Here is a 57,671-nt window from a genome sequence, read left to right on the forward strand (position 1 = left end):
GCCGAGTGTGCCGAGGGCCGCCTCGGCGACCGCGATCAGGCCGATCAGAGCGATCAGAGCGATCAGGGCGATCAGCAGGGCGAGCCGGACGACGGCGTACGAGTCGCCGGCGCCGTAGGACTGCCCGGGCGGCTGGAAGCGGGGGGCCGGCGCGGGCGGGCGCGGGGCGGCCGGGGTGTACGAGGTGGCCGTGTTGGTGAGGAAGTTCCACCGGCACTCCTCGCAGAACGGCGCACCGCCCTCGCGCGGCGTGCGGCACTGGGGGCACAGCTCCGGGTCCGGCACGGCGGCCAGGTGCGGGCGTCCGGGAGCGCCCGGCGCGGGCGGCGGGAATCCGTAACCGCCTCCCGGGGGCGGCGGGGGCGGCGGAGGCACGGCACCGGCCATGCGGTGACCGCAGACCTCGCACCAGTCGTCGGAACCCGACTGGTGTCCGTTCGGGCAGGTCGGCATGTCGGCACGTCCCCCTCTCTGTCAGGGTCTTCCTGAAGTCCTGTTACGTCACTTCTTTACACGAACAGTCTTAGTGGACCGTGTTTCGAGAGTCATCTCGTCGGCCTCCTCGACCCTCGCCTTCAGTCGCACAGTACCCGTCGCGGCATCGACCACGTCCACCACCTTCGCAAGCAGTTTCGCAGTATCCGCGTTCCCGGAGGCACTGGCCAGTTGGACCGCCCTGCCCAGTTTGGCCGTTGCGCCATCCGTATCGCCCGCTTTGCGGAGATCGAGCCCCTGTTGGATGACTTGTGCCAGCTCCGCCTGACCGGTGTAGTGGGCCACCTGCGGGTTGATCGAGGTGGACGCGGCCATGTCGTCGGTCCACACCGCCCGTACCAGTCCCTGGGCGCCCAAGTTCTGTGCGCTGCCCCCGGGTTGCGGGATGACCAGGGAGACCCGGGCGGCCAGCATCTCCTGGCCGACGGCGGCGGCCGGCACCTCGACGCAGAGGTGGTAGTCACGGGACTCGTCGCCCCAGGAACCGGTGGGATAGTCCCCGGCGCGCGGGCCCGCCTCGGTCCGGCGGTCGGTCAATTCCACGACGGCCGGGGCGACTTGCTTGACGAACCGGATGGTCGTGCCGACCGGGGTCCACACTCTGAGGGCGACGTCCGCGACCTCCTTGCCCATCGCCGTCTCCATCATCCGCGTGAAGTCGGCGGCAAGGCCCGACGGATCGGCGACGATGTCGGCGCTGCCGAGCAGGGCCGAGGCGATCGATGTGACTTCTTTCACTTCCCAGTCGGTGCCCACGCCCCGTGCGTCACAGGTGAAGCGCCCGGCACACGCGTCCAGCGCGGCCTTGAGGTCCTGCGGCGACTCGTGTTCGTTGCGGCCGTCGGTGAGCACGATGCCGTGCCGGATGGCGACGTCCACCGAGGACAGCAGGCGGTCGGCGAGCCGCAGCCAGGTGCCGATGGCCGTGCCGCCGCCCGCGCTGAGCCTGCGCAGCGCCTGCTTGGCCTGCTCGCGGGTGGTGGCGTCGGCGACGGCGAGCCGGCCGTCGCCCGGGTAGACCTCCTTGGCGATGTGCGTGCCGCCGATCACCGCGAAGTGCACGCCGTCGCGCAGGGTGTCGATAGCGGCGGCCGTGGCGTCGCGGGCGTTGCGCATCTTGGTCGGCGGGTAGTCCATCGAACCCGAGCAGTCGACCATCAGGGCCACCGCGGCGGACGGCCCCTGCCCGGGCGAGTACAGATGGGGAGCCGTGACCGCGCTCCCGACGGTGCCTCCGCCGGTCGCGGTCACGGTCACGATCGCGTTGACCTCACGGCCGCCCTCGGGCAGGTACTCGTTCTGGTACACGTCCACCGAGAACTGCGGCACGTTCGACTTCGAGAAATTGGCCATGCCTACTCTGATCCCCCTTTGAACCCACGGTGCCCGTGGGCGGCGACTCGACTGCGGACCGTCCCCACCGTCCGCCGGGACCTCCCCGTCCGCGGCCCCTCAGGCCGATCCTGCCCCCTGCGGCAGGACGGGGAACGGTACGACGGCCACTGTTACGTTGTCGTGGCCCCCGCCGTCCAGGGCGTGGCCGACCAGCACCCGGGCGCTGTGCAGGGGCCGCACGGCGGCGTCCAGGGGCACCGCCTCGGCCATCTCCTCGGCCGTTTCCGCGTAGTTCCACAGGCCGTCCGTGCACACCACCACGACGCCCGGCCGGTCCGGTTTGAAGGACGCGGTGTGCGGCTCCAGTTCATAGGCGTCCGCGCCGAGCCAGCCGGTGATCGCGTGGGCGCGCTCGTCGGCGTACGCCTCCGCCTCGGTCATCAGACCGGCCGCGACCATCTGCGCGGCCCAGGAGTCGTCCTCGGTGAGCCGGGCCGACGGCGCGGCGCGGTCCACGGGCACCCAGTAGGCGCGGCTGTCGCCGACCCAGCCGATCACCAGCAGCCCGGAGGCGACCACCGCGCCGACGATCGTGCAGGCCGGGGCGTTCTGGTGCGGGGTGTGCTCGCGGGCGCCGGCGGGCTCGTCCGCCAGCGCGTTGACGGCCTGTGAGGCCGCGACGATCGCCTCGTGCATCGCCTGCTGCGGATGCGTGCCCCGCGGCAGGGCGGCCAGCAGCGCCTGGCCGGCCGCCTGCGAGGCGGCCAGCGACGCCTCGTCGGGGCGGGTCGCCGAGGACACGCCGTCGCAGACGACGGCGAGCGCCGCCGGCGAGCCGTCGGGCAGCGCGGTGTGGCCGACGGTGAAGGCGTCCTCGTTGCGGTGGTGCCGCAGTCCGCGGTCGCTGACCGCGGCGATGGGGCCCGACTCCCGTTCCATGTGGTCGCGTTCGCGGGGCTGGGCGTGCCCGCAGTTCTCGCAGTAGCCGTCGTCGTCGACCCGGCCCGCACGGCAGGCCACGCACACCTGCGCGGCCTCCGGGGGCGTGGCGGGCTCGGCGGCCACCCGCGGATCGGGCGCCTGCAGCCGGTACTCCTCGGGCTCCTGCGGCCGGTCGAACCGCACCCCCGGCGCGGGGGGACCGGCGGCGGGCTCCGCCGCGCTCAGCGGGGAGCCGCCCGAGTCGGTGCCCGGCAGATCGGTCGGCAGATGGGCCGCCGCTGGCGTGCCGGAGCCGTCCGTGCCGGGGGCGACGGGCCAGGCCGTGCCGTCCGGGGCGGACCGGCCCGCGGCGTCCATGGTGAGCGTCGGGTGGTCCTGCGGCAGGGCGGGCACCACCGAAAGGTCGTACCCGCACGCACCGCAGAACCGGTCACCCGGCTCAACCGGCTCCGCGCAGTTCGGGCACTTCGACAGCGCGGCCTGCTGGGGCATGTGCGACATCAACTACACCCACGTCCGGGGGCGGTAACGGTTGGCCCGTTCCACCAGGTCGATCCTCTCCTCGCCGCCGGGCGCGAGCCGGGCCAGCGTGCGGTACGAGCGCTCCAGGCCGAAGCGGAGGCCCCGCTCGTCCAGGTCGTTGCCGAGCAGCACCCGCCCGCCGGCGGCGGGCCCGGCCAAAGCCCGGCCCCCGGAGAGTATCCAGTCCAGCGCGCAGCCGAGTACTTCCGCCGACAACTGCTCGCGGCGCGCCGGGTCGAGACCGTACGCGTCCAGGGCCTCCACCTGGCCCGCGGCGGCGGTCAGGTCGTCCAGGAAGGGTACGTCCCCGGGGCCCGCCGTGCGCTGCCGCAGCCGAGCGCGTACGGCGGCCACGCGCGCCGCCGTGTAGTGGATGGACGACTCCGGCACCGACTCCAGGGTCCGCACCGCGCCGGTGCGGTCCGCGGCCGCGAACTGGACGCGGGCCAGGCCGAACGCGGCGCTCACATAGCTCGGATCGGTCGACCACACCAGGCGGTAGTACTCGGCGGCGTTGTCCAACTGGCCCAGTACCTCCGCGCACAGGCCGAGCGCGAGCTTCGGCGCGGCCTCGCCCGGGAAGGCGTCGTAGACCGCGTCGAAGGCCAGTGCGGCCCCTTCGAAGTCGCCGGTGACCAGCGCGGCCACGCCGTGGTACCAGACCACCCGCCAGTCGTCGGGCCGTTCGCCGGCCAGCTCACCCAGCGCGCTCAGCGCCGTCTCGAAGTCGCCGTTCTCCAGCCGGGCGCGGATCTGGCGCAGCCGGGTCTCCACGGTCTGCTGCGGCGCCGCGGCCAGCGCGGTGATCAGCTCGGCCGGCGCCGAGGCCAGCAGGCCCGCCAGGAAACCGGCGTTGGGGTCGGCCGGGTCGACGTGCGGCACGGGCAGGGCGAGGGCGGCGCCGGGGGTGGCGATGGGGCGGACGACGCCGGACACGGCGCCGCCTGAGACCCCTGAGACGTTTGTGGCAACTGAGATGCCCCCGGCGGCATCCGGGGCCGCACCGAGGGCGGTCGAGGCGGTACCGAGGGCCGCCGGTGCCGTGCCGAGGGACTGTGGGGTCCCTGTGGCGGACGGGAGGGGCGCCCCGGGGACGCCGCCCGACGGGGCGCCCGCCGCGGACCTGCGGCCCCGCCGCCCGACCGGCACCGCACGCGCCCCGAGCCGCGACACATCATCGGTCAGCCGCGGGAACAACTCCGTGTCCGTGACCTTCAGTTCGGGGCCGAACAGCGTCGAAAGCGCGGGCCGCGCCCGGCCCGTCTGGAGGGACACCACCTCGCGCAGCACGCCCGTCAGCTGCTCGGCCATCTCCTGCGCGGAGGCGAACCGGCGGGCCGGATCCGGGTCGGTGGCGCGCACCAGCAGCCGGTAGAAGGACTCGTACCGCCGGAAGACCTCGATGGTGTCGGGGTCCGGCAGGGAGTCCCTGAAGACGTTCGTGTAGCCCTGGAAGTCGAAGGTCAGCACGGCCAGCGTACGGCCGACCGTGTACAGGTCGGAGGCGACCGAGGGGCCGACCTCCGCGACCTCCGGCGCCTGGTAGCCGACCGTGCCGTAGATGGCCGACTCGTCGTCGTCCACCCGGCGTACCGCGCCCATGTCTATCAGCTTGAGCTGGTCCTCGGTCTGGATCGCGTTGTCGACCTTGAAGTCGCAGTACAGCAGGTTGCGGCTGTGCAGATGGTCGAGCGCCTCCAGCGCCTCGATGCCGTAGGCGCACGCCTGCTCCACCGGCAGCGGATCGCGTCTGCCCTCCGGGGTGCGGCGGGCGTTGGCGATCTCCTTCAGCGACTTGCCGCCGACGTACTCCATGACGATGTAGCCGTCCAGGGAGCCGGTGCGCTGGTCCAGATGCTCCACGAAGTTGTAGATCCGCACGATGTTGGCGTGCTCGATCTCCGCGAGGAAGCGCCGCTCGGAGATCGCCGCCTCCATCGCGTCCTGGTCGCCCGTGTCCAGCAGGCCCTTGAGGACCACCCAGCGGTCGGAGACCGCGCGGTCCACCGCCAGGTAGATCCAGCCCAGACCGCCGTGCGCCAGACAGCCCACGACCTCGTACTGGCCGTGCACGACGTCGCCCGTGCGCAGCTTGGGCACGAACGAATACGGGTGCCCGCACTTGGTGCAGAAGCCCTCCGTGCGGCCCGGCAGGTCGCCGCGGGCCCGCCCCACCGGCGCCCCGCAGTCCGAGCGCGAACAGAACCGCTTGCGCTCGGGCACCTGCGGGTTGTCCAGCACCATCGCCCGCGGATCGGGCCGTGGCACCTGCGGCACCGCCACCAGACCCGCGCCGAGCCGGCCGCGCCCGGACGAACCGGCGGACGAGCCGGAACTGCGCACCGACAGCGAGCGGCCGGTCGCCCCGGCCGACAGGGCGCGCGAGAGCCGTCCCGACACCGAGCGCCGCGACTTCGACGACTGCGACGACGTACGCGAACTGTGGCCGCCGGCACGGGAACCGGTGCTGTCCGCGGAGCCCGAGCCACGGCCCTGGCCGGTGATCCCGGTGGGCGGCGAGCCGACCATCCCGGTCGCCGACACGACCGGCGCGAGCCCGCAGGTGTCGCAGTACAGCTCGCCGCCGCCCACGTCCTCGTACGTGCCCTCGCACGAGGGTCGTTGGCATGTCTGTCCCGGCTGACTCATGGCTGGCCGTCCCCCCTCCGGTCCCGCGGACCGCCCTGCTCCGGCACCCGCGCCGCGGCGAGCTGTTCGGCGGCGGCCCGCTGGTAGCGCAGCACCGCCTCCTCGGCGACCCGCAGATCGCACGGCGCGCTCCACAGCATGCGCCGAGCCGCGTCGTACCGCTCGACGAGCAGCGGGTCCTCGGCCAGCCCGTGCCGGGCGACCTTCGCCTTGTACGCGTCGAGCCGGCCGCGCAGCTCCGCGCGGACCGCGAGCGGCGCGGTGACCGCGGTGAGCGAGTCGCGGGCGCGCAGCAGTTCGTCCTCCGCCTTCAGCTCCAACGACTCGAGCAGCGGGGACAGCCGGTGCCACTGGGCCTGCCTGCGGTACTCGGCGGCCGTCGCCAGCTGCTCCTGGAGCACGGTCGGCGGCCCGCTGACCGCAGGCACCTCCGATGCCGCGATCTTCGCCAGGACCTCGCCGCGCGCGGTGCGCGCCTCGGCGAGCGTGCGGTCCGCGCGGGACAGCACGTCCCGCAGCTTGATCAGCCGGGCCTCCGCGTCCTGGCGCACCGTCAGCACGGCGTCGATCTCGCGGCGCACGTCCTCCAGGGCGCGCGCCTCCCGGTCGTACACCGTGGTGTCCGGCCGGCCGCCGCCCGGCGCCGAACTGCCCTGCGTGGGAACCCAGAAGGCGAGCGGGTCGGAGACGACCTCCTCGCGCAGCCGGGTCAGTGTGCGGGTGATGCGCTCCAGGTCGTCGCCCGCCGGGTGTTCGCCGGGGCGCACGCCCACCGAGTACGCCAGCTTGCGGGTGCGCTGCAGCTCCGCGGCCAGCAGGTCGATCCGGGCGGGCAGCGCCGACCAGACCGCGTCGGCGGCGACGACCATGTCCAGCGAGGACGCGTACAGCTCGTTCATCCGGTCCACCAGGCCGGCCAGGCTGAAGCTCTGGCTGAGCCGGCCGGGGCCGGTCAGGGCCGGCGCGTTCGCGGTCGCCGTGGCGCCGCCGGCGATCGTGACGGACTCGCCGCGCAGCAGCTCGGTCAGCTCCACCAGGTCCTCGCGGCTGGACCAGCGGCGCCGGGCGCGGATCTCCCGGGCGGTGTGCAGGGCGGCCGTGTACGCGTCGAAGTAGGCCCACAACAGCGTGATCGACGCCTCCGCGGCCGACCAGCGCTCCCTGGTCGTGCCGGTCAGCTCGGCGCCTTCGAGGAGCCTGCGGCCCGCGTGGTCCTGGAGGGCGAGGAGCGATGTCTCGATCGCCTCGTGCTCCGCGCCGAGCCGCGCCAGCGCACGGTCCACCTCGTCCCGGTCCATCACCGGCCCGGCGGGGTCCGTGACGCCCATCGATCACCTCTCGCTGCTGTGTGGTCCTGGTCTCTGTCCGAAGTGTTCGGTCGTTCGGGGTGTTCGGTCGTTCGAAGTGTTCGGTTGTTCGGGGCGGTTCGGTTGTTCGGGGTTGCTCGGTTGTTCCGGGTGGTTCGGTTGTTCGGGGTGGTTCGGTCGAAGGTCTGCCCAAAGATCGGCCGGCCGATGCCCCGTCAACTGCCGCGCAGATAGCGCGGCGCGGACGGCTCCGAGGGTGCCGCGTCCTTCCCCAGTGTCGCCGACAGCCACTCGTCGTACGACCTCTGCCAGCCGTCCGCGCGGTAGTCCACCAGGATCTGGTTGACCCGGCGTACCAGATCGTCGGCGTCCTTCTTCATCGCCACGCCGTAGTACTCGGTGGTGAACGCGGTGCCCTTCAGTTCGACCGTGGGGTCCTGGGCGGCCTGGCTGGCGGCGAGCGCGCCGTCGGTGACCACGGCGTCCACCTGGCCGAGCTGGAGCCGCACCAGGCAGTCGAGCTGATTGGGCACGGTGACGGAGATGTCCGCGGAGGACGGCAGCCGGCCGTTCTGCCGGTCCTGAGCCAGCTTGGCGTACGCCGTCGAACCGGTCGCCGTGCAGATCCGCCGGTGTGCCAGCGAGCCGTCGTACCCGGTGATCGACGACGACTTGGGCGCCAGCACCTGCTGGCCGGTCTTGAAGTACGGGGCGGAGAAGGCCACTTCGGACAGCCGGTCGCAGGTGATGGTCATGGTGCGCACCACCATGTCGACCCGGCCGTCCTCGATGGCGGGGATGCGCTGGTTGGTCGGGATGGCCTTGAACTGGACGGCGTTCCGGTCGCCGAGGATGTCCTCGGCGATCCGGTGCGCCAGGTCGATGTCGAAGCCCTCCAGTTCCGCGCCCTCGGTGTTCGGATTGCGGTAGCCCCAGCGGTAGCTGTTCTGGTCGACGCCGACGATCAGCTTCCGCTTGTCGCCCTGGCGGGCCTTGATGGCGTTGATGGTGGGACCGTCCGCGCCCGACGGGGGCAGCGTCTGCTTCTCCGGGTCCTTGCAGGCGTCGGCCCGCGCCTGGCTGCCGGCGGCGACATGCCCCGTGCCGGTGTGCCGCGCGTCCTCCGGGGCGTCGGTCGACTGGGTCAGCGGCAGCAGCAGAACGGACGCCAGCGCCAGGGCGCAGCCGGCCGCCATCGCGCCGACCCCGCCCCAGCCCCGCAGCGGCGCCCGGCGACCGCGCTCCACGCGTGCGTTCATCGTCACGCCCCTCTCACCGGTACTCCGAAAGCCGGCGCCCGATGCCGAACACCGCGCCCGCCGCGCCCAGGACGGCGAGGACCGCGGCGCCGACGGGCAGGAACCCCATCGCGTGCAGGCCGTCGCGCGCCGACTGCTGGAACTCCCTCTGCTCGTGTTCAAGCGCCGTCCGCAGATTGTCGTCCACGCTGTCGAAGCACTCGCCGGTGGCGTCCTTGTCGCCGATCACCTTGTCCAGGGCCTGCTGGTAGTTGCCGTTCTCGTCCTCGGTACGGACCGAGTCGTGGCGCTGCCGCCACACCGCCATGTCCGCCTCGGCCGCGGCCACCGGCTTTCCGCCGGCGGTGTCGTCGGCGAGCCGCCGCGCCTCGGCCAGACGCTTGCCCAGGTCGGCGATGTCCCGGTCGAAGTCGTAGTAGTACTTGTCGTACGTCTTCTCACCGACCTTGACGGTGTCGGCGCCGCGGGCCACCAGGCTCAGGTTCTCGTTGCCGCGGGCCTTCAGGGAGGCGATGCGGGCGTCGTGCAGCGCGTTCAGCGAGCGGACGCCGTGGTCGTAGGAGCCGTTGAGGCCCGACCGGGCGACGGAGTGACCCACGACCAGCCAGAGCAGGACGATCACGGCGGCGCCGCTCGCGGCCACCAGACCGTGGTTGAGGACGCGGTTGGTGCGCCGGTATGCGCGGTGCTGGGCCCAGGCCAGCGCGGCCAGGGCGACGACGCCGAGGGCCATCGCCGCCCACGGATAGGGCGTCGCGTCCCCGTAGTCGGCCTTCAGCCGCTCGTTCTCCGACGTGTACAGCTCCTCGGCCGCGGGCAGCATCTGCTCCTGCATCGTGCTGTTGGCGAGCCGCAGATAGGCGCCGCCCACCGGGTAGCCCTGCCGGTTGTAGACGCGGGCCCGCTCGACCAGGCCCTTGTACTCCGGAAGCAGCCGGTTGATCTTGGCTATGGCCAGCGCGGAGGGGGACTTCGGCTCCGAGTTGGCGGCGGCCTTGACCAGTTTCTCCGCCGCCGTCCGGATGTCCTTCTCGTACCGGCTGCCGGCGGCGGCCGTCTCCTGGCCGCCCGCCAGGAAGCCGCTGGAGGCCGCCGTGTTGGCGTCGGCGAGCGAGCGGTAGATGTCGGCCGCGTCCGAGCTGAGCGGCTGGCTGCGGTTCAGTACATCGTCCGCGGCGGCCGCGCGGTCGTAGCTCTGCCAGGCGGTGACCGCGCCGAACGCGACGACCAGCAGGGCGATCACTGCACCGATGATGCGCAGCCGGCCCGGTTCGGTGGTCGCGGCGGCGCGCAGCCGGTCCAGGCCCTCGGCGAAGGCGGTGCGGCGGGGCGGGGCGGAGGGGGTCCCGGGCGGTGCGGGCGCCGGACGCGGTCGCACGGCGGGCATGGTGGGCAGGCCAGGGGCCGGGCCCGCTCCCGGTGGCGCCGCGCTGCTCTCCGGCGGGTGTGTCACTTCGACCTCCCCCATGGTCATCCGTCGCCGCCAAGTATCGCCGCAGGGACCGACATTCGCACCGGCCTTCACTGGATCTTGATCGAACCCCCAGCGGTTGCCTCCGGCGGTGCCGCCGAGTTCTTCACCGCCCCTTGCCCATGAATACGCCCCGGGAACCAGTTCGGTTCCCCACCTCGGCCCCTCTGAGCCGGCCCCGGCCCCGCGCCCGCCGAGCCCTCAGCCGCCGGGGTTCTTGCCGGGTCTCACCGGAGCCGGAGGAGCCATCCGGAACGGAATGGAAGGCCCCGGCTTCCGCCGGGGGAGGAAACGCGTCCCTGTGATGTCGGATCGTGCGGTGCGGTGCTGCGGGTGTGATGTCGGACGGAGCGGTGCGGTGCTGCGGGTGTGATGTCGGACGGAGCGGTGCGGGGCTGCGCGTGTGATGCCGGACCGTGCGGTGCGGTGCTGCGGAGCGTGGTGCCGAAAGGGTGCGGGGCTCAGCGCGAGGTGTCGAAGACCTCGTCGCGGGTGGCGGCGAGGGCGCTCTCCAACGCGCCGCGCAGCACGGGGTGTTCCTGGACGTCGCCGACGACGAGGCGCGGACGGGGCGCGGCCAGCTCCGCCAACTCGGCCTGTACGAGGGCGCGCAGCACCTCGCCGCCGGAGGTGAGGGAGGTGCCGCTGAGGACGACGAGTTCGGGGTCGAGGACGGCGACGAGCGAGGCGAGACCGGTGGCGAGCCGGGTGGCGTACGTCCGCAGCAGCTCCCGGTAGGGGCCGCCGGTGTGATCGGCGGCACGGGCCACGAGCCGGGCGGCGACCTCCGCGTACGGCCCGCTCGGCACGTCCGCGATGCCCAGCTCCCGGGCCAGCCGGGGCAGCGCCTGGGAACCGGCGAGTGCCTGGTAGCCGCCGCTGTCGGCCTTGGTGACCTGGCGCACCAGGGGCGTGCCCGGCACCGGCAGAAAGCCGACCTCGCCGGCGCCGCCGGTCCAGCCGCGGTGCAGCCGGCCGCCGAGGACCAGGGCGGCGCCCAGGCCCTCCTGGTTCCACAGGAGCACGAAGTCGCCGTGCCCGCGGGCCGCGCCGAGCCGCTGCTCGGCGATGGCGACGAGGTTGACGTCGTTCTCGTACTCGACCGGCATCGGCAGCGCCGCGGCCAGTTCCTCCAGCAGTGCCGGGGCGTGCCAGCCGGGCAGGTGGGAGGCATAGCGCAGCCGGCCGGTGCCCGGGTCGAAGGCGCCCGGCGTGCCGATGACCAGGCGGTGCACGTCGTCGCGGGCCAGCCCGGCGGCCTTCACCGCGCCGTCCAGCGCGTCGGTCACCTGGCGTACGACGGGCTTGGCCGGGCGTCTGCCGGGGGTGGGCAGTTCGTACGCGCCGACGGTGCGTCCGGTGATGTCGGCGACGGCGGCGCGGATGCGGCCGGGGGCGACGTCGAGTCCGGCGGCGTGCGCGGCGGTCGGGTTGACCGCGTAGAGCTGGGCGTTGGGGCCCGGGCGGCCCTCGCTGGTGCCGGTGGCCCGCACCAGCCCGGCCGCCTCCAGACGGGCCAGCAGTTGCGAGGCGGTCGGCTTGGACAGGCCGGTGAGCTTGCCGATCCGGGTGCGGGACAGCGGGCCGAGCTCCAGCAGCAGGTCCAGAGCGGCGCGGTCGTTCATGGCGCGCAGGACGCGTGGAGTGCCCGGCGTGCCGGCCGGTCCTGACATCTGTCTCGCCACCTGCCCTTCCACCTGCCCAGCCTTCCAGCGGCCCAGGTGTCATGTCCACCAGTGCACTGTTAGGAAGGTTTCCTATTGGCTGGAAAAGTAAGCACCCCGAGAAGGAGGCGTCAAGAGAGGGTCAGTCCTTGAGGAACGGGGTGGTGTCGAGAGCGGGGTAGGGGCCGGGGAGGGGAAGGGCCGTGCCCAGGTCGACCTTGTCCTCCTCGCTGTAGTACGCCTTGGCCGGATTCTCGCCCGGAAGAACGGGACCGCTGAGGCAGTGCGCCATGGCGGTCTCCCGGTTGATCAGGACGTAGACCGGAACACCGGCGGCGGCGTAGGTACGCAGCTTCGGGCTGGTGTCCGCCCAGTGGTTGCTCGACGTCACCTCGCCGACGAGAGCGAGCATGTCCATGGGGCACCAGCCCTTGTGGGCCTTCCGATAGGACTCATCGAGTTCGGACGCTTTGCGTCGGCGCACATAGAAGTCCGGAACGACCAGCGCCATCGTGCTGCCGTCCCTGTGTGCGGCGCGATAACCGTTGCCCATGCCCACGAGGTCGAATCCGGCCGCACGGAGCTGACAGCACAGCTCGAAGGTGCCGTGGTTGTGGTTGTCGTTCGGCTGCGGCGGCACGATGACCGTCCCCTCGACGTACTCCGGTCGAATCGGCACCCGTGACGCCTCTTCGATCGCACTCAACAGGCCGATGGGGTCCACCTGCGTCATGACCGGCTCCATCATCGGTTCGGCGCTCATCGCTGGTTCTCCGTGTCGCGCTGGTGCCAGGCCAAGCCCGCGCCGGGTGCCCCGGCAGGCCGATGCACGGCCCGCACGACGTGTGGTGGGGGAACGAGGGCGCCGTCACTCGAACGAGTGTGCTGAACCGATCCGCCTCCGGTCGCCTACTTCGTCGGCGCGCGCGGGGCGACGATCGGGGTCGCCGCCTCGGACTGGGGGGAGCCGGCGTTGCCGAACGCCGACGGGGCCGCGATGGACGCCGTCGGGTCGGGTGCCGCGGGCTCCGCCGTCGTCGGCTCCCCGCCCACGATCCGGATGTCCGCCGCGTCGAACGCCCGCTTGATGCGCCAGCGCAGCTCACGCTCGACGGCCAGCGACTTGCCCGGCATCGTCTTGGCGGAGAGCCGGATCGTCATCGAGTCGACCAGGACGCTGTCCAGGCCGAGCACCTCGATCGGGCTCCAGAGCAGTTCGTTCCAGGGCTCCTCCTTGCCCATCCGCTCGGCGGCATCGGCGAGCGTGGCCTTCAGCCGCTCCAGGTCCTCGGTGGGCCGCACCGTCACATCCACCCCGGCCGTCGCCCAGCCCTGCGAGAGGTTGCCGATGCGCTTGACCTCGCCGTTGCGGACGTACCAGATCTCGCCCTCGGCGCCGCGCAGCTTGGTCACCCGCAGACCGACCTCGATGACCTCGCCGGTGGCGACGCCCGCGTCGATCTGGTCGCCGACCCCGTACTGGTCCTCCAGGATCATGAAGACACCGGAGAGGAAGTCCGTCACCAGGTTGCGGGCGCCGAAACCGATCGCCACACCCGCGACACCGGCCGAGGCGAGCAGCGGGGCCAGGTTGATCTGGAAGGTGGACAGGACCATCAGGGCCGCCGTGCCGAGGATCAGGAACGACGCCACCGACCTGAGCACCGAGCCGATCGCCTGCGAGCGCTGGCGGCGGCGCTCGGCGTTGACCAGCAGCCCGCTCAGCGCCGTCCCGTCGACCGCCTGGACCGTCCGGTTCATGCGGTCGATCAGCTTGGTGATCGCCCGCCGCACCACCACGCGCAGCACCGCCGCCACCACCAGGATCAGCAGCACTCTGAGCCCGATGGCGAGCCACGTCGACCAGTTCTGCTCGACCCAGCTGGCGGCGTTGGTCGCGCTCTCCTGGGCGTCCTGGAGCGTGGGCACCGTCGGGGCCGTCGACTCCGAGGGAGACGGCGACGGCGACGGGGCGGCGGCCGTCAGGGCGGCGGACAAGGACACGGCGGGTACCTCCAGGTGCAGCGGTCTGCCTCCGGCCCGGCGGTCCGGCCGGTCCGGGCGGTGCGGATCGCCGAGACCGCCGGGACCGCCGAGATCACGGAATGCTCACCGGACGGGCAGAACCAACACACTAACGGGGCATCGTGTGTGCGCCGTGCCTTGTCCCCGGGGAGAGACCGGGCTCACGCGGGCTTGAACAGGCCGTGATCCGGGGGATGAATCCAGGTGTGGTCGAAAACACTCCCAGCCCGTTACCGGCACATGGTGGCGCTTTCACCAGGCATGAGGGGAGACTGGCTGCAGATCGTCCCGGCGCGAGCCACGCGCCGCCGGCGTACAAGGAGGCATCCGTGCCGCAAGTCCTGGTCCTCAACGCGTCGTACGAGCCGCTCGGCGTCGTACCGCTCCGCCGCGCGCTCGTGCTCGTCCTCGAAAACAAGGCGGTCTGCCTGGAGGAGTCCGGCGCCTTCATGCACAGCGCAACCGTCACAGTCCCCGCACCCAGCGTGGTCCGGCTCAAGCGATTCGTTCGGGTTCCCTACCGGGGGCCCGTTCCTCTGACCCGTCGGGCGCTGTTCGCCCGGGACGGGGGCCGGTGCATGTACTGCGGTGGCGTCGCAACCAGCGTCGACCACGTCATCCCGCGCAGCCGCGGGGGCAAGCACGTCTGGGACAACGTGGTGGCCTCCTGCCGCCGCTGCAACCATGTGAAGGCCGACCGTCACCTGGTAGAGATCGGCTGGCGGCTGCGCCACAAACCCGCCCCACCCACCGGCCTGGCCTGGCGCATCATCGGCACCGGCCATAGGGACCCGCGCTGGCTGCCCTATTTGCAGCCGTACGGCGCGGACGACGCCTTGGCCCGGATCGACGGCATTTCCGCCTGACGGATCCGGGCCTTCGCATACCCCCGTGGCCGAGACAGGCCACGGGGCCCTGGGCGTGCCCTCGGCCCCCCGGCACCCGCGCCCATCGTCGTGGAGAGTGCCGTCGCGTCGGCTGGGTAGGGCTGGCGTTGTCCGCCGAAACCGTCACAGCCGACAAGGAGAACGCCGTGCCCGTACCGGCTCACCTCTCGCTCCCGGCCCCGTGCAAACCCGTGCCCGGCCCGGCCGCCGCGCCCGACGACGACGTCCGGCACTGCGTGTTCAGCGCCGAGGGCGCGCACGCCGAGACCCCGTTGACCAGCGAGCCGCCGCTGCCCGACGCCGAGCCCCTGACCAGCGAGCCGCCACTGACCGACGGGGCCGCGCTGACCAGCGAGTCCGATGCCGTCGCCGACCCCTTCGGCCCGGTGCGGTAGATGGCCGAGCCCGGGCCGGCCGCCTTGGACGAGGAGCTGCGCCGGCTCGCCGAGCTGCACGAGCACGTCGAACTCCGCGACCGTCTCGGCCTGCTGACCCGCCCGGCGGCGCAGGAACGGGCGGACGCCGCCGCGGACACGGGGGAGTGGCTGGACCTGCTCGCCCGCCTCGGGCTGCTCCGGGGGACGCCGGGCGACCGCTCGCCGGCCGCCGAGGAGGCACGAATCCAGGCGGTCCACCGCTTTCTGCTGCGCACCCCGGCCCGACTGGTCGGCGTCTGGCTCCCGGACGGCATCGGCGACCGCCGCCCGCAGAACGTCCCCGGCACCTGGGACCAGTACCCGAACTGGCGGTTGCCCATGGCGGACGCGGACGGTCGCCCGGTGACCCTGGAGGAACTGACCGCCTCACCCCGGCTGCACGCCCTGCTGGCAACCCTGCGTACCGGCGCATGAACCGGCTACGGCACCCCGCGCGCGGGTCACGTTCGGGCGTTCGCTACTTTTGCACCGTGGACAAGAAGAACGCCCTGCGCGTCGGCGCCCTGGCCGCCGGTACGACGCTGATGATGCTGCTCATGTCGTCCCCCGCGCTCGCGCTCGCCCGCGACGACGGCGATGACCCCGGCACGGGTCTGAGCGTCATCGAGACGCTGGGCCTCTACGTACTGGCCCCGCTCGCGCTGTTCGCGGTCATCGCGGGCCTGGTGATGGTCCTGGACAAGTCCAAGCACCGAGTGACAAAGACCAGGGCCAAGGCCTGAGCCACCCTTGATCCCCGCGTCCCGAAGGGGCGCGGGGAACGGTCAGCCACGACGACGCGCCATCACGGCCCTTCCAGCGGCGCGCTCAGCCGGCGCAGCAGATCGGCCAGCTCGGCGGAGCGCCCGGCGCCGAGGGCGGACAGGGCGGCCGTCTGTTCCGCCAGCCCCGCACCGACCGCCTCGTCGATCAGCCGCAGCCCCTTGTCCGTGAGCGTCACCCGCAGGCCGCGCCGGTCGTGCGGGTCGGGGGAGCGGCGCAGCAGCCCGGACCGCTCCAGCTTGTCCAGGCGGCCGGTCATCCCGCCGGTGGTGAGCATGAGGGCGGCCGAGAGCCGGCGGGGCGAGAGGGTGTAGGGCTCGCCGATGCGGCGCAGGGCGGCCAGCACGTCGAACTCACCGCGCGAGATCCCGAACCGCGCGTACGCCTTCTCCATCCGGTCGCCCATGACACGGGAGAGGCGGAAGATCCGGCCGAAGACCTCCATCCCCGCGGTGTCGAGGTCGGGCCGCACCCGCGTCCACTGGTCGATGATCGCGTCGACGGGGTCATCGGGCTGCGCAGTCATTACGGGATTATCGGCCGGGCCCGACCGACCCGCAAGGTGACTTGGCGCTAAGTAGCTTGAAGCCAAGCTACTTAGACGTCAAGAACAGCCGGGGGCGCCGGGTTCGGCGCCCCCGGCTGCCCCGGGGCGAGATTGCCGCGGGCGTTACGCGGTCGCCGCCGCCGCGTCCGCCGCCTGGGCGTTCAGGGCCCGCTGCACGCCCGCGCGGGACTCCGAGACGAGGCGCCGCAGGGCCGCGCCCGGCTCGGCGGCGGCGAGCCAGGCGTCCGTGCTGCGCAGGGTCTCCTCGGACACCTGGATCGACGGGTAGAAGCCGAGGGCGATCTGCTGGGCGATCTCGTGCGAGCGGGACGCCCAGATGTCCTTGACGACCTCGAAGTACCGCTCCGTGTAGGGCGCCAGCAGCTCACGCTGGTCGCTCTGCACGAAGCCGCCGATCACCGCCTCCTGGACGGCGTTCGGGAGCTTGTCGGACTCGATGACCGACGCCCACGCCTCCGCCTTCGCCTCCGGCGTCGGACGGGCCGCCCGCGCCGTGGCCGCGTGCCGCTCGCCGGCCGCGGTCCTGTCCCGCTCGTACTCGCCCGCGATCTCCGCCTCGTCGAACCGGCCGACCGCCGCAAGCCGCTCCACGAACGCCCAGCGCAGATCCGTGTCCACGGCCAGGCCCTCGACCGTGTGCGTGCCGTCCAGCAGGCTCTCCAGCAGGTCCAGCTGCTCCGGCGTACGCGCGGTCGCCACGAACGCCCGGGCCCAGGCCAGCTGGTGGTCGCTGCCCGCCGCGGCGGAGCGCAGATGCGCCAGCGTGGCGTCCGTCCAGCGGGTGAGCAGCGCCTCCCGGGCGGCGGGGTCGGCGTACATCTCGATCGCCAGCTTCACCTGCCGCTGGAGCGACTGCACCACGCCGATGTCGGACTCCTTGCCGATGCCGGACAGCACCAGGGACAGATAGTCACGGGTGGCCAGCTCCGCGTCCCGGGTCATGTCCCAGGCCGATGCCCAGCACAGGGCGCGGGGCAGCGAGGACACGAAGTCGCCGAGGTGGTCGGTGACGAAGGCGAGGGACGCCTCGTCGAGGCGGACCTTCGCGTACGACAGGTCGTCGTCGTTGAGCAGGACCACGGCCGGGCGGCGCCGCCCGGCCAGCTGGGGCACGGCCGTCAGTTCGCCGTCCACGTCCAGCTCGATCCGGTCGTCCCGCACCAGCTTGCCGCTCGCCTCGTCCATGTCGTACAGGCCGACCGCGATGCGGTGCGGGCGCAGCGTGGGGTCGCCCTTGGCGCCGACGGGCAGCGCCGGGGCCTCCTGGCGGATCGCGAACGACGTGATGACGCCGTCGGCGTCCGTCTCGATCTCCGGCCGCAAAAGGTTGATGCCTGCCGTCTCCAGCCACTTCTTCGACCAGGTCTTCAGATCGCGGCCGGAGGTCTCCTCCAGGGCGCCCAGCAGGTCGGACAGGCGCGTGTTGCCGTACGCGTGGCGCTTGAAATACGCCTGCACGCCCGTGAAGAACTCGTCCATGCCGACGTACGCGACGAGCTGCTTGAGCACGCTGGCGCCCTTGGCGTAGGTGATGCCGTCGAAGTTGACGAGCACATCGTCCAGGTCGCGGATCTCGGCCATGATCGGATGCGTGGAGGGCAGCTGGTCCTGCCGGTAGGCCCATGTCTTCATGGAGTTGGCGAAGGTGGTCCACGCGTGCGGCCACCGGGAGTCCGCCGCGTGGGCCTGGCAGGCGATGGAGGTGTAGGTGGCGAACGACTCGTTCAGCCACAGGTCGTTCCACCACTCCATGGTGACCAGGTCGCCGAACCACATGTGGGCCAGCTCGTGCAGGATGGTCTCGGCCCGCATCTCGTAGGCCGCGTCGGTCACCTTGGACCGGAAGACGTACTGGTCCCGGATGGTGACCGCGCCCGCGTTCTCCATCGCGCCGGCGTTGAACTCCGGCACGAAGAGCTGGTCGTACTTCTCGAACGGGTACGCGTAGTCGAACTTCTCCTGGAACCACTCGAAGCCCTGCCGGGTCACCTCGAAGATCGCGTCCGAGTCCAGGAACTCGGCGAGCGAGGGACGGCAGTAGATGCCGAGGGGCACGCTCCGGCCGTCCTTCTCGTACACGCTGTGCACCGAGTGGTACGGGCCAGCGATCAGCGCGGTGATGTACGTCGAGATGCGCGGCGTCGGCGCGAAGACCCAGATGTCGTCCTTGGGCTCGGGCGTCGGGGAGTTGGAGATGACGGTCCAGCCCGTCGGCGCCTTCACGGTGAACTGGAAGGTCGCCTTCAGGTCCGGCTGCTCGAACGAGGCGAAGACCCGGCGGGCGTCCGGCACCTCGAACTGGGTGTACAGGTACGCCTGCTCGTCGACCGGGTCGACGAAGCGGTGCAGCCCCTCGCCGGTGTTCGTGTACGCGCAGTCGGCCACGACCCGCAGCACGTTGCGGCCCGTCAGCAGGCCGGGCAGCGCGATCCGGGAGTCGGCGAAGACCTCGGCCGGGTCGAGCGGGTCACCGTTCAGCGTCACCTCGTGGACCGTGGGGGCCACCAGGTCGATGAAGGACTCGGCGCCCTGTTCGGCGACGTCGAAGCGCACCGTGGTCACGGACCGGTAGGTACCTCCCCCACTCTGCGCCCCGGAGAGGTCGAGATCGACCTCGTAGGAGTCAACGGTGAGCAGCTTCGCCCGCTGCTGAGCCTCTTCGCGAGTCAGGTTTGTGCCAGGCACGCGGTCATCTCCTCGTTATGTGTGCGTTACGCCATCCTTCCACGGGTCATCCACGGAACGCGATGTCCATATTCCGCCGGTGACCGGGGCGGACGCGCGTGAGCCTGGGGCATGACGACACCCGGTACGCAGAGGTTGGCGCCCGGACGGTAGTACGTCGGGTAGCCGCCTTGGTCATACCCCACTACCGTGATGGTATGAAGATCAGTGTGAGCCTGCCGCAGGAGGATGTCGCCTTCGTCGACGAGTACGCGGCCCGCACCGACGCGGAGTCCCGTTCGGCCGTGATCCACGCCGCCATCGAGCTGCTGAAGCAGGCACAGCTCGAGGAACAGTACGCGGAGGCGTTCGCCGAGTGGGACGGCAGCGAGGACGCGGAGTTCTGGGACCGGTTCTCGGGGGACGGGCTGAGCGATGAAGCGCGGTGACATCTACCTGGTCGACTACGAGCCGGCACGGGGCAGCAAGGCGAACAAGGGTCGTCCCGCCGTGATCGTCTCGAACGACGGCGCCAACGCGGCGGTCGAACGAACGGGCCGTGGCGTCATCACGCTGGTTCCTCTGACGTCGAACACGGCTCGCGTGTATCCGTTCCAGGTGCTGCTTCCCGCCGACGAATGCGGTCTTCCCAAGGACTCCAAGGCGCAGTGCGAGCAGGTGCGTGCGCTCGCCCCGGACCGGCTGCTACGGCCGATCGGATCGGTGCCCCGGCAGCACATGGCGGAGATCGACGTGGCCCTGCGCAGGCACCTCGCCCTGTGAACCACGCGAGGGTGCGCCCACTGGGTGGGCGCACCCTCGTGCGGGGTCAGGCCGTCAGTTCGGCCGCGACGAGTTCCGCGATCTGGACGGCGTTCAGGGCCGCGCCCTTGCGCAGATTGTCGTTGGAGAGGAACAGGGCCAGGCCGTTGTCCACCGTCTCGTCGCGGCGGATGCGGCCGACGTACGACGGGTCCTGGCCGGCCGCCTGGAGCGGGGTCGGGATGTCGGTGAGGACCACGCCCGGCGCCTCGGCGAGCAGCTCCGTGGCACGCTCCGGGGACAGCGGACGCGCGAAGCGCGCGTTGACCTGGAGGGAGTGGCCGGAGAAGACCGGGACGCGCACACAGGTGCCGGAGACCTTCAGGCCGGGGATCTCCAGGATCTTGCGGGACTCGTGGCGCAGCTTCTGCTCCTCGTCGGTCTCGTTCAGTCCGTCGTCGACGAGGTTGCCCGCGAGGGGCAGCACATTGAAGGCGATGGGCCGCTTGTAGACCTGCGGTTCCGGGAAGACGACGGCCGAGCCGTCGTGGGTGAGCCGGTCCGCCTCGGCCACCACCTTCTGGGCCTGCCCGTGCAGCTCCGCCACGCCCGCGAGGCCCGAGCCGGAGACCGCCTGGTAGGTGGCGACGACCAGCGCCTCCAGGCCCGCCTCCCGGTGCAGCGGCTTGAGGACCGGCATCGCGGCCATCGTCGTGCAGTTCGGGTTGGCGATGATGCCCTTGGGGCGGTCCGCGACCGCGTGCGGGTTCACCTCGGAGACCACCAGGGGTACGTCCGGATCCCGCCGCCAGGCCGAGGAGTTGTCGATCACGACGGCGCCCTGGGCGGCGACCTTCTCGGCCAGCGCCCGGGAGGTGGCGCCGCCCGCCGAGAACAGGACGATGTCCAGGCCGGTGTAGTCGGCGGTCGCCGCGTCCTCCACGGGCACGCCGTCGAGGACCGTGCCGGCGGAACGGGCGGAGGCGAACAGACGCAGTTCGTCCACCGGAAAGTTCCGTTCGGTGAGGATCCTGCGCATGACCGTGCCGACCTGCCCGGTGGCTCCGACGATTCCGACCCTCACGGCGACTCCCTCTACGTGTGCGCTGTCCGCGTGTTCCGTGGTGTTCCGTTGTGTTCCGCCTGTGTGCTGCGGGCGCTGCCCGCCGGCACGGCCCGGCGGCGGCCTTTCCATCATGCGGCCCGGCCCGGTCCGCGTGTCCACTTCTTTGCCGGGCGCGGCCGACGACCGGGCCGAGCGCGCCCGGCCGCCGACCCGGTGTGTCCCGTCCACACCCCCGTTGAGCTGGAGAAATTCCCCCGTGGATGCCGTTGCGCCGCAAGCTGTGCTGCCTCCCGGCTGCCCGCTGCCGACCCCGCCACACGGCGGTGTGACGTACGCCTCCACCCGCCCGGAGAATCCCCCGAACGTTCCGGCCGACCGTGGCGTCGTAGGAGAAACGTGGTGAGGGGGTGGCTTGTGCTGCGCAGAAGGGCCCGGCGCGGCCCGGAGCCGATCGCCGGCCGGGGCGACGATCCGCTGGACGCGGCCCAGGAACGGCGGGTGCGGGCGGTGCTGGCACTGGGCGGCGTACCGCAGGCGGACCTGCCGGACGGGGTGCAGCAGGTACGCCTGCGGCTGCTGGAGCGGGCCGCGAAGGGCGAGGAGGCGCCGCGCGACGTGTCCGCGTGGGCGGCGGTCGTGGCCTCCAATCTGGCCATGGACTGGCATCGGGCCAAACGCCGCCAGGAACGGCTCGGGGAACGGCTGGCCTCGCTCCGGCAGGCGGACCACCCCTCCGGCGAGGAGACCAGCCTGCTCTCCCTCGCCGTCGCCCAGGGCCTGGACGATCTGCCCGACGCCCAGCGTCAGGTCCTCGTCCTGCGGTTCTACGCCGATCTTCCGGTGCGCGGGATCGCCCGGGAACTCGGCATCCCCGAGGGCACGGTCAAGAGCAGGCTGCACACGGCGGTCCGGGCCCTGCGCGCCCGCCTGCACGAGGACGAGGTGGTGTGACGTGACCGCCGAGCACGATCCGTACGACGGCACCGACGCGCTGCTGGCCGCGATCACCGGGGAGGCGGACCCGGACATGGCCGGGACGGACCCCCGGGCCGCCGCCGAGCACCGCGCCGCACAGGCCGATGTCGCGCTGCTGCGACAGCAGTTGAGGATCATCGGGGACGCCCTCGCGGCGCCCGCCCCGGCCGGGACTCCCGCGCCGCGGCGCACTGCGCGGCCCGAGCGTCCCCGGCGCCGCTTCCCGGCGCTCGCCTTCGGCGCCCTGGCCCTGGCCTGCGTGGTGACCGTCCTGGCCGGCCTGGGCTGGCTGCTGACCCGGTCCGACACCGGCCTGTCGGCGGGCGCCGGCGACAGCGCGGCCAAGGCCGAGAGCGGTTCCGACAGCCGGTCCGACAGCGGCTCGGCGTACCCGGCGGTGTGCGCCCGGCTCGTGGTCGAGGGCGATGTCGTCGACGTCGAGACGGTGCCCGGCACCGGGTCGCAGCGGGTCACCCTGCGCGTGACCCGCTACTACCGGCCCGAGCGTGGCAAGACCCAGGTCACCGTGGTGACGGACGAGGCCGTCGCGCCGCGCCCGGGCGAGCATGTCCTGCTGGCCGTGCCGCGCGGCGCCGACGCCCCCGACCTGTGGGTGACGGACGGGCGGGAGATCGCGGAGCAACGCACGAGCGTCGAACGGGGCCTGGCGGCCACGCCCGTCGCCGGGTGCCCGTGAGACACGGCGAAGGGGCGGGCGCCCGCCGGGCCGCCCGCCCCCAGCTCACCGTAGGCACCGTGACACAGTGCCTACGACGTCATGACGTCACGGAGTGACCTTCCCGATCTGCACACTGCCCGAGCCCGCGACCGTGCCGCGCGCGTTCACCAGCTGCACCCGGCCGAAGAGTTCGCGCCCCTCCGGGGCCGGCGCGGCGGCCGTGACCTGTCCGGACATCGTGGCCGAGGCGCCCGTGCCGAGCTTCACCGGCGTCGACCCGTCGACCGTGACGGTGCCGAGCGTGGCGGCGAAGAACACATCCCGGTAGTCGTAGTCGGTGGAGCCGGCCGGCACCGAGTAGCCGTCGACCTCGACGGTGTAGGTGCCCGCGGCCGGTTCGGGAATGGAGACCGCCTCCTCCGAGTCGCCGTCCGCGGACTTGGCGACCTGGTTGCCGTTCGCGTCGTACACGGTCAGGTCCAGGTCGGCGGCGGTGTCGGAGACATTGCCGATGGCGACGTCCAGGGACTGGGCACCCTCCGGCACGGTCACCTCGGTGATCGCGCTCTCGCCCTCCTTGATGGCGGGCCGGTCGGACTTCGCGGAGCCGAGCGGACCGCCGACCAGCTTGCCGTCCAGGGCGGCGAACTGGTTGGTGACCTTCCAGGAGGCGGTGGCCGGGACGCCGACCTTCGCCTCGGGCACGGTCACGGTCGCCGGGTCGAAGGCCGCGCCGAGGACGGCGACGTCCAGCTTGTACGGGTTGTCGAGCAGCGGCGAGGTGCGGCGCGACTCGACCTCGACCTCCCAGACCCCGGCCTGCGGGTCGGCGTACGAGCGCACGTCGGGCCGGCAGCCGTTGCCGTCCAGGTAGTTGTTGTAGCAGTACGGCGTCGAGGTGTTGTCGAGCGGAACGCCGTACGGGTGGACGGAGATGAACCGGGTCTGGCTCTTGTCCTTCAGCCCGCCGATCGCGACCTCCAGGGACTTGGCGCCCTCGGGGACCGTCAGGAAGTACGACCGTGTGCTGTTGCGCTGCACCGAACCCGACGCGGAGTAGGTGTGGTGGACCGGCGCCGCGACCACGACCGTGGTGAGGATCTGCCTGTCGACGCCCTCGGTCTTCGGGTCGTCGACCTCCAGGATCGCGCTCTTGAGGCCCGCGGACCCCGGGGCGGCCTGCACCTTGACGGTCACCGGCTTGTTCAGCGGCAGCTTCACCTCGTCGGAGCCGACGATCCGGAAGGTGCCGGCGGCGTTGTTCTCGAAGCGCAGCTTGTGCCGGAGCGCCTTGTCCGCGCCGGAGGTACGGGTGATCGTGACGTCGTACGTCTTCTTCTGCCCGGCCTTCAGCCCGCCCTCGCGGTCGTACAGGCCGGTGCCGAAGCCCGGCGTCTTCAGCGCGAAGTCGATCGCGGTGTCGACCGGCGCCTTGACCGTGTAGGCGTGTGCGTTCGCGTCCTTCTTGATGGACTTCCACGCGTCGACGATGTTGATCAGGCCCGCGCCCTCCTCGTACGCCTGCACACCCTTGATGTGGTCGGCGGTCGAGGTCAGGGCGGTGCGCAGCTTTGCCGGGGTGAGGTCGATGTGCCGCTGCTTCGCGGCGCTCAGCAGCAGGGCGCTCGCGCCGGCCGCCTGCGGGGAGGCCATCGAGGTGCCCTGGAGCATCGAGTAGCCGGCCGGCAGGGAGTAGCCCGCCTCGGCGACCGGGCCGCCGGGCAGCCAGGTCTGGGTGGTGTTGATCGCGGCGCCGGGCGCGGTCAGGGTCGGGGTGAAGCCGCCGTCCTCGCGCGGTCCGCGGGAGGAGAAGGGCATCATCGCGTACTTCTTCTCCACCCGGGAGCCGTAGTCGGCGGCCCAGGTCTCCTTGGAGACGCTTGCGCCGACCGAGATCACCTTGTCGGCCAGGCCCGGGTCGCCGATCGTGTTGGCGCCGGGTCCCGAGTTGCCCGCGGAGATGACGAGCTGCACGCCGTAGGTGTCGATGAGCCGCGTGTACAACTCGGCGCGCGCGTTGTTGCCGTCGTTGAGCGTCGGAAGGCCGCCGATCGACATATTGACGATGTCGACGCCGCGGTCGGCCACGAGGTCGATCATGCCCTCGGTGAGCGCGACGTTGGTGCAGCCGCCGCCCCAGGTGCAGGCACGGGAGGAGACGATCTTCGCGCCGGGTGCGGCGCCGTTCATCTTCCCGCCGAACAGGCCGTTGGCGGAGGTGATGCCGGCGACGTGCGTGCCGTGCTCCGACTCGATGACGCCGATGTTGACGAAGTCGGCCTTCTTGCCGACCCAGGACCCGCCGTAGGGGTCCATCGGCACGTCCTTGCGGATCTGCACGACGAACGGCTGCCGCTCGACCACGTCGGTCTTCGGGTCGTCGGCGCCGAAGTAGCCGACCTGGTAGCCGTCCTTGTACGGCTTCATCGGGGTGTCGTCGCCGAAGTCGTTGTTGTTGTTCAGGTCGACCCGGACGGTGCCCGCCGCGGGGTCGTAGAGCACGCCCCAGGAGTCGGTGGTGTCGCCGTCCCGGTTGGCGTCGCCGGCCGCGTCGCCGTCCGCGGTGGCGGACTCCTTGAAGACGCTGACCTGGTAGGAGCCCGCCGGGGCCTGCCAGTTCTGGCCGTTGTAGGCGAACGACGGCCCGGAGACCGCCGACACCATCGGACGCCAGGTCTGGTCGTCGTCGACGATCGGGTCGGTGGCCGTCACCCAGTCGACGATCTTCCGCTCGCCGGTGGTGGTCTTCTGCAGCGCCGGGTGGCCGAGGTCGACGCCGGAGTCGAGGATGCCGATGGTGACGCCGCGGCCGTCCGCCTTCGGGTTGTTCTTCACGAAGTCGACGGCGCCCGTCTCGAAGGACGGGTTGTACGGGTTCTTCGCCGGGGTGTTCCTGCCCGGTGCCGGGTAGGTCCTCGCCGTGGCGCCGGACTTGGCGCCCTCGGCGGTGTCCGCGCTCGGCGTCGGGTCGTCGAGCGGGATCTCCTGGCGCAGGTCGATGGCGTGCACCGAGGAGAGCTTGGCGGCGGCGGCGATGGCCGCGTCCGCCCTGCCGGTCGGGACGGTGGCACGGACGTAGCCCAGCCGGTCGTAGGTGCGGCCGACGGAGCCGCCCTTGACCGCGTCCAGCTGCTCGGCGACCTGCGCGGTCCGGCCGGGCGCGGTCGCGATCATCATGGTGACGTTCTTCTCGCCGGCCGCCTTGGCCTCGGCGAGCAGGTCGGCGTCGTCCGAACCCAGCTTGTCGTGGGCGGGTTTGACGCCGGGGGCGGCCGTCGGCGCGGTGGTGGTCGCGGCGACGGCCAGGGGTATCGGGCCGACCGCGCAGAGCGCGGCCACCAGGCCCGCGGCCACGGCGATGCGGGCCACGCGTCTCGCGCTCGGTATCGGGTCGCTCTTGGGGGAGAGGGTCATCGGCATCCCTTGTGTGTATAAGGAACGTTGAGCACGGCAGTCCGGATCTCGGTGCCGGACGATCGCTCAGCTTGACCCAAAGGTGAGAAGTTTGGGGAGAGTTGACTGCGGCGTGGGGGACGTATGGCGTACATCCGCCATACGTCACGGGGGACTTAGATGTCCAAAGGGTGGTCTTTCGCTGATTGTTCCGACATCGTTGACGCCTGCGGTGGCGGTGTGCCGTCGCCCCGTCGCCCGGCCCGTCGCCCCGTTCCCGGACCGGGGGTGTCACGGCTAACGTCGGTTCGTGCGCAAGGGACTTCGGGTGGCGGCCTACGCCGTGTGCGTCCGCGACGGACAGATCCTGCTCGCCCGCTCGCCCGCCCCCGCGGGACCGCCCGAGTGGGTGCTGCCCGGCGGCGGCATGGAGCACGGCGAGGACCCCTACGACACGGTGCGCCGCGAGGTGTGCGAGGAGACCGGCTATCACGTCGAGGTGACCGCACTGCTCGGCGTGGACTCGCTGCGCCGGACTGTGCCGGGCCGCTTCGGCCGCACCGTCGACCACCACGGCGTACGGCTCGTCTACGAGGGCCGGATCACCGGCGGCGAACTGCGCAACGAGGTCAACGGCTCCACCGATCTGGCCGCCTGGCAGGACCTGTCCGCGGTGGCCGGCCTGAACCGGGTGCCGCTGGTCGACGCCGCGCTGCGGCTGTGGCGCGAACGCCCGGCCGCGGGACGGCCCCAGGCGGCGTCCGGTGGCCGTCCCCTACCCCCGCAGATGAACCCGGAGTGACCGGCCCCCGGCCGCCCGCGGTCCGCCGTATGACCGCGCACCGTACGCCGTGATCCACGTACGGTGATCGGCGCCGCACGTTGCCGCCTCGTTCACGCGCAGGTCACCCCAGGTGCCAACGATCCAGAGTGAGCGGGACGTTCGCAATGGCGATCGCCCGCGGCCACTGCCGACGCGTTCGCACCCGGGGAGATCGCGCCATGTCGCGCACACGCTCTGTCGCCACCTCCGCTCTGGGGGTCAACCGCCGTACCGTCCTCGCCGCCGTCGGAGCGGTGTCCCTGTCCGCGGGCGTCGGCTACGCCCTGCGCCCCACCGACAGCCAGGCCGCCACCGCCTCCGAGGCGCCCCTCGCCTCGTCCCGGAAGGCGCCCGCGCCGCCGCTCGCCCCCTACACCAGGGGCACCACCGTGGACTCCGTCGCCGCCCCCCGGGGCGGCTCCGGCTACCGGCGGCTCGGCGACGGGCCCGGCTGGCCGCGGGTGGTGCGCGACGAACTGGCCGCGCCCAAGTCCGGCCGCGCGGGCCGACGCACCCCGCTCGCCGCGTTCGTGCAGCTCACCGATCTGCATCTGATGGACGTCCAGCACCCGCTGCGGCTGGAGTTCCTGCGCTCCACCGACCCGCACGCCTGGCGCCCGCACGAGGCGCTGACCGTGCCGGGTGCCGTCTCGCTGGTCGAGCGGGTCAACGCGCTGCGCGGCGCGCCGGTCACCGGGTCGCCGCTGCACTGCGTCATGACCACCGGCGACAACACCGACAACAACGCCCACTCCGAACTGGAGTGGTTCATGAAGGTCATGAGCGGCGGCACCATCACCCCGAACTCCGGTGATCCGCGGCACTACGAAGGCGTCCAGAACAGCGGCCTCAAGATGTTCTGGCAGCCCGACTCGGTGCTCCGCGACCGGGACAAGACGTTCGGATTCCCGCGGCTGGAGGGCTATCTGGCGGCCGCGGTCCGCGAGGTCCGCAGCCCCGGCCTGAACCTGCCCTGGTACTCCACGGTCGGCAACCACGACTCCCTGCCGCTCGGCTGCTACGGCTCCCACGGCGACCCCTATCTCACCGAGTACGCGGTCGGCGGCAAGAAGCTGATGAGCCTGGACGCGGCCGAGGCGAAGAAACTCCAGGACACCATCAAGAACGCCAGCGACCCGCACGGCGCGGGCTTGCGGGACCTGCTCAAGGCGCACGCGCGCGACCTGCGGTCCGTCACGCCCGACGAGAAGCGCGCCCCGTACACCCCGGCCGAGTACCTCAAGGCCCATCTCGACCCGGCGCACACCGGATCCGGGCCGGTCGGCCACGGGTACTCCTCGGCCAACGTGGACGCCGGCACCCAGTACTACGCGTTCCGCATCACCGACGACGTGATCGGCATCAGCCTGGACACCACCGACCCGGGCGGCCACTACGAAGGCTCCATCGGCACCGCCCAGTTGAACTGGCTGGACAAGACCCTGCGGGACCACGAGGACGCGTACGCGATCGTCTTCAGCCACCACACCAGCGGCTCGATGGACAACGCCCGCCCCGATCCGGCCCGCCCCGGCGAGCGCCGGCACGACGGCGCCGCGGTCGTCTCCGTCCTCACGCGCCACGCCAACGTGCTGGCCTGGGTGAACGGGCACATCCACCGCAACGTCATCACCCCGCACGCCGCCGCCGGCCGCCGCTCCTTCTGGGAGATCTCCACCGCCTCGCACGTCGACCACCCCCAACTCGCCCGGGTGATCGAGCTGGTGGACAACAAGGACGGCACGCTGTCGCTGTTCACCACGCTCGTCGAGTCCGCCGCACCGCCCCGGTCCGACTACACGGACCTGTCCCAGACCGGCCTGGCCACCCTCTATCGTGAACTGTCCTTCAACGCACCCGGCGCCAACAGGACGCTCGCGGGCTCCGCGGCCGACCGCAACACGGAGCTGGTGCTGAAGAAGGGCTGAGCCACAAGGGCCAAAACGCGCTCAACCGGCCCACGGCGAGGCAACCTCCCCCACCGCCTCGGTGTCCCTCCCCGCGACCCAGCTCAACGAGCCCAGCAGGTAGGGGGAACGACATGTCCGTACGTACGGCAGTGGTGGGAGCGACGGTCGTGGTGCTGTCGTCGGCGCTCGCGGGACCGGCGCTTGCGGCCGGGCCCGCCCAGGGAGCCGACGGCCACGCGGCCACCCGACGGGCCATCGAGGCCGCGGTCGCCGACGGCGTACCCGGCGTCACCGCGGGGGTCCGGGACGCCCACGGCACCTGGTCGGCGACGGCCGGCGTCGGCGACACCCGCACCGGCGCCCCGCGCTCCGCCGCCGACCGCTACCGCGTCGGCAGCATCACCAAGACCTTCGTCGCCACCGTCCTGCTCCAACTGGAGGCCGAGGGCCGGGTGTCGCTGGACGACCCGGTGGACACCTGGCTGCCCGGGGTGGTGCGCGGCCACGGCCACGACGGCCGCGGGATCACCCTGCGCATGCTCCTGAACCACACCAGCGGCATCTACGACTACACGGCCGACGAGGCGTTCGGCCGCACCTACTTCCTCAAGGACGGCTTCTTCCGGCACCGTTACGACACCCTGGCCCCGAGCGAGCTGGTGGCGATCGCCATGGGCCACCGGCCGGACTTCGCGCCGGGCACGTCCTGGAACTACTCGAACACCAACTACATCCTGGCGGGCATGGTGATCGAGCGGGTGACGGGCCGCCCCTACGCCGAGGAGATCGACCGGCGGATCGTCCGCCCGCTGAAGCTCACGGGCACCTCGGTGCCGGGCACCCGGGTCAGTCTCCCGCGGCCCAGCAGCCGCGCCTACTCGAAGCTCGCGCAGACCACGACGGGCCCCTCGTACGACGTCACGAGGCTGAACCCGTCCATCGCGTCCTCCGCGGGCGAGATGATCTCCGACTCGTCGGACCTGATCCGGTTCTATCGGGCGCTGCTGCGCGGCGACCTGCTGCCCGCACGGCAGTTGAAGGAGATGAAGACGACGGTCGAGGCCGTCGGCACGCCGAACGCGGGCTACGGTCTCGGCCTCATGGACCGCACCCTGTCCTGCGGCGTCCATGTCTGGGGGCACGACGGGGGCATCCACGGCTCCGGTTCCTCGGCGGTGACGACGGCCGACGGCCGGCACGCGCTGGCGGTCAACTTCAACGGGGACTGGGCCGGGAACATGGAGGCGGTGCTGGAGGGCGAATTCTGTTAGCCGCCGTTTCGGCGGTGTCGTAAGGGGCCGTCGGCCGGCCGCGGCAGCAGCGGGGCCGGTCCGCCCGCGCGGCGGAGCCGCAGGTCGCCACGGCCCCGCGGCCCCTCGGGCGCTGCCGAACCCCAGCGGACTTCGCTGCGCCCGATCACCGGGGCAGGACGAGGACATGGGCGGCCGGGGGGCGGTCGCCGGACGCCGTCAGCGCGGTGCGGACCACCGCCGCCTGCTGCTCAAGCGACTCCCGGAGCTTCCTCGGGGAGATGTGCACGACCGTGATGCCGAGGCGCTCCAAGTGCTCGCGCTTGCGCGCGTACTCCGACCAGAGCGCGTCCTCGTCCTGGCGCGCGGCCCGGGTGTCCAGCTCCACCGCCACCGCCTCGTCGGGCCAGTAGGCGTCCAGACCGCCGAGGTGCGGGCCGCCGGGCAGCCGCAGATCCACGTTCCACACCGGGTCCGGCAGGCCGTTCTCCCGCACCATCCGGTACAGGCGGTCCTCGGCGAGGGCCCTGCCCTCGGCCAGCAGCGAGTCCACCGCGTCCACCACATGCGGCCGGCCGAGCAGCCTGGCCTGGTGCAGTTCGCGGACCACGGCGGTCGGCTCGCAGTGGCCGGCGCGGACCGCCTCGGACAGCAGCGGACGCACCTCGCGCGCCTCCGCGAGATCCGCGACCGCGTCCGCCACGGCCCGCGGCACCGGCGCCACCGGCAGGCCGGTCACCTGCTGCGGGGCGGGCATGACCGGCGTACGGACGATGCGCACCGCGTCCGTGGAGCGCAGCCGCCGGGCGCGCGGGACCAGCACGTCGATGCGGTCCAGGGCCGGCAGCGGGGGAGCCGAGGCGAAGCCGTGCAGGGTCAGCGCGGCCAGCCCGGTGATCATCGCCTCGGCGTACACGGGGCCGTGCGGCCCTTCCGGGCTGGGCTGCGGCGGCACGCCCGTACCCGGGACGCGGGCCGCGTACAGCAGCGTGGCGTGCAGGCGCTCCTCGCTCGTGGGTGGCCCGGAGCGCAACAGGACCACGCCCGGCAGCAGTTGCCGCCAGGGGCCGCCGGGGCGGCACCGCTCGGTCAGCTCGGCCGCCGGGACGCCGTGCTTGCGCAGCTGTGCCGCGGTCAGCACCCGGCGGTGGATGTCGCTGAGGTGGTGGAGGGGGCGGGGGGAGAGCGGGGTGTTGTGGGTCATGATCTCCGGATTCCCGCCACCGGACCGCCTTGTAACCGCTGTTACACGCTCGTCGACAAATACGGACAAGGCGGCACTAAAGGACGGATGTTCGGATGCCGAGTAGACCCCGAAAACCCCTGGTCCGTTCGGGTGCGGTCCAGGGGTTACGGCTGCTGTTGACCGAATTCCGTAACGGTCACGGACGGACCGATCATTGGCCAGAGCTGGCGGCGTCGTGGGCCTGCCCGCGCAGCGCCCGCGCCAGGTCGTCCCGCGCCTCCAGCACCAGCCGGCGCAGCGCGGGAGCCGCCTCCCGGTGGTACTCCAGCCACCCGTCCGCGGCCGCCAGCGTCCCCGGCGAGTCCTGGTAGGCCGGGAACAGGCCCCTGACCACGTCCATGCCGATCTGGATCGACCGCTCCCGCCACACCCGCTCGATCACCGCGAAGTACTGCTCCGCGTACGGCGCCGTCAGCTCCCGCTGCGAGGGCTGCGCGAACCCCGCGATGGTCGCCTCGACCAGCGCGTTGGACAGCACCTGAGACTCCACCACCTGTGCCCACGCCTGCGCCTTGACCGCGGCCGAGGGCCGGGCGGCCAGACAGCGGACCTGGTGCCGCTTGCCGGACGCCGTGTCGTCGCGGGCCAGCTCCGCCGCGAGCACGGCCTCGTCGGCGGCCCCATGGGCGGCGAGCGGCTCCAGGAACGCCCAGCGCAGCTCCTGGTCCACCTCAAGTCCGTCGATCTTCGTGGTGCCCTCCAGCAGCTCCCGCAGCAGCCCGAGGTCCGCCTCGCTCGACGCCACCGACGCGAAGAACCGCGCCCAGGCCAGCTGGTGCTCGCTGCCCGGCTCAGCCCGCCGCAGCTCGTGGAGGGCGCCGTCGGCGACCAGCCGCTCGCCCGTGGCCCGCCACTCGGGCGCCGCGTAGTGGACCAGCGCCGAGTTCGTCCACGCGTGCAGCATCTGCAGCACACCGATCTCGCTCTCGCGGCCCGCGAAGCGCAGCACCAGCTCGACGAAGTCCCGGGCCGGCAGCAGCGCGTCCCGGGTCACGTTCCACAGCGCCGACCAGCACTGGGCGCGGGCCAGCGGGTCCGTCAGCGCGCCCAGCCGGTCCCGGAGCGTGGCCAGCGACGTGGTGTCGAGCCGCGTCTTGCAGTACGTCAGATCGTCGTCGTTGGCCAGCACCAGCTCGGGGGCGGCGGCGCCGGCCAGCTCGGCCACGACGGTGCGCGGGCCGTCGACGTCCGTCGCCACGCGCGCGTACCGCTCCAGGTCCCCGGCCGGGGTACGGCGGTACAGGCCCACCGCCACCCGGTGCGGACGCAGCCGGGGATGCGCCTCGGGTGCCTCCTGGAGCACGGCCAGTTCGCTCACCCGGCCCTCGGCGTCCAGCAGCACCTGCGGGGTCAGCGTGTTCACCCCGGCCGTCTGCAGCCAGGACCGCGCCCAGGCCGCCATGTCCCGGCCGCTGGTCTCCTCCAGCACCGACAGCAGGTCGCCGAGCCGGGTGTTGCCGTACGCGTTCCGCTTGAAGTAGCGCCGGGCCCCCTCGAGGAAAGCGTCCTCGCCGACGTACGCGACGAGCTGCTTGAGCACCGAGGCGCCCTTGGCGTACGTGATGCCGTCGAAGTTGAGCTTGGCGTCCTGCAAGTCGCGGATGTCCGCGGTGACCGGATGCGTGGAGGGCAACTGGTCGGCCCGGTACGCCCAGGCCTTGCGGCGGTTGGCGAAGGTGATCCAGGCGTTGGTGAAACGGGTCGCGCCGACGTTCGCGTACGTGCCCATGAAGTCCGCGAACGACTCCTTGAGCCACAGGTCGTCCCACCACTGCATGGTGACCAGGTCGCCGAACCACATGTGCGCCATCTCGTGCAGGATGACGTTGGCGCGCGCCTCGTAGGACGCCTGTGTCACCTTGCCGCGGAAGATGTACTCCTCGCGGAAGGTCACCAGGCCCGGGTTCTCCATCGCGCCCAGGTTGTACTCGGGCACGAACGCCTGGTCGTACTTCCCGAACGGGTACGGGTAGTCGAAGTGGTCGTGGAAGAAGTCCAGGCCCTGCCGGGTGACCAGGAAGACGTCGTCCGCGTCGAAGTGCGGGGCGAGGCCCTTGCGGCACATCGCGCCCAGCGGGATCTCCAGCCGCGTACCGTCCTCGAAGGTCCGCTCGTAGGAGTCGGTCACATAGTGGTAGGGGCCCGCCACCACGCAGGTGATGTACGTCGAGATGGGCTTGGTCTCGGCGAACCGCCAGACACCGTCGGCACGTTCACCGGCCCCGTTGCTCCACACCGTCCAGCCTTCCGGCGCCCGCACCTCGAAGCGGAACGGGGCCTTGAGGTCGGGCTGCTCGAAGTTCGCGAAGACGCGGCGGGAGTCGGCCGGCTCGTACTGCGTGTACAGATACACCTCGCCGTCCTCCGGGTCGACGAAGCGGTGCAGGCCCTCGCCGGTCCGGGAGTAGGCGCACTGCGCGTCCACCACCAGCTCGTTCTCGGCGGCCAGCTCCTCCAGCACGATCCGGGAGCCGTCGAAGACCTCGCTGGGGTCGAGGTCCCTGCCGTTGAGCGAGAGCGCGGTCACGCTCGGCGCGATCAGGTCCGCGAAGCTGGACGCGCCGGGCTCGTTGCAGCGGAAGCGGATCGTGGTGACCGAGCGGAAGGTGCGCGGCGCACCGTCCCCGGCCCCCTCGCCGACGGCCGACCGCACGTCCAGGGACACCTCGTACCCGTCGACGGACAGCAGGGCGGCCCGCTCCCGGGCCTCGTCGCGGGACAGATTCTCACCGGGCACGGGCGGCACTCCCTCGTTGATGCGGTGGGGCGGGGTTCGGCCGGTGCCGAACAGGACCGATCCTGCCATGCGCCCCTGACCGGGGTCAGTAGGGGAATGAGGCGACGAACCGACGCGTTGCCCCGCTAAAAGCGTTCTCCCGAGGAGTGACATGGCAGAGAAGACCCCCGTCGACTTCTGGTTCGATCCGTTGTGCCCCTGGGCCTGGATGACCTCCCGCTGGGTGCTGGAGGTGGCGAAGGCGCGGGACATAGAGGTCCGCTGGCATGTGATGAGCCTGGCGGTGCTGAACGAGAACAGGCTGGACGAACTGCCCGAGGAGTACGCCGAGAACATGCGCCCCGGCGGCAGGGCGTGGGGCCCGGTCCGGGTGGCCGTCGCCGCCCAGCAGCTGCACGGCGACGAGGCCGTCGGCAGGCTGTACACCGCCTTCGGCACCCGCTTCCACAACGAGGGTCTGGGGGCCGGCCGCGACAGCATCGCCGCCGCCCTCGCCGACGCGGACCTGCCCGCCGACCTGATCGAGTACGCCGACAAGGACACCTACGACACCGAGTTGCGCGCCTCCCACAAGGAGGGCATCGACAAGGTCGGCCAGGAGGTGGGCACCCCGATCATCGCCGTACCCGGTCCCGACGGCGAGCAGATCGCCTTCTTCGGGCCCGTGGTGACCCCCGTCCCCAAGGGCGAGGAGGCGCTCAGGCTGTGGGACGGCACCCTTGCCGTCGCCTCCCTGCCCGGCTTCTACGAGATCAAGCGGACCCGCACCAGGGGCCCCGACTTCAGCAACCTCTGAGTCGGTCCGGCTCCGGTGAGTCAGTCCGGCTGCGGAGCGGGGAAGTAGCCGCCGTCCTGCCAGTTGAAGCTGCGCTGGTAGCGACGGCAGCCCTCCCGGGTGCAGCGGACGTAGGCCCCGGGCGCGAAGTCCGGTTTCTCCCTCCGTACGAACGTCTTCTCCTCCTCGGTGAGCGGACGGAACGCCTGGAGCGGCCCAGCACAGCTCGGGCACCGCTTGAACTCCATGTCTGCTCCCCGCCCTCCCCCGGGACCCGTGAGGTGTCCCCCGAGGGTCCGACGGCACCGGGCGACCGTCAATCCCCCGATCCGGTACACGAACAGGACCGGCCCCGCGCGTCACGTCCGCGCGGGGCCGGTCCCTCATTTTGCCCGCCGCATGAAGGGTGAGAAGACGATCACGAGGCGGGACGACCCGGGAGTGCGCCGTAGGGTCCGAAGGCTTATTGCGAAGAGCTTGCAACTACACGCTAGCAACAAAAAGGCCGCGCGGGTGCGTGAACGGGGCCGACGAACGGGACCGTGCGCCGGCCGGAGGGGCCGGCGTGAGCCAGGCATCACACCCCCGGTGACCGTTCTCACCTCGCACCGGGTGTAACCCGCACGCTTTGTATGGAGCCGACCAGCGCTCGGGACCCGCCTTTGTCGAGCGCCGACGGTGAACGGCCCGACCAGGCGGTATAGCGTCGCGGTGTCCCCGGCTGCCCACACCTGCGGAGTCCCCATGAGCACCGCCACCGCCGACGCCCGTTCCGGCGCCGTCCTCGCCGACCTGCTGCCCTCGTCCCGCGTGCGTGACGTCGCCCTCGTGCTCGGCGGAGCCGCGCTCACCGGCCTCGCGGCCCAGCTCTCGGTGCCCGTGCCCGGCTCCCCGGTCCCGGTGACCGGCCAGACCTTCGCCGCCCTGCTCGTCGGCACCACGCTCGGCGCCGGCCGCGGCTTCCTGTCCCTCGCCTTGTACGCGCTCGCCGGCATCGCCGGGGTGCCGTGGTTCGCGGAGGGCGCCTCGGGGACGGCCGCCCCGTCCCTCGGGTACGTCTTCGGCATGCTGCTGGCCGCCGCCGCCGTGGGCGCGCTGGCCCGCCGCGGCGCCGACCGCTCGGTGCTGCGTACCGCGGGCACGATGATCCTCGGCGAGGCGATCATCTACGCCATCGGCGTCCCCTATCTGGCCCTCGCCACCGGCATGTCCGCGTCGGCCGCCATCGCCGCCGGGCTCACCCCGTTCCTGGTCGGCGACGCCCTGAAGGCGGCCCTGGCCATGGGCGTCCTCCCCACCACCTGGACGTTCGTCAACAGGCGCTGACCACAACGGCGCCGGCCGCCGTACCCCGGCGTCGGACGAGCGTGCCGGCGCCCGGGTCAGCCGACCTGCACCCTGTCCGTACCACCGCGACGTCGCCGCGACCAGCGCGACAGCAGTACGGTCGTCCGGCCGCTTGACCAGCCGCTTGGGCGCCTCACGCGCGGCGACGTACGAGCCCTGCTCCTCCCGGGGGCAGGAAGCCGCCGTGGTCGGTGAGATTGCCGAACCCCGCCCGGTCGCTGTCCACACCGGCCAGCACCCCGAGGACGGCCAGCAGGCCCGGTGGTGCCGGAGTCTGCGGCCGTGGGGCGGGTCGGCTGCGAAGTCGCGGGGCGGGTCGGCTGCGAAGTCATGGGGGGATTCCTTTGCGCCGGGCGTGGGCCGGAACCCGAAGCTGCCGCCCGTGCGACCCCATGCCACACTGCTTGCCATGCGCGTGTATCTCGGCTCGGACCATGCGGGCTTCGAACTCAAGAACCACCTCGTCGAATGGCTCAAGAAGGCGGGCCACGACCCCGTCGACTGCGGCCCCCACATCTACGACGCCCAGGACGACTACCCGCCCTTCTGCCTCCGCGCCGCGCAGCGGACGGCCGCCGACCCCGACTCCCTCGGCATCGTGATCGGCGGCTCCGGGAACGGCGAGCAGATCGCCGCGAACAAGGTCAAGGGCGTGCGCGCGGCCCTCGCCTGGAGCGAGGAGACCGCCTCCCTGGGCCGGCAGCACAACAACGCCAACGTCGTGGCCGTCGGCGCGCGCATGCACTCGCAGGAGGACGCGACGAAGTTCGTCGAGACCTTCCTCACCACCCCGTTCTCCGGTGACGAGCGGCACATCCGCCGCATCGACATGCTGTCGGACTACGAGACGACGGGCGCCCTGCCCCCCATCCCGGCCCACCACCCCCAACAGGACTGAGCCACCCCGGGCGCGGGCCCGGGGCGAGGGAGAGGACGCCACACCGTGCCGGAGGGGCACACCATCCACCGGCTGGCGCAGGACTACGCCGGCCGCTTCCAGGGCCTGCCCACGCGCGTGAGCAGCCCCCAGGGCAAGTTCTCGGACGCCGCCGCCCTGCTCGACGGGGCGGAGCTGACCCGCACGGAAGCCCACGGAAAACATCTCTTCCTGGGCTTCCGCGGCGCCGACTGGGTGCACATCCATCTGGGCCTGTTCGGCAAGGTCACCTTCGGCGACGCCCCCGCGCCGCCGCCCACCGACACGGTCCGGCTGCGCCTCGCCAACGCCACCTCGTACGTCGATCTGCGCGGCCCCACCACCTGCGCCCTGATCACCGACGCCGAGAAGCGGGCGATCCACGCGCGCCTCGGCCCCGACCCGCTGCGCGACGGCGCCGACCCGGCCGCCGCCTACGCCCGCATCCGGCGCAGCCGAACGACGATCGCCGCCCTCCTCATGGACCAGAAGGTCATCGCGGGCGTCGGCAACGTCTACCGCGCCGAGGTCCTGTTCCGGCACGGCATCGACCCCTACCGCGCGGGGCGGGACCTCACCCCCGCCGAATGGGACGCGATCTGGGCCGATCTCGTCGCACTCATGCGCGAGGGCGTCCGGCACAACCGCATCGACACCGTACGCCCCGAGCACACCCCCGAGGCGATGGGCCGCACGCCGCGCGTCGACGACCACGGCGGCGAGGTGTACGTCTACCGCCGGGCCGCCCAGCCGTGCCACATCTGCGACACCGCGATCCGCACCGCCCCCCTGGCCGCCCGCAACCTCTTCTGGTGCCCCACCTGCCAACCCACCTGACGGCCACGCCCCCGCCCCACCGGCAGGCGTCCCAGGCGCTGGGGCGGGGGTTTCAGAAGCCGTGGGGCAGCCAGGGGGCGATCGGTGAGGCGAAGGCCACCGCGGCCTCCATCAGCGCGCCCTGGCGCAACTCCCGTACCCGCCCGGCCGCCGCCAGCGACGTCAGCGGCACCCCACCCAGATACACGGCCCCCAACTCCCGCACCGACAGCGCCAGTTCGGCCGGCTCCTCGGTGCGCGAGCACGCCGCGCCCTTCGCGTCCCCGGTCAGCCGCCAACGCCCCGCGTTCCAGGGGCAGAAGGCGTCCTCGACCGCGAACACCACGTCCACTGGCGCCTGGTACGTCCGCGCCTCAAGCGCCGCCCCCACGTCCACCAGCCGCACATACAGCGAGTCCCGCAGCCGCACCTGGCAGCGCCGGATGTCCGACACCAGGTACTGCCACGCCTCGTCCACCGGGCGCCCCCGCGCCAGCAGCGTCGAGGTCAGGTCGATGTCGAACAGGAACCGCCACACCGCCGCCTGCGCCGCCGGGTCCACCGCCTCCAGGTCCTCCAGCACCACCGTGCCCTTGGCCCCGCCATGGTCCCAGTCCGGCTTGACCCGGAACCGCGCGTAACCGACCAGTTCCCCGTCCCGCTCGGCCACCACGCACTGCAACGGTGACGCACCGTTGCGTTCGCTCTCCGGGTCGAGCAGCGCGACCCGCTCCCAGCCCGGCAGCCGCGCCACCATCCCGGGGCGCAGCGGCACCTGCCGGGCGTACAGCGCCTCGCACGCGTCGAGCACGTCGGCCGGCGCGGCGTACCTCAGCCGTATGTCGTCGGTGCCGGGCGGCACCGCGAGCCGTACCCGGCCGGTGTCGATCTCCGCATGGGCCTGGAACGTGGCGGCGCCGTACCCGAACCGTCCGTAGATGGCCGGCTCCGACGCCGTCAGCACCGCCAGCGGCAGGCCCCAGGACCGTACGTCGTCCAACTGGCGCCGCATCATCGACGTGAGCACCCCGCGCCGCCGGTGGGTGGCGGCCACGCTGACCATGGTGACGCCCGCGGCCCGCACCGGCGCCCCGCCGGGCACGGTCAGCCGGAAGTCGAACGCCCCGGCCGTTCCCACGCAGGCGTCACCGTCCCAGGCGCCGATGGTGCGCTCCGGCTCGGTCAGCTCCAGGTCCAGCTGACGCTCCTCGGCCGCTGTGGGCACGCCGCCGAAGGCCCGGACCAGATTGCCGTACCACTCGTCCAACTCGTCGCGCCGCGCCGCCCGCAGCTCGATCCCACGGTCACCCTGTGCAAGGTCAGTCGCCATGGACCATGCGTATCAGTGCGCCGAGGGACGAGCGAATGAATTTCCCCCAGGCGGCAGCGGGACGGCGTTCCATGAAGTTCACTGTGAAGTTGGGCCTCGGACGGGGGACAAGCAGGACCTCCCGTGTCATGGGGCCGGTCCGATGGATAGGGTCCCGAACTGATGGCAGCAGGACGAGAGCGGCGCGGGAAGGCCGAGACCTTCACGGCCCGGTGGCGGATGCAGTGGCACCGGGCCCGCGTCGGCCTGCGCCGAAGCGCCGTGGACTACTTCCGCGGCGACGGCTCCGACTGGATCGCGCTGGCCGGCCTGCTGCTGACCGTCCCGGTGCTCGCGGCCATGACACTCGCCAACTCGGTGTGGTTCTCCCCGGGCGCCCTGGTGCTGCCGATCGTCGCGGGCGGGCTGCTGCTGCGCCCGGCGAGCCTGCTCGGGCTGTACGCGGCGGCGGCCACGGCGCTGATCGTGGAGTCGGTCCGGCTCGGCCCGTACACCGAAGGCCCGTCCCGGGTCACCCCCGGCGTGGTCCTCGTGGTCGCGGCCTGCGGTTTCTTCGGGCTGCTCACCGCCCAGTTCCGCAGCCGGGTGGGAGTGCCCTGGCGGCGCGGCGGCACCATGCTGTTCGACCTGCGCGAGCGGATCCGTGTGCAGAGCAAGCTGCCGAAGCTGCCGCGGGGCTGGCACCGGGAGATGGCGCTGCGGCCCGCCGGCGGCCAGTCCTTCTCCGGTGACTTCGTCGTCGCGGCCCGCACGAACGGCGGGCGCACGCTGGAGGCCGTCCTCACGGACGTGTCCGGCAAGGGCATGGACGCGGGGTCGCGGGCGCTGCTGCTGTCCGGCGCGTTCGGCGGCCTGCTGGGCTCGCTGCCCCCGCACGCCTTCCTGCCGGCCGCCAACGGCTATCTGCTCCGCCAGGACTGGGACGAGGGCTTTGCCACCTCGATCCATCTGGTCCTGGACCTCGACTCCGGCGACTACGAGCTGTACTCGGCAGGTCATCCGCCGGGCCTGCAGCTCAGTGCGGGCAGCGGGCGCTGGGAGGAGAAGACCGCCGAGGGGCCGCTGCTCGGTGTGTACGACGGTGCCCAGTTCGACCCCGTGAAGGGTTCGCTCCGCCCGGGGGACGTGTTGATGCTGTTCACGGACGGTTTGGTGGAGACCTCGGACCGGGACATCGCCGAGGGCATGGACCGGCTCACCGGCGAGGCCGACCGCTATGTGGCCGACGGCTTCCAGGGCGCGGCCTGGCACCTGATCGAAGCGGTGGCCAAGGACGTCAACGACGACCGAGCCCTGCTCCTGATCTGCCGAGAGGGCCCCACAGCCCTTTCCCCCCACTGACCCGAGCCACCCGCGCCCAGTGCCTGGCCGAGCTGCAACGCCCCTATGAGGGCGCGGGGCTGTATCGATATGCGGCTCCGCCGCGCGGGCGTGGCCAGCCACCACCGCCCCGGCACCGGCGCAGGACCCGCAGCCCCAGGCTGCTGCCGCGCGCCCGCCGCCGGCGCCCCAGTCAACTGGCCGAGCTGCAATGTCCCTTGTGGGGGCGTGGGGCTGTTTCCATATGCGGCTCCGCCGCGCGGACGAGACCAGCCACCACCGGGCCCGGCACCGGCGCAGGACCCGCACCCCCGGCCGCTGCCGCGCGCCCGCCGCCGACGCCCCAATGACTGGCCCAGCCACAACGCACCCCGCGCCCGCAAAGCACCCCGCAGGCACTCCACCCGCTCCCGCGCACCCAAACGGCGCTCTACGCCGGGACCTTGTCCCGTCCCCGCTCCCGCGCCGCGCCCTCCCGCGTGGCGGACGCCGCCTCCGCCCGGAACGCCCAGTCCATCCTCGGCTCCACCGCGAAGCGGAACACCCGCTGCACGGGCCGGGTGCACAGCACTGTGACGGCGCCCCCCCGCCAGCACGCTCACCAGCACCTCACCGACCGGCCGATGCAGCCAGCCATGGTCCAACCAGCCCCGGTAGTCGGCGAACTTCACCACGAAGCCGTGCAGCAGATAGCCGTACAGCGTGCCCGCACCGAGCGCGGTGAACCACGTCTTGCGGCGGGGCACCAACGCGAAGAAGCAGACGGTCAGCAGCAGCGAGCAGCCGAACATGGCGAGCACCATCAGCGGCCCGCACCACCACGGCACGCCCAACTCCTGCGCCGAGTCCCGGTGGTAGAACCACGCGGCGTTCACCCGCGGCACCGCCCACCAGCCGAAGGCGAGCGCCGCCGCGAACACCGGCACCGCGGCGAACCGTACCGAACGGCGGCGCACCAGCTGGAAGTGCTCCGGCTTCATGCACAGCCCGAGCACGAAGTACGGCAGGAACTGCAGGACCCGCTGCAGATCGAGGTCGTCGCCGATGCTGGGGGAGACGGTCGCCAGCATCGCGATGGCGAACGCCACGGGCAGCGGCCGGCGGATCGCCTTCCAGATCGGCGTCGTCAGCCGCCAGATGAACAGCGCGCACAGGAACCAGGTCAGATACCAGGGATCCAGCAGGCTGATCTCCTGCTCGGGGGAGTGGTCGACGTACCGCTTGAAGAGCGGGTACGCCGTCTCGAAGACGATGTACGGCACGGCGACGCCGGTCAACAGCCGCTTGAGCCGGTCCGGCCGCATGTCGAAACTGCGCGAGAAGAAGCCGGAGATGATGATGAACGCCGGCATGTGGAAGGCGTACACGACCATGTACGCGCCCTGGAGCACCCGGCTGTCGCCCTTCAGCGGCTCCCAGGCGTGCCCGATGGCGACGAGGAGGATCGCCAGGTACTTGGCGTTGTCGAAGAAGGCGTCGCGCTGCTTGCCCGGTCTCGCCTGCGGGGTGTGTGCGTCGGGTACTGCGTCCCGCGGCGACGGCGCCGGCGGGAGTGACCTTCGGTTCTGGCCGGGGGACGAGGCGGCATCAAACATCTGAGGCACCTTAGCCTTCTCCGTGGGTTTTCGTAAAACTCCCTTGTTGTTTCCTGCTTAACGGCTTCGGGTACCCGCGGATTTGCCGAACTCGCCCCTCTCGGAGGCGTGATGATGAGCACATCGACGGCAGTAGATCGCCCTCAATGTACCGATTCATCCGGACTCATTGGTGCATAAGGTCGTCTCCGTGCCGATGGGTGGCGGCAATTCGAATTACCTGCAAACGTGATGTGTGGACCGTGAAACCGGCTTCCGTATTTACCGGTTGAGGCCCGTGCGGGCGCACCCTCGAATTGCTGTGCGGGCCGCACACCGGGGCTGGGGCGTGGCCGACGATGTGTCACGCGCCGCATAGCCCGGCCCCGTTGGTGGCACGATGGTTCTGGCGGGGGTGCGGCGCAGCATCCCCAGGCCGGGAGAGCGGACCGACCGAGGGTGTGATCAGTGTGGCCATTTCACTGTCTGTGGTGCTGATGTTGGCGATCATCCTTGTGGTGTTGATCCGAGGGGGGAACATCAAGGCCGGTCCCGCCATCGTCGCCATACTGTTCGGCTTCTTCCTGGCGTCGAGCGGCATGGCCCCGTCCATCCAGCGCTTCCTCAACTCGATAGCCGAGACGATCAACTCGATCAGCTTCTGATCGGGGGATGTTTTCCGTCAGAGTGCCCCACGGCGGCAGAGGGGTGGCTCCGAGCCCGGCCATTCACTCTTTCCGGCGGTGAACCGGGCGGCGGTTCGCCCTGGCTCAGGGGTGCGGGCGGATCGGCGTCGTCCGGTGTTCTTCGGTTGTTCAGGACCGAAGGGACTACCCCGGCCGATGTCGGCCGGACACCGGCGGAACACCCGGGCCAGGCCGAGGAAAGCCGCTCCGACCTGGCCCTGAGCCCCACAGAGCGGGCGACGGGAAGCGAACCTCGCAGCGCCCTGTCGAAGATCAGGGCGACGCGGTGGCGGAAGGGACGCTGCACGGGCCCGCTCCTCGGAACACCAGCCCCTCGAACGGTTCGGCTCGGCCCTGCCGTTCGCCGCCGGTCCCAAGGAGACGGCCTTCTCCGAGACCCTTCCGGCGACGAAGCTCAGGATCCACCCCTTCTTCTCCAGCCCCCAAGCGTTGCCGGCGGCGAAGGAGCGCCGCGTCGCCTCGCGCCGGCCGCGGTTCTTCAGCCCGGTGACGACCTCGGCGACGGCCTCCGGATCCGGCTTGGTGCCGACCCGCACGAGGGCACCCGCCCCGCAGGAACTGAGCAGTTCCTCCGCGGCGATGAAGCGCGGTGGCCCGAAGCCCCCGGCGGCGACAGCCGTCCGGATGTCGTCCCGCACCGCGTCAGGAGTCATCGTGGCCCGGTCCGCCGCCACGGCCGAACGGCCCCCGCCCTCCGCGTTCGCGCCCGAGTGTTCTTCGCCGCCGCAAGCCGCCGGCAGCACGGCCGCCACGATCACGGCCGCGGTCGTCCCCACCCGGCGCCTCTCTCCACCACCTGATCAGCCCCCGGAACTACCTGAGGCCCAGGAAGAGGAAAACCACCTCTCACCTGGGCCTCAGCCGTACAGAGCGGGCGACGGGAATCGAACCCGCGTAGCTAGTTTGGAAGACTAGGGCTCTACCATTGAGCTACGCCCGCACATGGTGTGCCGCTGATCGGGCGACCGCGGCACAGGAGGCATCGTAGCGGGTCACGGACCTCGTAGGCCAACGTGTGGGGCTGTGGGTACGCCGCCGGCGGAGAGAGCCGGTAAACCTGCGGACGCATCCGGTTCGGGCATGTACCCTACGTGTCGCACCAGACGGGGTGTGGCGCAGCTTGGTAGCGCGTCCGCTTTGGGAGCGGAAGGCCGTGGGTTCAAATCCCGCCACCCCGACCACCGACCGAGTGTTTCCTCGTGATCGCCTTTTGGGGCGCTCACCGGCTGCGGTTACTATGCAAGCTGCGCGCCCGTGTGTCCCGGCCCACTCGGCCTACGAACTCCTCCGGGCGGCGAAATCCGCCGGACCTGTCTGGCTCCGGTAGAACCCAAGAAGTCAGCCACAAGGAGACCGAACCGTGAAGAGCGCCGTGGAGACCCTGAACCCGACCCGGGTTCGGCTCACTGTCGAGGTGCCCTTCGAGGAGCTCAAGGACAGCCTCGACGCGGCGTACAAGAAGATCAACCAGCAGGTCACGGTGAAGGGCTTTCGCAAGGGCAAGATTCCCGCCCGCATCATCGACCAGCGGTTCGGCCGTGGCGCCGTGCTGGAGGAGGCCGTCAACGACGCGCTCCCCAAGTTCTACACGGACGCGGTCAACGAGGCCGAGCTGAACCCGCTGGGCCAGCCCGAGGTCGACATCACCGAGCTGAAGGACGGCGAGACGCTGAACTTCACCGCCGAGGTCGACATCCGCCCGGCCCTGGAGATCCCGGACTACTCGGGTATCGAGGTCGAGGTCGACGCCATCGAGGTCACCGACGAGGACATCGACAAGTCGGTCGAGCAGCTCCGTGAGCGCTTCGCCTCCACCACGCCGGTCGAGCGCGCCGCCGAGGACGGCGACGTCGTCACCGTCGACCTGGAGGCCAAGGTCGACGGCGAGGTCCTGGAGGACGGCGTCGCGCAGGGCGTGTCCTACACGATCGGCTCCGGTGAGCTGCTGGAGGGCATCGACGAGGCCGTCACGGGCCTGGAGGCCGGTGGCGAGACCACCTTCACCTCCGAGCTGAAGGGCGGCTCCGCGGCGGGTCAGTCGGCCGAGGTCACCGTCAAGGTCACCCAGGTCGCCGCCCGCGAACTGCCCGCGCTTGACAACGACTTCGCGCAGCTCGCCTCCGAGTTCGACACCCTTGAGGAGCTGCGCGCCGACAGCCGTAAGCGCCTCGCGAACATGAAGCAGTACGACCAGGCCACGCAGGCCCAGGAGCGGGTGCTGGACAAGCTGCTTGAGCTGGTCGAGGTGCCGGTCCCCGAGAAGCTGCTCGAAGACGAGATCAACACCCGCAAGCACAACCTGGAGCACCATCAGCTCGGCCAGATGGGTCTCACCCTCGACAAGTACCTGGAACTCCAGGGCAAGACCGCCGAGGAGTTCGAGACCGAGACCCAAGAGGCCGCGGTCAAGGGCATCAAGACCCAGTTCGTCCTCGACGAGCTGGTCAAGCAGGAGAAGCTCAACGTCAACCAGGAGGAGCTGACCGAGCACCTCATGCGGCGTGCGGCGTCCTCCGGCATGTCCCCCGACCAGTTCGCCCAGGCCGTCGTCGAGGGCGGCCAGGTGCCGCTGCTGGTCGGCGAGGTCGCCCGCGGCAAGGCACTGGCCGTCGTGGTCGAGGCCGCCACGGTGAAGGACACCAACGGCGAGATCATCGACCTGGACGACGAGGACGAGGACGAGACCGAGGCCGAGGCCGCCCCCACCACGGCCCAGACGGAGGCCGCGGAGGCCCCCACCGAGGACGACCCCAAGTCCTGACCCCCACCCCGCCAAAAGGGCCCCTGGGACCCCCCAGGGGCCCTTCCCGTCCCCCACAGCCACGCGGAAAGCCACCAGGTCCAGCCCACCGAGGGGCGCGGGGAACTGCGCGCCCGGCCCCCACGCACCCGCACAGCCCGCCCCACCGATCCCCGACCGTGCACAGGCCCCCCGCCCCCGGGAACCTGGAGTCGCCCCAGGTCCAGCCCACCGAGGGGCGCGGGGAACTGCGCGCCCGGCCCCCACGCACCCGCACAGCCCGCCCCACTGATCCCCGACCGTGCACAGGCCCGCCGCCCCCGGGAACCTGGAGTCGCCCCAGGTCCAGCCCACCGAGGGGCGCGGGGAACTGCGCGCCCGGCCCCCACGCACCTGCACCACCGCCCCCAGCAGAACCCCCACGCCGCACACACCCCCGGCCGAACCGGCGGAGCCACCCGCTACGCCCGAGGCGAACACCCCCGTCCACGGGATTCCCCGAAGGGACCCGCGCGTTAGGGTCCATGAATACGAGGGCAGGGGAGTCTCCCGAAGCCCCCGGCAGGATTACGCAGGATTACGCAGGAACACGTGAGACGGCCCGGCGCCGTCGTAAGACGAGCAGGTGGATACGTGACGAATCTGATGCCCTCCGCCGCCGGCGAGCCCTCCATCGGTGGCGGCCTCGGCGACCAGGTCTACAACCGGCTGCTCGGCGAGCGGATCATCTTCCTCGGCCAGCAGGTCGACGACGACATCGCGAACAAGATCACCGCGCAGCTGCTGCTCCTCGCCGCCGATCCGACGAAGGACGTCTACCTCTACATCAACAGCCCCGGCGGTTCGGTGACGGCCGGCATGGCGATCTACGACACCATGCAGTACATCCCGAACGACGTGGTCACGATCGGGATGGGCATGGCGGCCTCGATGGGCCAGTTCCTGCTCACCGGCGGCACCGCCGGCAAGCGCTTCGCCCTGCCGCACACGGACATCATGATGCACCAGGGCTCCGCGGGCCTCGGCGGTACGGTCTCGGACATCAAGATCCAGGCCCAGTACCTGCTGCGCACCAAGAAGACGATGTCCGAGCTGACCGCGCTGCACTCCGGCCAGACCGTCGAAACGATCGTCCGGGACGGCGACCGTGACCGCTGGTTCACCCCGGAGGAGGCCAAGGAGTACGGTCTCATCGACGAGATCATCACGCATGCCTCCGGTGTTCCGGGAGGCGGCGGCACCGGTGCCTGACCGGCCCGGCCACGCCCCGCACCGCCGAGACTCCAGCCCCCAGAACGCCACCAGGACGGTGAACCTCATGAACAACTTCCCCGGCGCCGCCAGCGGCCAGTACGACGGGCCCCGGCCCGAGAGCCGCTATGTCATCCCGCGCTTCGTGGAGCGCACCTCCCAGGGCATCCGCGAGTACGACCCGTACGCGAAGCTCTTCGAGGAGCGCGTGATCTTCCTCGGCGTCCAGATCGACGACGCCTCCGCCAACGACGTCATGGCGCAGCTGCTGTGCCTGGAGTCGATGGACCCGGACCGGGACATCTCGATCTACATCAACAGCCCCGGTGGCGACATGACCGCCCTGACGGCGATCTACGACACGATGCAGTTCGTGAAGCCCGACATCCAGACGGTGTGCATGGGCCAGGCCGCCTCCGCGGCCGCCATCCTGCTCGCCGCGGGTACGCCGGGCAAGCGCATGGCGCTGCCGAACTCGCGCGTGCTGATCCACCAGCCCGCCGGCAGCACCGGCCGCGGTCAGCTCTCCGACCTGGAGATCATCGCGAACGAGTTCACACGGATGCGTACGCAGCTGGAGGAGATGCTGGCCAAGCACTCCAACCAGCCGATCGAGAAGGTGCGCGAGGACATCGAGCGCGACAAGATCCTCACGGCGGAGGAAGCACTCCAGTACGGCCTGGTGGACCAGATCATCTCCACCCGCAAGATGAACAACGAGAGCGTCCGCTGACGCGGAGCGCGGGTCTCCCCCGTGCGGTGAGCGCGCAGGGGACCTCCTTCACCGCCCTTGGCGCGGTTCACGTCAAAGTGAACCGTGCCAAGGGGGGCCCGAACGGGGGGCTCGGCAAGGTACCGTCGGACATAAGGCAGCACCAGGAGTCGTTGGGCCTGTGACGTCCAGGCGGCTCCCAGGCGAAGGGGAAGCACACCGTGGCACGCATCGGTGACGGCGGCGATCTGCTCAAGTGCTCGTTCTGCGGCAAGAGCCAGAAGCAGGTCAAGAAGCTCATCGCAGGGCCCGGTGTGTACATCTGCGACGAGTGCATCGACCTCTGCAACGAGATCATCGAGGAGGAGCTGGCGGAGACCAGCGAGGTGCGCTGGGAGGAACTGCCGAAGCCCCGCGAGATCTATGAGTTCCTCGAGGGCTATGTGGTCGGCCAGGAGGCCGCGAAGAAGGCCCTGTCCGTCGCGGTGTACAACCACTACAAACGGGTCCAGGCGGGCGAGAACGGCGGCGCCCAGGGCCGCGATGACGCCATCGAGTTGGCGAAGTCCAACATCCTCCTGCTGGGCCCCACGGGCTCCGGCAAGACCCTGCTCGCGCAGACCCTCGCGCGCATGCTGAACGTCCCCTTCGCGATCGCCGACGCCACGGCGCTCACGGAGGCGGGGTACGTCGGCGAGGACGTCGAGAACATCCTGCTCAAGCTGATCCAGGCGGCGGACTACGACGTCAAGAAGGCCGAGACCGGGATCATCTACATCGACGAGATCGACAAGGTCGCGCGGAAGAGTGAAAACCCCTCGATCACCCGGGACGTCTCGGGCGAGGGGGTCCAGCAGGCCCTGCTGAAGATCCTGGAGGGCACCACCGCCTCGGTGCCGCCGCAGGGCGGCCGCAAGCATCCGCACCAGGAGTTCATCCAGATCGACACGACGAACGTGCTGTTCATCGTGGGCGGTGCCTTCGCCGGCCTGGAGAAGATCATCGAGGCCCGGGCCGGTGCCAAGGGCATCGGCTTCGGCGCGACGATCCGCTCCAAGCGCGAGCTGGAGTCCAAGGACGTCTTCGAGGACGTCATGCCGGAGGACCTGGTCAAGTTCGGCATGATCCCCGAGTTCATCGGCCGTCTCCCGGTCATCACCTCGGTCCACAACCTCGACCGCAAGGCGCTGCTGCAGATCCTCGTCGAGCCGCGTAACGCCCTGGTGAAGCAGTACCAGCGGCTGTTCGAACTCGACGGTGTGGAACTGGACTTCGAGCGTGAGGCGCTGGAGGCCATCGCCGACCAGGCGATCCTGCGGCAGACCGGCGCCCGTGGCCTGCGCGCCATCATGGAGGAGGTCCTCCAGGCGGTGATGTACGAGGTGCCGTCCCGCAAGGACGTGGCCCGTGTCGTCATCACGGCCGATGTCGTCCTGTCGAACGTCAACCCGACCCTGATCCCCCGAGACGCCCGCGGCCGCGGCCCGGGCGAACAGAAAACGGCGTAGCCCGAAGCCCGACCCCATCCCAGCGCAAAGCCCCGGCCGCGAAGGACCGGGGCTTATGTGTGCTGTGCGGCCGGGGAAGCGGCGGCGGTGTCAGACCTTGACGCGGACTTCCTTGCGGAACTTGGCCGTCGTCTCGGCCGCTGCCGCCGGGTCGGTGGCCTTGCCGGCGGCGATGTCCGAGTACTCCATGGGCATCACGAAGCCGACGGTGCTGTGGTCGCCCCACACGCAGTACGTCACGTTCATCTTCTTCGCCATGCCCGACGAGGCGTTGGAGGAGTTGTCGATGCTCGCGCCCTGGCACTTGAGGATCGCGCCCTCCAGCGAACTGGGCTGGTACTCCTTGGGACTTCCCTCGAAGGTGACGTTCTCGTCCTTGGACTCCTTCTGCATGGCCGCGAAGAGTCCGTCCACGGCCTGCTCCGGGTCGTCGATCGAACCGTAGACGCCACCGAACGAGATGAGCTTGCCGCCCAGCGGGTTGTTCTTGTCCTCCACCGTGTAGGAGGCGCTGACGTCCTTGGGGTCCTTGACGCCCCACGCCTCGGCGTCCTTCAGGTCGCTCTTCGACATGCTGTCGCTGTCGCTCTCGGACTTCTTGTACTCGGTGAGCACCGTCTCCGGCGTGATCAGCTTGTGCGGGCCGTCGTCGGCGATGTCCGAGCCGCTGCCGCCGCCCTGGCCGATCACGAAGTAGGCGCCGACGGCGATGGCCGCCACCACGGCCACCGCGCCGATGACCAGGCCCGTCTTCTTCTTGCCGCCGCCAGCGGCCGGGGGCTGCGGGCCGCCGTACGGCTGCTGTCCGTAGGGCTGCTGGCCGTACGGGTTCTGCTGCGGGGGAACCCCGCCCTGCTGCGGATAGCCGTAGCCGGGCTGGGCCGGAGGGGTCTGCCCCGGGTAGCCGTAACCGGGCTGCGGGTGCTGCGGCGGCTGCTGCTGCGGTACGGGCGGCTGCTGGGGGTAGCCGTAGCCGGGCTGGGGTGCCTGCGGCGGCTGGCCGTAGGGACCCGGCTGGCCGTACGGTCCAGGCTGCTGGGGCTGCCCGCCGTACGGGCCCGGCTGGTTGTGACTCATTTCTGGGTTCCCCTCCAGATGCTTATGTGTTCCTGACATCCTCGCCCAGCCACAGGAAGCGCACCGCATCGGGGGTCGCACCGTTACAGAACAAACGCGTTTCGGGACTGGGTCGTGACGCCTCTAAACTGACCCCCGTGACCGAGAACGCTCAGCAGCAGCCACCAGCGCCCGACACCGAACTGCCGACCCAGTACGCGCCGGCCGATGTAGAGGGGCCGCTGTACGAGCGCTGGGTAGAGCGCGGTTACTTCGAGGCCGACGCGAAGAGCGACAAGCCTCCGTACGCGATCGTCATCCCGCCGCCGAACGTCACCGGCAGCCTGCACCTCGGGCACGCCTTCGAGCACACCCTCATCGACGCCCTCACACGCCGCAAGCGCATGCAGGGCCACGAGACGCTGTGGCAGCCCGGCATGGACCACGCCGGCATCGCCACCCAGAACGTCGTCGAGCGGGAGCTGGCGAAGGAGGGCAAGTCCCGGCACGACCTCGGCCGCGAGGCCTTCGTCGAGCGCGTCTGGCAGTGGAAGGCCGAGTCCGGCGGGCAGATCAGCGGCCAGATGCGGCGCCTGGGCGACGGCGTCGCCTGGAGCCGTGAGCGCTTCACGATGGACGAGGGCCTTTCGCAGGCCGTCCAGACCATCTTCAAGCGGCTCTACGACGACGAGCTGATCTACCGCGCCGAGCGCATCATCAACTGGTGTCCCCGGTGCCTGACAGCGATCTCCGACATCGAGGTCGAGTACCAGGACGACGACGGCGAACTGGTCTCCATGAAGTACGGCGACGGGGACGACACCATCGTCGTCGCCACGACCCGGGCCGAGACCATGCTCGGCGACACCGCGGTCGCCGTCCACCCCGACGACGAGCGCTACCGCCACCTGGTCGGCAAGCTCATCAAGCTGCCGCTCACCGACCGCTCCATCCCCGTCGTCGCCGACGAGCACGTCGACCCCGAGTTCGGCACCGGCGCCGTCAAGGTCACCCCCGCCCACGACCCGAACGACTTCGAGATCGGCCAGCGGCACGGCCTGCCCGCCATCGCCGTGATGGACGAGCACGCCGTCATCACGGTCTCCGGCCCCTTCCAGGGCCTGGACCGCCTGGAGGCCCGCTCCGCCATCGTCGGTGCCCTGCGCGCCGACGGCCGGATCGTCGCCGAGAAGCGGCCGTACGTCCACAGCGTCGGCCACTGCTCGCGCTGCAAGACCACCATCGAGCCGCGCCTGTCCATGCAGTGGTGGGTCAAGGTCGGCCCGCTGGCGAAGGCCGCCGGTGACGCCGTCCGCGAGGGCAAGGTCGCCATCCACCCGCAGGAGATGGAGAAGCGGTACTTCGACTGGGTCGACAACCTCCACGACTGGTGCATCTCGCGGCAGCTGTGGTGGGGTCACCGCATCCCGGTCTGGTACGGCCCGGACGGCGAGGTCGTCTGCGTCGGCCCCGACGAGCAGCCGCCCACCGGTGAGGGCTGGACGCAGGACACGGATGTCCTCGACACCTGGTTCTCCTCCGGCCTGTGGCCGTTCTCCACGCTGGGCTGGCCCGAACAGACCGAATCGCTCGCGAAGTTCTACCCGAACTCCGTCCTGGTCACCGGCTACGACATCCTCTTCTTCTGGGTCGCCCGGATGATGATGTTCGGCCTGTACGCGATGGACGGCACCCCGCCGTTCCACACCATCGCCCTGCACGGCATGGTCCGCGACCAGTTCGGCAAGAAGATGTCGAAGTCCTTCGGCAACGCGGTCAACCCGCTGGACTGGATGGACAAGTACGGCTCCGACGCGCTCCGCTTCACCCTGGCGCGCGGCGCCAACCCCGGCGTCGACGTGCCGATCGGCGAGGACTGGGTCCAGGGCTCGCGCAACTTCGCCAACAAGATCTGGAACGCGACCCGTTTCGCGCTGATGAACGGCGCCACGGTCGAGGGCCCGCTGCCGGACGCGTCGCGGACGTCCGCGACGGACCGCTGGATCCTCTCCCGCCTGAACTCGGTCGTCGCCGAAGTCGACGCGTACTACGACGACTTCCAGTTCGCGAAGCTCTCCGACGCGCTGTTCCACTTCGCCTGGGACGAGGTCTTCGACTGGTACGTCGAGCTGTCCAAGACCACCTTCCAGGCGGGCGGTGAGCCGGCCGAGGTCAGCAAGCGCGTCCTCGGCGAGGTCCTGGACGTCACCCTCAGGCTGCTGCACCCGGTCGTCCCCTTCGTCACCGAGACCCTGTGGACGACCCTCACCGGCGGCGAGTCGGTCGTCATCGCCGACTGGCCCACGGCCGTGTCCGTTCCCGGTGCCGACGCACCGGGCGGCTTCCGGGACGCGGGCGCCGAGGGGGAGATCGAGACCCTGCAGTCCGTGATCACCGAGGTCCGCCGGTTCCGCGCCGACCAGGGCCTCCAGCCGGGGCAGCGGGTCCCGGCCCGCCTCACCCTGGACGGCACGCCTCTCGCCCCTCACGAGGCGGCCATCCGCCAGCTTCTGCGCCTCCAGCCGGAGGGCGACTCCTTCACGGCCACGGCGACCCTGTCGGTCGCGGGCGCCGAGGTCGCGCTGGACCTGTCCGGCACGATCGATGTGGCCGCCGAGCGCAAGCGGCTCGCCAAGGACCTGGCCGCCGCGCAGAAGGAACGCCAGCAGGCCCAGGCCAAGCTGGGCAACGAGGCGTTCCTGGCCAAGGCCCCGGACCAGGTGATCGAAAAGATCCGCACCCGCTTGGCCAAGGCGGACGAGGACATCACCCGAATCCAGACCCAACTGAACAACCTCCCCCCGGCCTGACCAGCCCCCCACAGTTCCCCGCACCCCAAACCCAAAGATGAAGGGGCGCGGGGAACTGAAGCCGACGGCGCCCCAAGCCCGCCTGAAGGGGCGCGGGGAACGGCGCGACCAGCCACGACGCACCCGCACTCGCAGCCCATGCCCGGCCACTCGCCCCCGGCAGATGCCGTCGCCTCGCAGCGCCCGGCGCCCCAAGCCCGCCTGAAGGGGCGCGGGGAACGGCGCGACCAGCCACGACGCACGCGCACCCACAAGCTAGGCCCAGCCACGACGTACCCGCACGCCCAGCCACAACGCACCCGCACCCACAAGTCAGCCCCCGCCGCCCCCAACCGCCGAAGCCGGCGCAGCGCGTCCGTAGACTTGGCCCCGTGAGCGACGTCCCGCACGAGAACGACCAGCCCGACCCCCGCGACGGCTTCGACGGCTTCGACGAGATCATCGAGGCCGAGACCTCCCGCGACCCCGACCTCGCGGTGATCGAGGCCGGCAGCCGCACCCTGCGCACCCAGGGCGGCCCGGCCCAGACCGACGCACCCGCCCGGCCGGCGGACCCCGAGGTCGACAAGGCCCTGCGCGAGGTCGAGGCGGACCTGGCCACCCGCTGGGGCGAGACCAAGCTGGAACCCTCCGTCACCCGCATCGCGGCGCTGGTCGACGTGCTGGGGGAGCCACAGCGGGCGTACCCGTCGATCCACATCACGGGCACCAACGGCAAGACGTCCACGGCCCGCATGATCGAGGCGCTGCTCGGCGCCTTCGAGCTGCGTACCGGCCGCTACACCTCGCCGCACGTCCAGTCGATCACCGAGCGGATCAGCCTCGACGGCGCCCCGATCTCCGCCGAGCGGTTCATCGAGACGTACCGGGACATCAAGCCGTACATCGAGATGGTCGACGCCCAGCAGGAGTACCGGCTCTCCTTCTTCGAGGTGCTGACCGGCATGGCGTACGCCGCCTTCGCGGACGCGCCGGTCGACGTGGCCGTCGTAGAGGTGGGCATGGGCGGCAGCTGGGACGCGACGAACGTGATCGACGGGGACGTCGCCGTGGTCACGCCCATCGACCTGGACCACACCGACCGGCTCGGCCTCACCCACGCGGAGATCGCCGCCGAGAAGGCCGGGATCATCAAGCAGGGCGCGACCGTGATCATGGCGCAGCAGCCGGTGGACGCGGCGCAGGTGCTGCTGAAGAAGGCCGTGGAGGTCGACGCGACGGTGGCCCGTGAGGGCCTGGAGTTCGGCGTGCTGGCGCGGCAGGTCGCGGTCGGCGGCCAGCTGCTGACGCTGCGCGGGCTCGGCGGCGAGTACCCGGAGGTGTACCTCCCGCTGCACGGCGCTTACCAGGCGCACAACGCGGCCGTGGCGCTGGCCGCGGTGGAGGCGTTCTTCGGCGTCGGCGCGCAGCGCGCCGTGCCGTTGGACATCGACACCGTCCGCAGGGCCTTCGCGGCCGTGTCCTCGCCGGGCCGCCTTGAGGTGGTACGGCGCTCGCCGACCGTCGTCCTGGACGCGGCGCACAACCCGGCGGGCGCGCGGGCCACGGCGGAGGCGGTCGCGGAGGCCTTTGACTTCAGCCGGCTGATCGGCGTGGTGGGCGCGAGCGGCGACAAGAACGTCCGCGGGCTGCTGGAGGCCTTCGAGCCGATCTTCGCCGAGGTCGTCGTCACCCAGAACTCCAGTCACCGGGCGATGGACGCGGACGAGCTGGCGGCGGTCGCCGTGGAGGTGTTCGGGGAGGAACGGGTCCAGGTGGAGCCGCGGCTGCCGGACGCGTTGGAGGCCGCGATCACCCTGGCCGAGGAAGAGGGCGAGTTCGCGGGCGGCGGCGTGCTGGTCACGGGCTCGGTCATCACCGTGGGCGAGGCCCGACTGCTGCTCGGAAAGGGCTGAGAAAGCGATGCGTACGCTGTGCTCCTCGACCTTGATCGGTGAGGTCTTCATCATCGGCTTCGCCGGGCTCGTCGCGATGAAGGACCCGGACCTGACGACGTCGACGGTGTGGACGGTCAGCGGGATCGCGATGCTCCTGTGCGTGCTGCTGTGCGGTGCGGTGACCCGGCGTGGGGGCGTGGCGCTCGGCTGGGCGTTGCAGATCGCGCTGATCGCCTCCGGGTTCGTCGTGCCGACGATGTTCTTCCTCGGCGTGATGTTCGCGGCGCTGTGGTGGGCGTCCGTGCACTTCGGGCGGAAGATCGACGAGGCGAAGGCGAGGTTCGCGGCGCAGGGCGCGGGGCCCGGGGCCTCGGGAGCTGACGCTGCGTGAGGAGCGGCCGGACACGCCCTGTAACCTCGTCCCACCGCATATGTCCGCACGAAGGAGCCCTCCCGTGACTCAGCGCACCCTCGTCCTCCTCAAGCCCGACGCCGTCCGGCGTGGCCTGACCGGCGAGATCATCAGCCGTATCGAACGGAAGGCCGGCTGGCGGATCACCGCGCTGGAGCTGCGCACGCTGGACCAGGACACGCTGGAGCAGCACTACGGCGAGCACAAGGGCAAGCCCTTCTACGAGCCGTTGGTCGAGTTCATGGCGTCCGGTCCCGTGGTGGCGCTGATCGTCGAGGGCGAGCGGGTGATCGAGGGGCTGCGTGCGCTGGCGGGCCCGACCGACCCGATCGCTGCGGCGCCCGGTTCGATCCGCGGCGACTACGGTGTGATCGTCCGCGAGAACCTGATCCACGCGTCGGACTCCGAGGCGTCGGCCGACCGCGAGATCAAAATCTTCTTCCCCAACCACCCCTGACCAACCACCCCTGACCAACCGCCCCTGGCCAACCACCCCTGACCCCTGACCCCTGTCCGGCCCCGGTCCACGGCACCGCGGCCGCGAGCCGCCGCGAGATCGTCTGCGACCGCGGCCTGATGGATCCGGCTCGGGGCCGGAGACACGGGCCTGGGCACCGAGGCGGGAGTGCGTACCGACACGGCCGCGCGAGGCCGACTCCGACCCCGCAACACGCCCGCCCTCGACGCCCAGCGGGTACGCGGACCGCTCCCGGCACCTGCGGCCGCGGAGCCACGCGGCCGACACACGGGTCGGGAACGTGTTCCTTCGCGTCCTTCAGAGGGTGGCCCTTGTCTGGGGCCCGTGCCCCTGCGGGTGTTCGGGGCGATGGGCGGGCGCTGGGGCTCGGGCGTCGGCCCGGGGCCGGCAGGCCCTCGAGCACGCCGCTCGGCGTGTGTCCCCGGGACACGGTGGGTCACGCTTGTCGCGTCGTGCCGCGCAGCGTCCCGTACGTGTCCGGGGGCTTCGGCCGGATGGGGTGGTGGTGTCCGTCGTTCGGGGAAGTTCTGCGGATATTTCTGAGGACGCGTCAGCGGGAGCGGGCGGCTGAGCTGCGGTCGGCGTACCTTATCGGCCGCCGCTCGGCATATGCGTGGCGATCGGGGGAACGAGGGCCCCCGTCGGCCCGTCTCCACAAGCGAGGCGGCTCCGCGCATGATGACAATGGCGAAGACCCTCGCGCAGTGTTCGTGCAGGCGCGTCTACCATGGAAGCCTTCACGTCACCGCACCCACTTCGCCAACCTGAAAAGCCCTCAAAAGCTCCCAGGAAGGCCAGACGAATCCTGATGGGGAACTCAATGTCGTTCATCGGCCGTGACATGGCTGTCGACCTCGGGACCGCCAACACGCTGGTGTACGTCAGGGGTCGCGGGATCGTACTCAACGAGCCGTCCGTGGTCGCGATCAACACCAACACCGGTGGCATCCTCGCGGTCGGTGCCGAAGCGAAGAAGATGATCGGGCGGACGCCGGGCAACATCGTGGCCGTGCGCCCGCTGAAGGACGGCGTCATCGCCGACTTCGAGATCACCGAGCGGATGCTCCGCTACTTCATCCTGAAGATCCACAAGCGGCGGTATCTCGCCCGGCCGCGTGTCGTGGTCTGCGTGCCCTCCGGTATCACCGGTGTCGAGCGCCGCGCCGTCATCGAGGCGTCGTCCCAGGCCGGCGCCCGCCAGGTGCACATCATCGAGGAGCCCATGGCCGCCGCCATCGGTTCCGGGCTGCCGGTCCATGAGGCCACGGGCAACATGGTGGTGGACATCGGCGGCGGCACCACGGAGGTCGCGGTCATCTCGCTCGGCGGCATCGTCACCGCCCAGTCCATCCGCGTCGCGGGCGACGAACTGGACAACGCGATCATCCAGCACATCAAGAAGGAGTACTCCCTCCTCCTCGGTGAGCGGACGGCCGAGCAGATCAAGATCACGATCGGTTCGGCGTACGACCTCGACTCCGACGAGCACACCGAAATCCGCGGCCGGGACCTCGTGTCCGGGCTGCCCAAGACGGTCGTCGTCTCCGCCGCCGAGGTGCGCAGGGCGATCGAGGAGCCCGTCAACGCGATCGTCGACGCCGTCAAGACGACCCTCGACAAGTGTCCGCCGGAACTGTCCGGCGACATCATGGACCGTGGCATCGTCCTGACCGGCGGTGGCGCCCTGCTGCGCGGCCTCGACGAGCGGCTGCGCCGGGAGACCGGCATGCCGATCCATATCGCCGAGGACCCGCTGGACAGCGTGGCGTTGGGCTCCGGCAAGTGTGTCGAGGAGTTCGAGGCGCTCCAGCAGGTGCTGGACGCCCAGCCGCGCAGATGACACAACTCTTCGATTCCGCCGTACGAGACGGTCCCCTCTCGTACGGCGGATCGTTGATATAGAGGCATAAGCTCCCGCAAACGGTCCCGCAGGGTGTGCGCTCAGCGCGCGCTCCGAGAGGGCCACCCGAATTCCTAGAGGAAGGGCACGGCCGCCGCACGTGAGGGACACGAAAGAGAGCCGGCTGCTTCTGGTGCTGCTGATCGCCATCGCGTTCGCGCTGATCACGGTGGACATCCGCGGCGGCCAGAACTCCCCGGTCGACGGTGCCCGGCAGGCCGCGGCCGCGGTCTTCGGTCCGATCGAGAACGGGGTGTCCTCGGCGGTCGATCCCGTCGGCGACGCGGTCTCCGCCGTCCGCGACTCCGGCGAAC

Annotated in this window: 44 protein-coding genes, 2 tRNA genes and 3 pseudogenes (1 of these 49 running past the window's edge); 28 read left to right on the forward strand and 21 right to left on the reverse strand. The window is 71.3% G+C overall.

The features are described 5' to 3' along the window. From ABT245_RS08055 to ABT245_RS08100, 10 genes and pseudogenes are all read right to left on the reverse strand, one after another. Positions 1-453 (reverse strand): annotated as a pseudogene (locus ABT245_RS08055) (hypothetical protein); the annotation flags it as partial. Positions 454-501: 48 nt separating this feature from the next. Next, positions 502-1,848: a vWA domain-containing protein gene (locus ABT245_RS08060; protein WP_351730236.1), complete on the reverse strand. Its 1,347-nt coding sequence runs from the start codon at positions 1,846-1,848 to the stop codon at positions 502-504. A 99-nt stretch (positions 1,849-1,947) separates the two neighbouring features. After that, positions 1,948-3,273 (reverse strand): PP2C family protein-serine/threonine phosphatase, encoded by a 1,326-nt coding sequence (locus ABT245_RS08065; protein WP_351730239.1) that lies wholly within the window; start codon positions 3,271-3,273, stop codon positions 1,948-1,950. Between the two features lie 3 nt (positions 3,274-3,276). Further along, positions 3,277-5,943, reverse strand: coding sequence for a serine/threonine-protein kinase (locus ABT245_RS08070; RefSeq protein WP_351730242.1), 2,667 nt, complete (start codon positions 5,941-5,943; stop codon positions 3,277-3,279). Next, on the reverse strand, positions 5,940-7,271 hold the full coding sequence (locus ABT245_RS08075) for a hypothetical protein (RefSeq protein WP_351730244.1): 1,332 nt from the start codon (positions 7,269-7,271) through the stop codon (positions 5,940-5,942). The genes ABT245_RS08070 and ABT245_RS08075 overlap by 4 nt, the downstream gene beginning before the upstream one ends. A gap of 194 nt (positions 7,272-7,465) precedes the next feature. After that, positions 7,466-8,509 carry a glutamate ABC transporter substrate-binding protein gene (locus ABT245_RS08080; protein WP_351730246.1) on the reverse strand — a complete coding sequence of 348 codons (1,044 nt, stop codon included), beginning with the start codon at positions 8,507-8,509 and terminating at the stop codon, positions 7,466-7,468. A 13-nt stretch (positions 8,510-8,522) separates the two neighbouring features. After that, entirely contained in the window at positions 8,523-9,962 is a 1,440-nt protein-coding gene (locus ABT245_RS08085; RefSeq protein ID WP_502982086.1) for a GlnX family signal transduction membrane protein, read from the reverse strand. A 479-nt stretch (positions 9,963-10,441) separates the two neighbouring features. Then, the gene (locus tag ABT245_RS08090; protein WP_351730251.1) at positions 10,442-11,653 is read right to left on the reverse strand and encodes an ROK family transcriptional regulator; all 1,212 of its coding nucleotides are present in this window, start codon (positions 11,651-11,653) and stop codon (positions 10,442-10,444) included. Between the two features lie 133 nt (positions 11,654-11,786). After that, a complete protein-coding gene (locus ABT245_RS08095; RefSeq protein WP_351730254.1) occupies positions 11,787-12,407 on the reverse strand; it encodes a Uma2 family endonuclease in 621 nt (206 codons plus the stop codon). Between the two features lie 146 nt (positions 12,408-12,553). Next, positions 12,554-13,648 carry a mechanosensitive ion channel family protein gene (locus tag ABT245_RS08100; protein ID WP_351730257.1) on the reverse strand — a complete coding sequence of 365 codons (1,095 nt, stop codon included), beginning with the start codon at positions 13,646-13,648 and terminating at the stop codon, positions 12,554-12,556. 350 nt (positions 13,649-13,998) lie between these two features. Here ABT245_RS08100 and ABT245_RS08105 point away from each other — a divergent pair, with 350 nt between their 5' ends. The 4 genes and pseudogenes from ABT245_RS08105 to ABT245_RS08120 all read left to right on the forward strand — a co-directional run bounded on the left by ABT245_RS08105 (position 13,999) and on the right by ABT245_RS08120 (position 15,715). Beyond that, positions 13,999-14,535: an HNH endonuclease gene (locus ABT245_RS08105; protein WP_351730260.1), complete on the forward strand. Its 537-nt coding sequence runs from the start codon at positions 13,999-14,001 to the stop codon at positions 14,533-14,535. Positions 14,536-14,702: 167 nt separating this feature from the next. Beyond that, complete coding sequence (locus ABT245_RS08110; RefSeq protein WP_502982077.1) at positions 14,703-14,951, forward strand: hypothetical protein; 249 nt, start codon at positions 14,703-14,705, stop codon at positions 14,949-14,951. A gap of 60 nt (positions 14,952-15,011) precedes the next feature. Then, a pseudogene (locus ABT245_RS08115) lies at positions 15,012-15,407 on the forward strand (4-alpha-glucanotransferase); the annotation flags it as partial. Between the two features lie 56 nt (positions 15,408-15,463). Further along, positions 15,464-15,715 carry a hypothetical protein gene (locus ABT245_RS08120; protein WP_351730264.1) on the forward strand — a complete coding sequence of 84 codons (252 nt, stop codon included), beginning with the start codon at positions 15,464-15,466 and terminating at the stop codon, positions 15,713-15,715. A 62-nt stretch (positions 15,716-15,777) separates the two neighbouring features. Here ABT245_RS08120 and ABT245_RS08125 read toward each other — a convergent pair whose 3' ends face one another. Both ABT245_RS08125 and pepN (ABT245_RS08130) read right to left on the reverse strand, forming a co-directional pair. After that, positions 15,778-16,281, reverse strand: a complete 504-nt coding sequence (locus ABT245_RS08125; RefSeq protein WP_351730267.1) for a MarR family winged helix-turn-helix transcriptional regulator — start codon at positions 16,279-16,281, stop codon at positions 15,778-15,780. A gap of 144 nt (positions 16,282-16,425) precedes the next feature. Then, the gene (gene pepN, locus ABT245_RS08130) at positions 16,426-19,008 is read right to left on the reverse strand and encodes an aminopeptidase N (protein ID WP_351730269.1); all 2,583 of its coding nucleotides are present in this window, start codon (positions 19,006-19,008) and stop codon (positions 16,426-16,428) included. Between the two features lie 197 nt (positions 19,009-19,205). Here pepN (ABT245_RS08130) and ABT245_RS08135 point away from each other — a divergent pair, with 197 nt between their 5' ends. Beyond that, the gene (locus ABT245_RS08135) at positions 19,206-19,436 is read left to right on the forward strand and encodes a ribbon-helix-helix domain-containing protein (RefSeq protein WP_351730271.1); all 231 of its coding nucleotides are present in this window, start codon (positions 19,206-19,208) and stop codon (positions 19,434-19,436) included. Continuing rightward, positions 19,423-19,770, forward strand: coding sequence for a type II toxin-antitoxin system PemK/MazF family toxin (locus ABT245_RS08140; protein WP_351730273.1), 348 nt, complete (start codon positions 19,423-19,425; stop codon positions 19,768-19,770). Before ABT245_RS08135 ends, ABT245_RS08140 begins: the two co-directional genes overlap by 14 nt. Positions 19,771-19,816: 46 nt before the next feature. Here the strand turns inward: ABT245_RS08140 and ABT245_RS08145 are convergent, their stop codons facing one another. Then, complete coding sequence (locus ABT245_RS08145; RefSeq protein WP_351730276.1) at positions 19,817-20,833, reverse strand: aspartate-semialdehyde dehydrogenase; 1,017 nt, start codon at positions 20,831-20,833, stop codon at positions 19,817-19,819. A 396-nt stretch (positions 20,834-21,229) separates the two neighbouring features. Here ABT245_RS08145 and ABT245_RS08150 point away from each other — a divergent pair, with 396 nt between their 5' ends. After that, positions 21,230-21,766, forward strand: a complete 537-nt coding sequence (locus tag ABT245_RS08150) for a sigma-70 family RNA polymerase sigma factor (protein WP_351730683.1) — start codon at positions 21,230-21,232, stop codon at positions 21,764-21,766. Between the two features lies 1 nt (position 21,767). Then, positions 21,768-22,487, forward strand: a complete 720-nt coding sequence (locus tag ABT245_RS08155; RefSeq protein ID WP_351730278.1) for a hypothetical protein — start codon at positions 21,768-21,770, stop codon at positions 22,485-22,487. 87 nt (positions 22,488-22,574) lie between these two features. Here the strand turns inward: ABT245_RS08155 and ABT245_RS08160 are convergent, their stop codons facing one another. Next, positions 22,575-25,883, reverse strand: a complete 3,309-nt coding sequence (locus ABT245_RS08160) for a S8 family serine peptidase (RefSeq protein WP_351730281.1) — start codon at positions 25,881-25,883, stop codon at positions 22,575-22,577. Between the two features lie 289 nt (positions 25,884-26,172). On the opposite strand from ABT245_RS08160, the gene ABT245_RS08165 reads away from it, so the two are divergent. The 3 genes from ABT245_RS08165 to ABT245_RS08175 all read left to right on the forward strand — a co-directional run bounded on the left by ABT245_RS08165 (position 26,173) and on the right by ABT245_RS08175 (position 29,866). Further along, a complete protein-coding gene (locus ABT245_RS08165; protein ID WP_351730283.1) occupies positions 26,173-26,664 on the forward strand; it encodes an NUDIX hydrolase in 492 nt (163 codons plus the stop codon). Between the two features lie 200 nt (positions 26,665-26,864). Then, entirely contained in the window at positions 26,865-28,613 is a 1,749-nt protein-coding gene (locus tag ABT245_RS08170) for a TIGR03767 family metallophosphoesterase (RefSeq protein WP_351730285.1), read from the forward strand. A 113-nt stretch (positions 28,614-28,726) separates the two neighbouring features. Beyond that, positions 28,727-29,866, forward strand: a complete 1,140-nt coding sequence (locus ABT245_RS08175; RefSeq protein ID WP_351730288.1) for a serine hydrolase domain-containing protein — start codon at positions 28,727-28,729, stop codon at positions 29,864-29,866. Between the two features lie 145 nt (positions 29,867-30,011). Here ABT245_RS08175 and ABT245_RS08180 read toward each other — a convergent pair whose 3' ends face one another. Both ABT245_RS08180 and pepN (ABT245_RS08185) read right to left on the reverse strand, forming a co-directional pair. Next, a complete protein-coding gene (locus ABT245_RS08180) occupies positions 30,012-31,049 on the reverse strand; it encodes a hypothetical protein (RefSeq protein ID WP_351730291.1) in 1,038 nt (345 codons plus the stop codon). Positions 31,050-31,242: 193 nt separating this feature from the next. Continuing rightward, positions 31,243-33,828 carry an aminopeptidase N gene (gene pepN, locus ABT245_RS08185; protein ID WP_351730686.1) on the reverse strand — a complete coding sequence of 862 codons (2,586 nt, stop codon included), beginning with the start codon at positions 33,826-33,828 and terminating at the stop codon, positions 31,243-31,245. Positions 33,829-33,979: 151 nt separating this feature from the next. Here pepN (ABT245_RS08185) and ABT245_RS08190 point away from each other — a divergent pair, with 151 nt between their 5' ends. After that, positions 33,980-34,624 carry a mycothiol-dependent nitroreductase Rv2466c family protein gene (locus ABT245_RS08190; RefSeq protein ID WP_351730294.1) on the forward strand — a complete coding sequence of 215 codons (645 nt, stop codon included), beginning with the start codon at positions 33,980-33,982 and terminating at the stop codon, positions 34,622-34,624. Between the two features lie 20 nt (positions 34,625-34,644). Here the strand turns inward: ABT245_RS08190 and ABT245_RS08195 are convergent, their stop codons facing one another. After that, positions 34,645-34,851 carry a hypothetical protein gene (locus tag ABT245_RS08195; RefSeq protein WP_351730297.1) on the reverse strand — a complete coding sequence of 69 codons (207 nt, stop codon included), beginning with the start codon at positions 34,849-34,851 and terminating at the stop codon, positions 34,645-34,647. A 496-nt stretch (positions 34,852-35,347) separates the two neighbouring features. On the opposite strand from ABT245_RS08195, the gene ABT245_RS08200 reads away from it, so the two are divergent. The 3 genes from ABT245_RS08200 to ABT245_RS08210 all read left to right on the forward strand — a co-directional run bounded on the left by ABT245_RS08200 (position 35,348) and on the right by ABT245_RS08210 (position 37,703). Next, on the forward strand, positions 35,348-35,929 hold the full coding sequence (locus ABT245_RS08200) for a biotin transporter BioY (RefSeq protein WP_351730299.1): 582 nt from the start codon (positions 35,348-35,350) through the stop codon (positions 35,927-35,929). A 430-nt stretch (positions 35,930-36,359) separates the two neighbouring features. Continuing rightward, the gene (locus ABT245_RS08205) at positions 36,360-36,848 is read left to right on the forward strand and encodes a ribose-5-phosphate isomerase (protein ID WP_351730302.1); all 489 of its coding nucleotides are present in this window, start codon (positions 36,360-36,362) and stop codon (positions 36,846-36,848) included. A 45-nt stretch (positions 36,849-36,893) separates the two neighbouring features. After that, entirely contained in the window at positions 36,894-37,703 is an 810-nt protein-coding gene (locus ABT245_RS08210; RefSeq protein WP_351730304.1) for an Fpg/Nei family DNA glycosylase, read from the forward strand. Positions 37,704-37,755: 52 nt separating this feature from the next. Here the strand turns inward: ABT245_RS08210 and ABT245_RS08215 are convergent, their stop codons facing one another. Then, on the reverse strand, positions 37,756-39,012 hold the full coding sequence (locus ABT245_RS08215) for a GNAT family N-acetyltransferase (RefSeq protein WP_351730306.1): 1,257 nt from the start codon (positions 39,010-39,012) through the stop codon (positions 37,756-37,758). Between the two features lie 162 nt (positions 39,013-39,174). On the opposite strand from ABT245_RS08215, the gene ABT245_RS08220 reads away from it, so the two are divergent. Then, positions 39,175-40,353 (forward strand): SpoIIE family protein phosphatase, encoded by a 1,179-nt coding sequence (locus ABT245_RS08220; protein ID WP_351730309.1) that lies wholly within the window; start codon positions 39,175-39,177, stop codon positions 40,351-40,353. Between the two features lie 409 nt (positions 40,354-40,762). Here the strand turns inward: ABT245_RS08220 and ABT245_RS08225 are convergent. Next, a pseudogene (locus tag ABT245_RS08225) lies at positions 40,763-41,927 on the reverse strand (acyltransferase family protein). A gap of 449 nt (positions 41,928-42,376) precedes the next feature. On the opposite strand from ABT245_RS08225, the gene ABT245_RS08230 reads away from it, so the two are divergent. Then, complete coding sequence (locus ABT245_RS08230; protein ID WP_351730312.1) at positions 42,377-42,571, forward strand: hypothetical protein; 195 nt, start codon at positions 42,377-42,379, stop codon at positions 42,569-42,571. A gap of 911 nt (positions 42,572-43,482) precedes the next feature. Here ABT245_RS08230 and ABT245_RS08235 read toward each other — a convergent pair. Further along, a tRNA-Gly gene (locus ABT245_RS08235) sits at positions 43,483-43,553 on the reverse strand. 164 nt (positions 43,554-43,717) lie between these two features. Here ABT245_RS08235 and ABT245_RS08240 point away from each other — a divergent pair. The 5 genes from ABT245_RS08240 (at position 43,718) to clpX (ending at position 48,824) form a co-directional block, all read left to right on the forward strand. Further along, a tRNA-Pro gene (locus ABT245_RS08240) sits at positions 43,718-43,794 on the forward strand. Between the two features lie 179 nt (positions 43,795-43,973). Further along, positions 43,974-45,374, forward strand: coding sequence for a trigger factor (tig, locus tag ABT245_RS08245; RefSeq protein WP_351730315.1), 1,401 nt, complete (start codon positions 43,974-43,976; stop codon positions 45,372-45,374). A 624-nt stretch (positions 45,375-45,998) separates the two neighbouring features. Continuing rightward, positions 45,999-46,604, forward strand: coding sequence for an ATP-dependent Clp protease proteolytic subunit (locus ABT245_RS08250; RefSeq protein WP_351730689.1), 606 nt, complete (start codon positions 45,999-46,001; stop codon positions 46,602-46,604). A gap of 67 nt (positions 46,605-46,671) precedes the next feature. Then, positions 46,672-47,337, forward strand: coding sequence for an ATP-dependent Clp protease proteolytic subunit (locus ABT245_RS08255; RefSeq protein WP_351730318.1), 666 nt, complete (start codon positions 46,672-46,674; stop codon positions 47,335-47,337). A gap of 200 nt (positions 47,338-47,537) precedes the next feature. Further along, complete coding sequence (clpX, locus tag ABT245_RS08260) at positions 47,538-48,824, forward strand: ATP-dependent Clp protease ATP-binding subunit ClpX (RefSeq protein ID WP_351730321.1); 1,287 nt, start codon at positions 47,538-47,540, stop codon at positions 48,822-48,824. Positions 48,825-48,914: 90 nt separating this feature from the next. On the opposite strand, the gene ABT245_RS08265 is transcribed toward clpX, so the two are convergent. Then, entirely contained in the window at positions 48,915-49,901 is a 987-nt protein-coding gene (locus ABT245_RS08265) for a hypothetical protein (RefSeq protein WP_351730323.1), read from the reverse strand. Positions 49,902-50,038: 137 nt separating this feature from the next. Between ABT245_RS08265 and ABT245_RS08270 the strand changes: the two genes are divergently transcribed. From ABT245_RS08270 to mreC, 6 genes are all read left to right on the forward strand, one after another. Further along, positions 50,039-52,690, forward strand: coding sequence for a valine--tRNA ligase (locus tag ABT245_RS08270; RefSeq protein ID WP_351730326.1), 2,652 nt, complete (start codon positions 50,039-50,041; stop codon positions 52,688-52,690). Positions 52,691-53,061: 371 nt separating this feature from the next. Then, positions 53,062-54,585, forward strand: a complete 1,524-nt coding sequence (folC, locus tag ABT245_RS08275; RefSeq protein ID WP_351730329.1) for a bifunctional tetrahydrofolate synthase/dihydrofolate synthase — start codon at positions 53,062-53,064, stop codon at positions 54,583-54,585. 7 nt (positions 54,586-54,592) lie between these two features. After that, positions 54,593-54,958 carry a DUF4233 domain-containing protein gene (locus ABT245_RS08280; RefSeq protein ID WP_351730331.1) on the forward strand — a complete coding sequence of 122 codons (366 nt, stop codon included), beginning with the start codon at positions 54,593-54,595 and terminating at the stop codon, positions 54,956-54,958. Between the two features lie 64 nt (positions 54,959-55,022). Further along, positions 55,023-55,436 (forward strand): nucleoside-diphosphate kinase, encoded by a 414-nt coding sequence (gene ndk / locus ABT245_RS08285; protein ID WP_351730333.1) that lies wholly within the window; start codon positions 55,023-55,025, stop codon positions 55,434-55,436. 841 nt (positions 55,437-56,277) lie between these two features. Beyond that, the gene (locus tag ABT245_RS08290) at positions 56,278-57,297 is read left to right on the forward strand and encodes a rod shape-determining protein (protein ID WP_351730336.1); all 1,020 of its coding nucleotides are present in this window, start codon (positions 56,278-56,280) and stop codon (positions 57,295-57,297) included. Positions 57,298-57,457: 160 nt separating this feature from the next. After that, positions 57,458-57,671, forward strand: partial view of a rod shape-determining protein MreC gene (gene mreC, locus ABT245_RS08295; RefSeq protein WP_351730338.1) — the start only. It continues 848 nt past the right edge of the window; the window shows 214 of its 1,062 coding nt (coding positions 1-214); the start codon lies at positions 57,458-57,460; the stop codon falls past the right edge of the window.

It is taken from the genome of Streptomyces sp. NPDC001508 (assembly GCF_040298665.1).
GTDB lineage: Bacteria > Actinomycetota > Actinomycetes > Streptomycetales > Streptomycetaceae > Streptomyces.

What these genes read in the sequence shown, in the direction of transcription:
- ABT245_RS08060 (WP_351730236.1), bottom strand. Translation starts at nt 1,848, where the DNA reads ATGGCCAATTTCTCGAAGTCGAACGTGCCGCAGTTCTCGGTGGACGTG.
- ABT245_RS08065 (WP_351730239.1), bottom strand. Translation starts at nt 3,273, where the DNA reads ATGTCGCACATGCCCCAGCAGGCCGCGCTGTCGAAGTGCCCGAACTGC.
- ABT245_RS08070 (WP_351730242.1), bottom strand. Translation starts at nt 5,943, where the DNA reads ATGAGTCAGCCGGGACAGACATGCCAACGACCCTCGTGCGAGGGCACG.
- ABT245_RS08075 (WP_351730244.1), bottom strand. Translation starts at nt 7,271, where the DNA reads ATGGGCGTCACGGACCCCGCCGGGCCGGTGATGGACCGGGACGAGGTG.
- ABT245_RS08080 (WP_351730246.1), bottom strand. Translation starts at nt 8,509, where the DNA reads ATGAACGCACGCGTGGAGCGCGGTCGCCGGGCGCCGCTGCGGGGCTGG.
- ABT245_RS08090 (WP_351730251.1), bottom strand. Translation starts at nt 11,653, where the DNA reads ATGTCAGGACCGGCCGGCACGCCGGGCACTCCACGCGTCCTGCGCGCC.
- ABT245_RS08095 (WP_351730254.1), bottom strand. Translation starts at nt 12,407, where the DNA reads ATGAGCGCCGAACCGATGATGGAGCCGGTCATGACGCAGGTGGACCCC.
- ABT245_RS08125 (WP_351730267.1), bottom strand. Translation starts at nt 16,281, where the DNA reads ATGACTGCGCAGCCCGATGACCCCGTCGACGCGATCATCGACCAGTGG.
- ABT245_RS08135 (WP_351730271.1), top strand. Translation starts at nt 19,206, where the DNA reads ATGAAGATCAGTGTGAGCCTGCCGCAGGAGGATGTCGCCTTCGTCGAC.
- ABT245_RS08140 (WP_351730273.1), top strand. Translation starts at nt 19,423, where the DNA reads ATGAAGCGCGGTGACATCTACCTGGTCGACTACGAGCCGGCACGGGGC.
- ABT245_RS08160 (WP_351730281.1), bottom strand. Translation starts at nt 25,883, where the DNA reads ATGACCCTCTCCCCCAAGAGCGACCCGATACCGAGCGCGAGACGCGTG.
- ABT245_RS08170 (WP_351730285.1), top strand. Translation starts at nt 26,865, where the DNA reads ATGTCGCGCACACGCTCTGTCGCCACCTCCGCTCTGGGGGTCAACCGC.
- ABT245_RS08175 (WP_351730288.1), top strand. Translation starts at nt 28,727, where the DNA reads ATGTCCGTACGTACGGCAGTGGTGGGAGCGACGGTCGTGGTGCTGTCG.
- ABT245_RS08180 (WP_351730291.1), bottom strand. Translation starts at nt 31,049, where the DNA reads ATGACCCACAACACCCCGCTCTCCCCCCGCCCCCTCCACCACCTCAGC.
- ABT245_RS08190 (WP_351730294.1), top strand. Translation starts at nt 33,980, where the DNA reads ATGGCAGAGAAGACCCCCGTCGACTTCTGGTTCGATCCGTTGTGCCCC.
- ABT245_RS08195 (WP_351730297.1), bottom strand. Translation starts at nt 34,851, where the DNA reads ATGGAGTTCAAGCGGTGCCCGAGCTGTGCTGGGCCGCTCCAGGCGTTC.
- ABT245_RS08200 (WP_351730299.1), top strand. Translation starts at nt 35,348, where the DNA reads ATGAGCACCGCCACCGCCGACGCCCGTTCCGGCGCCGTCCTCGCCGAC.
- ABT245_RS08205 (WP_351730302.1), top strand. Translation starts at nt 36,360, where the DNA reads ATGCGCGTGTATCTCGGCTCGGACCATGCGGGCTTCGAACTCAAGAAC.
- ABT245_RS08215 (WP_351730306.1), bottom strand. Translation starts at nt 39,012, where the DNA reads ATGGCGACTGACCTTGCACAGGGTGACCGTGGGATCGAGCTGCGGGCG.
- ABT245_RS08220 (WP_351730309.1), top strand. Translation starts at nt 39,175, where the DNA reads ATGGCAGCAGGACGAGAGCGGCGCGGGAAGGCCGAGACCTTCACGGCC.
- ABT245_RS08250 (WP_351730689.1), top strand. Translation starts at nt 45,999, where the DNA reads ATGCCCTCCGCCGCCGGCGAGCCCTCCATCGGTGGCGGCCTCGGCGAC.
- ABT245_RS08255 (WP_351730318.1), top strand. Translation starts at nt 46,672, where the DNA reads ATGAACAACTTCCCCGGCGCCGCCAGCGGCCAGTACGACGGGCCCCGG.
- ABT245_RS08265 (WP_351730323.1), bottom strand. Translation starts at nt 49,901, where the DNA reads ATGAGTCACAACCAGCCGGGCCCGTACGGCGGGCAGCCCCAGCAGCCT.
- ABT245_RS08280 (WP_351730331.1), top strand. Translation starts at nt 54,593, where the DNA reads ATGCGTACGCTGTGCTCCTCGACCTTGATCGGTGAGGTCTTCATCATC.
- ABT245_RS08290 (WP_351730336.1), top strand. Translation starts at nt 56,278, where the DNA reads ATGTCGTTCATCGGCCGTGACATGGCTGTCGACCTCGGGACCGCCAAC.